General features: G+C 74.4%; 38 protein-coding genes, 2 tRNA genes, 1 other RNA gene and 1 riboswitch (1 of these 42 cut by a window edge). Of the genes, 15 read left to right on the top strand and 26 right to left on the bottom strand.

Annotation, left to right across the window (positions count from 1 at the left end; translation table 11 throughout):
• On the bottom strand, positions 1–1,603 hold a 1,603-nt coding region (locus DT076_RS16440; protein WP_233494019.1), incomplete at its 3' end, for a DNA polymerase III subunit gamma and tau.
• Between the two features lie 54 nt (positions 1,604–1,657).
• Positions 1,658–2,413 (bottom strand): TetR/AcrR family transcriptional regulator, encoded by a 756-nt coding sequence (locus tag DT076_RS16435; protein ID WP_147264173.1) that lies wholly within the window; start codon positions 2,411–2,413, stop codon positions 1,658–1,660.
• Between the two features lie 55 nt (positions 2,414–2,468).
• On the opposite strand from DT076_RS16435, the gene DT076_RS16430 reads away from it, so the two are divergent.
• Both DT076_RS16430 and DT076_RS16425 read left to right on the top strand, forming a co-directional pair.
• A complete protein-coding gene (locus tag DT076_RS16430) occupies positions 2,469–3,335 on the top strand; it encodes an ABC transporter ATP-binding protein (protein WP_114127771.1) in 867 nt (288 codons plus the stop codon).
• The gene (locus tag DT076_RS16425; RefSeq protein WP_114127770.1) at positions 3,332–4,150 is read left to right on the top strand and encodes an ABC transporter permease; all 819 of its coding nucleotides are present in this window, start codon (positions 3,332–3,334) and stop codon (positions 4,148–4,150) included. Before DT076_RS16430 ends, DT076_RS16425 begins: the two co-directional genes overlap by 4 nt.
• A 20-nt stretch (positions 4,151–4,170) precedes the next feature.
• Here DT076_RS16425 and ffs read toward each other — a convergent pair.
• The 3 genes from ffs to DT076_RS16410 all read right to left on the bottom strand — a co-directional run bounded on the left by ffs (position 4,171) and on the right by DT076_RS16410 (position 7,417).
• Positions 4,171–4,265: signal recognition particle sRNA small type (gene ffs / locus DT076_RS16420), an RNA gene on the bottom strand.
• Between the two features lie 105 nt (positions 4,266–4,370).
• The gene (gene aztD / locus DT076_RS16415; RefSeq protein WP_233494023.1) at positions 4,371–5,690 is read right to left on the bottom strand and encodes a zinc metallochaperone AztD; all 1,320 of its coding nucleotides are present in this window, start codon (positions 5,688–5,690) and stop codon (positions 4,371–4,373) included.
• Between the two features lie 125 nt (positions 5,691–5,815).
• Positions 5,816–7,417 (bottom strand): alpha/beta fold hydrolase, encoded by a 1,602-nt coding sequence (locus DT076_RS16410; protein ID WP_199539245.1) that lies wholly within the window; start codon positions 7,415–7,417, stop codon positions 5,816–5,818.
• Positions 7,418–7,555: 138 nt separating this feature from the next.
• Here DT076_RS16410 and DT076_RS16405 point away from each other — a divergent pair.
• Positions 7,556–7,640: transfer RNA gene (locus tag DT076_RS16405), tRNA-Ser, on the top strand.
• A 68-nt stretch (positions 7,641–7,708) separates the two neighbouring features.
• On the opposite strand, the gene DT076_RS16400 is transcribed toward DT076_RS16405, so the two are convergent.
• Together DT076_RS16400 and DT076_RS16395 are read right to left on the bottom strand one after the other, a co-directional pair.
• The gene (locus DT076_RS16400) at positions 7,709–8,485 is read right to left on the bottom strand and encodes a putative protein N(5)-glutamine methyltransferase (RefSeq protein WP_114127769.1); all 777 of its coding nucleotides are present in this window, start codon (positions 8,483–8,485) and stop codon (positions 7,709–7,711) included.
• Positions 8,486–8,523: 38 nt separating this feature from the next.
• Positions 8,524–9,342 carry a maleylpyruvate isomerase family mycothiol-dependent enzyme gene (locus DT076_RS16395; RefSeq protein ID WP_233494018.1) on the bottom strand — a complete coding sequence of 273 codons (819 nt, stop codon included), beginning with the start codon at positions 9,340–9,342 and terminating at the stop codon, positions 8,524–8,526.
• Positions 9,343–9,661: 319 nt separating this feature from the next.
• Here DT076_RS16395 and DT076_RS19460 point away from each other — a divergent pair, with 319 nt between their 5' ends.
• The 3 genes from DT076_RS19460 to DT076_RS16385 all read left to right on the top strand — a co-directional run bounded on the left by DT076_RS19460 (position 9,662) and on the right by DT076_RS16385 (position 12,673).
• Positions 9,662–9,835 (top strand): hypothetical protein, encoded by a 174-nt coding sequence (locus tag DT076_RS19460; RefSeq protein WP_158548175.1) that lies wholly within the window; start codon positions 9,662–9,664, stop codon positions 9,833–9,835.
• A 64-nt stretch (positions 9,836–9,899) separates the two neighbouring features.
• Positions 9,900–11,129 (top strand): endonuclease/exonuclease/phosphatase family protein, encoded by a 1,230-nt coding sequence (locus DT076_RS16390; protein WP_114127768.1) that lies wholly within the window; start codon positions 9,900–9,902, stop codon positions 11,127–11,129.
• Positions 11,130–11,293: 164 nt separating this feature from the next.
• Positions 11,294–12,673 (top strand): M14 family zinc carboxypeptidase, encoded by a 1,380-nt coding sequence (locus DT076_RS16385; protein WP_114127767.1) that lies wholly within the window; start codon positions 11,294–11,296, stop codon positions 12,671–12,673.
• 153 nt (positions 12,674–12,826) lie between these two features.
• Here DT076_RS16385 and DT076_RS16380 read toward each other — a convergent pair whose 3' ends face one another.
• Both DT076_RS16380 and DT076_RS16375 read right to left on the bottom strand, forming a co-directional pair.
• A complete protein-coding gene (locus DT076_RS16380; RefSeq protein ID WP_114127766.1) occupies positions 12,827–13,285 on the bottom strand; it encodes an anthrone oxygenase family protein in 459 nt (152 codons plus the stop codon).
• A gap of 1 nt (position 13,286) precedes the next feature.
• Positions 13,287–14,018, bottom strand: a complete 732-nt coding sequence (locus DT076_RS16375) for a class I SAM-dependent DNA methyltransferase (protein ID WP_114127765.1) — start codon at positions 14,016–14,018, stop codon at positions 13,287–13,289.
• Positions 14,019–14,124: 106 nt separating this feature from the next.
• Between DT076_RS16375 and DT076_RS16370 the strand changes: the two genes are divergently transcribed.
• Positions 14,125–14,661: a TetR/AcrR family transcriptional regulator gene (locus DT076_RS16370; protein ID WP_233494017.1), complete on the top strand. Its 537-nt coding sequence runs from the start codon at positions 14,125–14,127 to the stop codon at positions 14,659–14,661.
• Here DT076_RS16370 and DT076_RS16365 read toward each other — a convergent pair.
• Positions 14,658–15,530 (bottom strand): NmrA/HSCARG family protein, encoded by an 873-nt coding sequence (locus DT076_RS16365; RefSeq protein WP_114127763.1) that lies wholly within the window; start codon positions 15,528–15,530, stop codon positions 14,658–14,660. The genes DT076_RS16370 and DT076_RS16365 overlap by 4 nt on opposite strands.
• Before the next feature lie 71 nt (positions 15,531–15,601).
• Here DT076_RS16365 and DT076_RS16360 point away from each other — a divergent pair, with 71 nt between their 5' ends.
• The gene (locus DT076_RS16360) at positions 15,602–16,930 is read left to right on the top strand and encodes an FAD-binding oxidoreductase (protein ID WP_114127762.1); all 1,329 of its coding nucleotides are present in this window, start codon (positions 15,602–15,604) and stop codon (positions 16,928–16,930) included.
• Positions 16,931–16,945: 15 nt separating this feature from the next.
• On the opposite strand, the gene DT076_RS16355 is transcribed toward DT076_RS16360, so the two are convergent.
• The 5 genes from DT076_RS16355 to DT076_RS16335 form a co-directional block, all read right to left on the bottom strand.
• Positions 16,946–17,839 carry a siderophore-interacting protein gene (locus tag DT076_RS16355; protein ID WP_114127761.1) on the bottom strand — a complete coding sequence of 298 codons (894 nt, stop codon included), beginning with the start codon at positions 17,837–17,839 and terminating at the stop codon, positions 16,946–16,948.
• Positions 17,840–17,891: 52 nt separating this feature from the next.
• Positions 17,892–20,015 carry an iron ABC transporter permease gene (locus DT076_RS16350; protein ID WP_114127760.1) on the bottom strand — a complete coding sequence of 708 codons (2,124 nt, stop codon included), beginning with the start codon at positions 20,013–20,015 and terminating at the stop codon, positions 17,892–17,894.
• A gap of 4 nt (positions 20,016–20,019) precedes the next feature.
• Positions 20,020–21,012: an ABC transporter substrate-binding protein gene (locus tag DT076_RS16345; protein WP_114127759.1), complete on the bottom strand. Its 993-nt coding sequence runs from the start codon at positions 21,010–21,012 to the stop codon at positions 20,020–20,022.
• 52 nt (positions 21,013–21,064) lie between these two features.
• Positions 21,065–21,916, bottom strand: a complete 852-nt coding sequence (locus tag DT076_RS16340; protein WP_199539244.1) for an ABC transporter ATP-binding protein — start codon at positions 21,914–21,916, stop codon at positions 21,065–21,067.
• 71 nt (positions 21,917–21,987) lie between these two features.
• A complete protein-coding gene (locus DT076_RS16335) occupies positions 21,988–23,592 on the bottom strand; it encodes a helicase HerA-like domain-containing protein (RefSeq protein WP_114127758.1) in 1,605 nt (534 codons plus the stop codon).
• Positions 23,593–23,708: 116 nt separating this feature from the next.
• On the opposite strand from DT076_RS16335, the gene DT076_RS16330 reads away from it, so the two are divergent.
• Together DT076_RS16330 and DT076_RS16325 are read left to right on the top strand one after the other, a co-directional pair.
• A complete protein-coding gene (locus DT076_RS16330) occupies positions 23,709–24,002 on the top strand; it encodes a type II toxin-antitoxin system VapB family antitoxin (protein WP_114127797.1) in 294 nt (97 codons plus the stop codon).
• A gap of 39 nt (positions 24,003–24,041) precedes the next feature.
• A complete protein-coding gene (locus DT076_RS16325) occupies positions 24,042–24,557 on the top strand; it encodes a LytR C-terminal domain-containing protein (protein WP_114127757.1) in 516 nt (171 codons plus the stop codon).
• 39 nt (positions 24,558–24,596) lie between these two features.
• Here DT076_RS16325 and DT076_RS16320 read toward each other — a convergent pair whose 3' ends face one another.
• The 4 genes from DT076_RS16320 to DT076_RS19685 all read right to left on the bottom strand — a co-directional run bounded on the left by DT076_RS16320 (position 24,597) and on the right by DT076_RS19685 (position 29,817).
• Positions 24,597–26,102, bottom strand: coding sequence for a potassium/proton antiporter (locus tag DT076_RS16320; protein ID WP_114127756.1), 1,506 nt, complete (start codon positions 26,100–26,102; stop codon positions 24,597–24,599).
• Between the two features lie 61 nt (positions 26,103–26,163).
• Positions 26,164–27,171, bottom strand: a complete 1,008-nt coding sequence (locus tag DT076_RS16315) for an ABC transporter substrate-binding protein (protein WP_114127755.1) — start codon at positions 27,169–27,171, stop codon at positions 26,164–26,166.
• Positions 27,171–27,965, bottom strand: coding sequence for an ABC transporter permease (locus tag DT076_RS16310; protein ID WP_233494016.1), 795 nt, complete (start codon positions 27,963–27,965; stop codon positions 27,171–27,173). The genes DT076_RS16315 and DT076_RS16310 overlap by 1 nt, the downstream gene beginning before the upstream one ends.
• Positions 27,966–28,059: 94 nt before the next feature.
• A riboswitch (FMN riboswitch) is annotated at positions 28,060–28,197 on the bottom strand.
• Between the two features lie 75 nt (positions 28,198–28,272).
• The gene (locus DT076_RS19685) at positions 28,273–29,817 is read right to left on the bottom strand and encodes a DUF7544 domain-containing protein (RefSeq protein ID WP_199539243.1); all 1,545 of its coding nucleotides are present in this window, start codon (positions 29,815–29,817) and stop codon (positions 28,273–28,275) included.
• Positions 29,818–29,905: 88 nt separating this feature from the next.
• Here DT076_RS19685 and DT076_RS16300 point away from each other — a divergent pair, with 88 nt between their 5' ends.
• Together DT076_RS16300 and DT076_RS16295 are read left to right on the top strand one after the other, a co-directional pair.
• Positions 29,906–30,451 carry a putative immunity protein gene (locus tag DT076_RS16300; protein WP_199539242.1) on the top strand — a complete coding sequence of 182 codons (546 nt, stop codon included), beginning with the start codon at positions 29,906–29,908 and terminating at the stop codon, positions 30,449–30,451.
• Positions 30,452–30,482: 31 nt separating this feature from the next.
• Complete coding sequence (locus tag DT076_RS16295) at positions 30,483–30,836, top strand: hypothetical protein (RefSeq protein ID WP_147264172.1); 354 nt, start codon at positions 30,483–30,485, stop codon at positions 30,834–30,836.
• Between the two features lie 21 nt (positions 30,837–30,857).
• On the opposite strand, the gene DT076_RS16290 is transcribed toward DT076_RS16295, so the two are convergent.
• The 3 genes from DT076_RS16290 to DT076_RS16280 form a co-directional block, all read right to left on the bottom strand.
• Positions 30,858–30,945: transfer RNA gene (locus DT076_RS16290), tRNA-Ser, on the bottom strand.
• 47 nt (positions 30,946–30,992) lie between these two features.
• Entirely contained in the window at positions 30,993–31,424 is a 432-nt protein-coding gene (locus DT076_RS16285) for a nucleoside deaminase (RefSeq protein WP_199539249.1), read from the bottom strand.
• 47 nt (positions 31,425–31,471) lie between these two features.
• Positions 31,472–32,107, bottom strand: coding sequence for a tRNA adenosine deaminase-associated protein (locus tag DT076_RS16280; RefSeq protein ID WP_407642739.1), 636 nt, complete (start codon positions 32,105–32,107; stop codon positions 31,472–31,474).
• 188 nt (positions 32,108–32,295) lie between these two features.
• Between DT076_RS16280 and upp the strand changes: the two genes are divergently transcribed.
• Positions 32,296–32,937, top strand: coding sequence for a uracil phosphoribosyltransferase (gene upp, locus DT076_RS16275; protein WP_114127751.1), 642 nt, complete (start codon positions 32,296–32,298; stop codon positions 32,935–32,937).
• Between the two features lie 7 nt (positions 32,938–32,944).
• On the opposite strand, the gene DT076_RS16270 is transcribed toward upp, so the two are convergent.
• The 4 genes from DT076_RS16270 to DT076_RS16255 form a co-directional block, all read right to left on the bottom strand.
• Positions 32,945–34,048, bottom strand: coding sequence for a substrate-binding domain-containing protein (locus tag DT076_RS16270; protein WP_199539241.1), 1,104 nt, complete (start codon positions 34,046–34,048; stop codon positions 32,945–32,947).
• On the bottom strand, positions 34,032–37,526 hold the full coding sequence (locus DT076_RS16265; RefSeq protein ID WP_114127749.1) for a hypothetical protein: 3,495 nt from the start codon (positions 37,524–37,526) through the stop codon (positions 34,032–34,034). Before DT076_RS16265 ends, DT076_RS16270 begins: the two co-directional genes overlap by 17 nt.
• 399 nt (positions 37,527–37,925) lie before the next feature.
• A complete protein-coding gene (locus DT076_RS16260; RefSeq protein ID WP_199539240.1) occupies positions 37,926–38,840 on the bottom strand; it encodes a 1,4-dihydroxy-2-naphthoyl-CoA synthase in 915 nt (304 codons plus the stop codon).
• Positions 38,841–38,883: 43 nt separating this feature from the next.
• Positions 38,884–39,360 carry a DedA family protein gene (locus tag DT076_RS16255; protein WP_114127748.1) on the bottom strand — a complete coding sequence of 159 codons (477 nt, stop codon included), beginning with the start codon at positions 39,358–39,360 and terminating at the stop codon, positions 38,884–38,886.
• A gap of 35 nt (positions 39,361–39,395) precedes the next feature.
• Between DT076_RS16255 and DT076_RS16250 the strand changes: the two genes are divergently transcribed.
• Complete coding sequence (locus tag DT076_RS16250) at positions 39,396–40,685, top strand: GNAT family N-acetyltransferase (protein WP_114127747.1); 1,290 nt, start codon at positions 39,396–39,398, stop codon at positions 40,683–40,685.
• A 146-nt stretch (positions 40,686–40,831) separates the two neighbouring features.
• A protein-coding gene (locus DT076_RS16245; protein WP_114127746.1) for a MurR/RpiR family transcriptional regulator crosses the window boundary here: on the top strand, positions 40,832–41,553 show its 5' portion. Its footprint extends 289 nt past the window's final position; 722 of the gene's 1,011 nt are visible here — the first part of the coding sequence; its start codon is at positions 40,832–40,834; the stop codon falls past the right edge of the window.

Genomic DNA, 41,553 nt, shown 5'->3' with positions numbered 1-41,553 from the left:
CCCAGGTCGATGCGTCCGCCCAGCCGACCACCGGCAGCGCCCCTGCGGTGCGTCCAGGCTCCGGCCGCCCCGGTCGCTGGCCCGGGCCCGGGGTGGGGCGCTGGGTAGCGGCGGCCTCGTCGGTGGATCGCCCTTCGACAGGCTCAGGGCGTTGGGTGGGGGCGCTGCCCGGGTGCTCGGGAGCGGTGCCGTCCTCGGAGGTGGGGCGCCCTTCGACAGGCTCAGGGCGCTGGGCCGGGTCGCTGCCCGGGCGCTGGGAGGATCGCCCTTCGACAGGCTCAGGGCGCTGGGTGGGGTCGCTGCCCGGGCGCTGGGTGTCGGGGCGGGGGCGCGGGGTCGGTTCGGGGTCGGGGTCTGGGCGGGTGGAGCGGGCGGGGCCGGTGTGGCCGAGGTGGTCGGCGACGTCCATGCCGACCCGGCGCTCGAGCCGCTCCAGGCGGGCGTGCAGGCCGCGGCCGTCGACGTCGGCACCGGGCAGCAGCACCCGGGCGCACATCAGCTCCAGGTGCAGGCGCGGGGCGGTGGTGCCGCGCATCTCGGTCAGGCCGGAGGCGACCACCTCGGCCGCCCGGGCCAGCTCACCCGGGCCGAGGGCGGCGGCCTGGTTCTGCAGGCGCTCGGCCTGGTCGTCGGCGGCCTCGACCAGCCCGGAGGAGACGGCGTCCGGCACGGCGTTGACGATGACGAGGTCGCGCAGCCGGCGCAGCAGGTCCTCGGCGAAGCGGCGCGGGTCCTGACCGACCTCGATCACCTTGTCGACCGCGGCGAAGACGCTGGCCGCATCACCGGCGGCGAAGGCGTCGAGCATCTCGTCCAGCAGCGAGTCCGGGGTGTAGCCGAGCAGCGCGGCGGCCTGCAGGTAGCTGACCCCCTGCTCCCCAGCCCCGCCGAGCAGCTGGTCGAGCACCGAGAGCGAGTCGCGCACCGACCCGCCGCCGGCCCGCACCACCAGCGGCAGCACTGCGGGCTCGACGGCGATGCCCTCGGCCTCGCAGAGCTCGGCGAGGTAGCCGCTGAGCACCTTCGGCGGCACCAGCCGGAACGGGTAGTGGTGGGTGCGCGAGCGGATGGTGCCGATCACCTTGTCCGGCTCGGTGGTGGCGAAGACGAACTTGACGTGCGGCGGCGGCTCCTCGACCAGCTTCAGCAGGGCGTTGAAGCCTGCCGTGGTCACCATGTGCGCCTCGTCGACGATGTAGACCTTGTAGCGGCTGCTGACCGGGGAGAAGAACGCCCGCTCGCGCAGGTCGCGGGCGTCGTCCACGCCGCCGTGGCTGGCCGCGTCGATCTCGATCACGTCGATGCTGCCCGGACCGCCGCGGGCCAGGTCGCGGCAGGACTGGCACTGCCCGCACGGCGTCGGCGTCGGACCCTGCTCGCAGTTGAGCGCACGGGCGAGGATGCGCGCGGAGGTGGTCTTGCCACAGCCCCGCGGGCCGGAGAACAGGTAGGCGTGGTTGACCCGGTTGTTGACCAGGGCGCGCTGCAGCGGCTCGGTGACGTGGTCCTGCCCGATGACCTGGGCGAAGGTGTCGGGCCGGTAGCGCCGGTACAGCGCCAGCGGCGGCGTCGGCACGTCCGGGGCTGCCACCTCTTCACTCACGACGGCCACCCTATGCCCGGACGCCGACAGTTCCACCCGCTCCCGACGCCGACCTCAGGACGACTCGCGCAGCTCCCGGTCGAGCCGCTCCAGACCGTCCAGGATCCGCTCCAGGCCGAACTCCAGCTCCGCCTCCAGACCCTGCTCCGGCGACGGCGGGCCGCCGACGTACTCCCCCGCCAGCAGCATCGAGCGCAGCGCGGGGAACCGCTCGGGGGTGATCACCTCACCGAGCGCGGCGAAGGCCTCTGCGGTGTACTCGGCGTCCGGCTCGACGGCCAGCTCGCCCTCCAGCCCGACCATCGCCCCGACGTAGGTGCTCAGGGTGAGCACGGCGGCCATCTTCTGCTCCTCGTCCAGGGCCAGCTCCGCCATCGCCTGCAGCCCCAGGTCGACCAGGGCCACCGCGTTCGGCATCAGCAGCACCTCCTGCCGGCGGGGGATCGCCAGCACCCAGGGGTGCGCCCGGTAGCACTCGCGCATCACCTGGCACCACGCCCGCAGGGCCTCCCGCCAGGGCTGCGGCAGCTTCTGGCGCGGCGGGACGGCGATGGCCGCGTCGCGCATCAGGTCGAGCAGCTCGTCCTTGGTGGAGACGTAGCGGTACAGCGCCATCGTGGTGAACCCGAGCGACTCGGCCACCCGCTGCATCGTGACCGCGGCCAGCCCGTCGCGGTCGGCGATCTCGATGCCCGCCTCGACGATCTTCTCGTGGCTCAGCTCCCGGCGCGGGCCGCGGCTGGGGGCGACGGCCATCCCCCAGGCGATGGCGACCACCCGGGGCAACCCTGGTTCGACGGTGTCCGGCACGGGGACCACCCTACAAACTGTGTACGGGGCAATCTGTGTATGTCACACTCAGCGTATGACCTACACAGATCAGGTGCTCGTCCTCACCGACGTCACCAAGCGCTTCGGCGCGCACACCGTCCTCGACGGCGTCAGCTGGCGGGTCGGGCCGGGCATCACCGCCCTGCTCGGGCCCAACGGCGCCGGCAAGACCACCCTGGTCCGCATCGTCAGCACGCTGGAGCGCCTGGACGGCGGGAGCCTGTCGGTGCTCGGCCACGACGTCGCCCGCGAGCGACGGACCGTCCAGCAGCTGATCGGCCTGACGGGGCAGCACACCGCCGTCGACGGCATGCTGAGCGGCACCGAGAACCTGGTGATGGTCGGCCGGCTGCTCGGGCTCAGCCGGCTGGACGCCCGTCGGCGGGCCGGTGAGCTGCTGGCGCAGTTCGACCTGGCCGACGCGGCCCGGCGTCGGGCCGGGACCTACTCCGGCGGGATGCGCCGCCGGCTCGACCTGGCGATGAGCCTCGTCCGGGCTCCCCGGGTGCTGCTGCTGGACGAGCCCACCACCGGACTCGACCCGCGCAGCCGGCGGGCGCTGTGGGAGCAGGTGCGCCGGCTGACCGACGACGGCACCGCGGTGCTGCTCACCACCCAGTACCTGGAGGAGGCCGACGCCCTGGCCGACCGGATCGCCGTGCTGGACTCCGGCCGTCTGGTCGCCGAGGGCACCGCCGCCGAGCTGAAGGCGGGCGCCGGCGGCGACGTCGTCGAGGTGCTGGACGAGCACGGCCAGCCGTCGGACACCCTCACCACCGACGGGACGGCCGGGCACGTCGCCTCCGTGCTGCGCTCGCTGCCCGGCAGCGCCCGGGTGCAGGTGCGCCGCCCCACCCTGGACGAGGTCGTCCTCCAGCTCACCGGGAAGGAGGCCGCATGACCACCATCACCGCGCGCGGGCCGCTCGCCACCACACCGCCGGTCCGCCCCGGCGTCCTGACGCCGTTCACCGTCTTCGTCGGACGCAGCCTGCGGCACAGCCTGCGCGACCCCGAGGCGCTGCTGATGGGCATCGTCCTGCCCACCCTGCTGATGCTGGTGTTCACCTTCGTCTTCGGCGGGGCGATCGGCGGCGACAGCCGGGCCTACATCGACTACGTGACGCCGGGCATCATCCTGCTCTGCGCGGGCTACGGGGCCGCCACCACGGCGGTCGCGGTCAGCCGGGACATGACCACCGGCACCATCGACCGGATGCGCACCATGCCGGTGCCCGGGGTGGCGCTGCTGGTCGGGCACACCGTCGCCAGCCTGCTGCGCAACCTCTTCAGCACCGCCGTGGTGATCCTCGTGGGGGTGCTGCTCGGGTTCCGACCCGCCGCCGGACCGGTGGAGTGGCTGGCCGCGGTCGGGCTGGTCGCGCTGTGGATCCTCGCCATCACCGCGCTGTTCGCCTTCCTCGGGCTGGTCGCCGGCTCGGCCGAGGCCGCCAGCGGGTACGGCTTCATCCTGCTGTTCCTGCCCTACGCCTCCAGCGCGTTCGTGCCGGTGGCGACGATGCCGTCGTGGTTGCGGGTGTTCGCCGAGCACCAGCCGATCACACCGCTGACGGAGTCGATCCGGGCACTGCTGGCCGGCGTCTCACCGGGCGGGGACGCCGTGGCGGCGGTGCTGTGGCCGCTCGGCGTGCTGGCGGTGGCGCTCGCGCTGACGGCCTGGCGGTTCCCGCGGACCCGCTCGAGGCTCGTGCACTGAGCCGGTCGGTGTCGCGGCACGGAAGGGCCCCCCGCGCACCCGACAGAGCTCACTTACCCTTGCTGCCTTCCGGCCCTGGGGGAGTTGGGCGAGATAACGCCGCACGGGGGGCTGCCGAGCAGCATACCGGCCCCCGGGCCTGCAGCCCAACGCACGACAGCAGCCACCGGCGGGGTGCCGGTGGCTGCTGCGCGTCTCGGACGGGGCGTTCGGCCCGGGCCTACTCGCCGTGCTCCTCGCCCTCGGCGGCGTGCTCCTCGCCCTCGTGCGCGTGCTCGTCGCCCTCGGCGTGCTCGTGGTCGTGCTCACCCGCCACGGCCTCGCCCACGCCGGTGATCTCGTTCGGCTCGTGCGGGAGGGTGGCGGTGTCGACGACCTCGCCGGTGGGCAGGTACACGACGTGCAGCTCGCTGGTCTCGGGCTCGGTCACGTAGGCGATCTCCCCCTCGACGGCCAGGGTCGGACGCGGCTGCTGCCACTGCAGCGGCTCCTGCCACTCCTCGGTCACCTGGATCGAGCTCGTGATCTCCCCGGAGTCGGGGTCGATGACGTGCAGCTTCCCGTCGGTGCCCAGCACCAGGGCCTCGCCCTCGGGGCCGCGACCCAGGGAGCGGAAGGAGTAGCTGGCCGGCAGGTCGACCAGCCGCAGCTCACCCGTCTCGGTGTCGGTCAGCGAGACCCGGGTCGGGCGCTCGAGCTCGGCGTCCGGGTCGGTCTTGTAGTCGCCGAGGACGACGTCGGAGTGCTCCGAGCCGGCCTGGTTGCCGATCCGGCCGTACTCGTCGGGGCTGGGCACCTTGGTGAAGGAGCCGTCCTTGAAGAGCAGGACGCCGTCGGTGCAGCCGAGCAGCACCGCGCCGTTGCCGGCGGTGGCCTCGCCGTGCAGCCCGGGGCACTCGTCGCTGCGGGTGACGTCGGTGAAGCTGGCGTCCAGGGCGGCGGCACCGGTGCGCTCCTCCTCGGTGCCGACGCTGACCACCATGCCGCCGTCCTCGAGCGGGACCGCGACGCCGTGGTGCGGGCTCGGCGCGGTCCAGGTGGGCTCGGCCGGCCCGGCGGCGACCTCCTCGGGATCGAGCAGGGCGACCGTCCCGGCGCCATCGCTGAACAGCGCCACCTTGCCGGCGTGCCGGACCACGTGCCCCGGCTCGGGAGCGGGATGGACGACGTCGGTCAGCGTCGCGCCGGTGTCGTAGTAGTGGTTGTGGTCGCCGTGGCCCTGCACCTCCACGCCGGTGTCGAGCACCTGGAAGCCCTCGCTGGTGGAGACCAGGACGTGGCGCTGGTCACCGGCGGGGTTGAGCCGCAGGAAGCCCTCCAGCGGGATGTCGGCCACCGGCTCGAGGGTGTCCTGGTCGAGCACCATCACACCGCCGTCGTAGCTGACGGCGAGCCGGGTGCCGGTCACCTCGGTGCGTGCGGTGGACGTCTCCGCGCTCGGCTCCGGCGCAGCGGTGGGCTCGCTCCCGGTGCCGCAGGCGGCCACCGTCAGCAGGCCCGCGACGCCCAGCCCTGCCAGCAGGGCCCGTCGGTCGGTCATGGTCACGCTCCAATCAGACTGAGAATCGTTATCGGTAACGTAGGCCATGATCGGGCGACCCGCCAAGCCCGCGTCGGCGCGGCGCGGCCGGGTGCGCCGTGAGGGCGGATGCACCCGGCCGGCGGTCAGAGCGTGCAGGTGGCGCCCTCGGCGACCGGCTCCAGGTCGATGAGGTAGCGGTCCACGATGTCGTTGACGCAGGGGCTCAGCCGCTCCAGCGCCACGGTGTGCCGCTCCCCCTCCACCGTCAGCAAACCGGATCCGAGCGAGTCGGCCAGGCCCAGCCCGGCGTCGTAGGGCGTGGACGGGTCGCCGGTGATCGAGATGACCAGGGTGGGCGGCAGGCCCTCCACGTCCTGCGCGTACGGCGGGTCGAGGGTGGGCTCGGCCGGCCAGTGCTCGCAGGCGTCCCGGGTGCCAGCGGCGACGTCCTGCCCCGGGTCGAGGAAGGGGCTGACCTCGGCCAGCTCGGCGCGCAGTGCCGCCTCCTGCTCAGGCGTCTGGCGTTCCTGGTCCATGCAGCCGATGGCGTAGGTGGCGTCGAGGTAGTTGCTCCAGGTGCCGTCCGGGCGACGTCCGAGCAGGTTGTCGTTGAGGGTGAGCAGCTCGTCGGCGCGGCCCTCGTCCCGCAGCTGGGTGATGCCGCTGATGATGGCGGGCCAGCTGGCGGCGTCGTACAGACCCGAGCCCACCCCTCCCGTGACCTGGCCGAAGTCGGCCGTGCGGCCCTCGCCGGCCGGGACCGGCTGGTCGACCAGCGGCTGCACGAGGTCCTGGAACACCTGGTTCGCCCGGGCCGGGTCCTCCCCCAACGGGCAGTCCTGCTGCTGGGCGCAGAAGGCGGCCATCTGGTCGAACGACCGCTGGAAGGAACGGTGCAGGTCGAGACGTCGCTCGGCGTTGGTCTGCCGCGGGTCGAAGGCGCCGTCGAGCACCATGGCGCGGACGTTCTGCGGGAACTGCTCGGCGTAGACGGAGCCGAGGCGGGTGCCGTAGCTCTGACCGGCGAAGGTGAGCTGCTCGTCACCCAGCGCGGCACGCAGCACGTCCATGTCCCGGGCGACGTCGCGGGTGCCGACGGCACCCAGCACGTGCTCCCCGCCCGAGCCCTCCGCGCAGCGCTCGACGAAGGTCGCGGTGTCCTGCTCGGTCCACGACCCAGAGGTGCCGAGCAGCGTCGGCTTCGCCTGGCCGAGGTCCTTCTGCTCGTCGGTGTAGCAGCTGATCGCGGGCAGCGAGGCGGCGACCCCGCGCGGGTCGAAGGAGACGAAGTCGAAACGCTGCAGCAGCGCCGTCCCGGCCAGGCCGGTGCTCGCCAGCGCGCCGATGAAGACACCGCTGCCCCCGGGTCCGCCGGGGTTGATGACGAGGGACCCGATGCGCTCGGCGGGGTCGCCCTGGGCCCGCACGCGGAGGACGGCGATCTGCATCCGCTCGCCCTGCGGGTCGTCGTAGTCGAGGGGCACCTGCAGGCGTGCGCACTCGAAGGCCTCGATGGCGAGGGCCGCCTCCTCCGAGGGTGAGGTCGCGTAGTCGACGCAGGACCCGAAGGTGAGCTCCTGGTCGTAGAAGGTGGTGAGGTCGTCCTCGCCCGGCCCCGGCGTGGCGGGAGGAGGGGTCGGGGTGCACGCGCTGAGGGCCAGCACGGCGAGGCTGAGGACGCCCAGGCAGAACGCCCGGGCGCGGTGGCGTCGGGACGGGGAGGTCCACCGTCGGGTGAGCATCATGGCGACAGCGCACCGTGTGTCCCAGGTACCGGGTCAACCCTCGCCCGGCGCAGGCAAGGGCTTCCCCGGCCGGTGCCCACCGCCATCACCGTCGGCGACGATTGGCCCGGGCCCGCGGAGTCGCGTACGATGCCCGGCGGAGGATTCGCCTAGTGGCCTATGGCGCTCGCTTGGAAAGCGGGTTGGGTGCAAGCCCTCGGGGGTTCGAATCCCCCATCCTCCGCCGCACCGGACGCCGCCCGGCTCATTCGAGCCCGGGCGGCGTCTGCCGTCTGGGTCGGGACGCCCGGCTCAGACGGAGCGGCCCACCACCACGTGAGCGTCCAGCTCCTCGTCCTCGCAGACCCGGGCCCGCAGCCCGGACGCCTCGAGCAAGGCGAGCGCGGGGGGCACCTGGTCCTCGGCCACCTCGCTGAGCAGCCGACCGCCGGGCGCCAGCCAGTCGGTGGCCTCCGCCGCCACCCGGCGCAGCACCGCCAGACCGTCCGCACCGCCGTCCACGGTCATCGGCGCGACGTGCTCGCGGGCGTCCCGGGGCAGCAGCGGGACGGCCGCCGTCGGCACGTAGGGCACGTTCGCCACCACCACGTCGACCCGTCCGCGCAGGTCGGCCGGCAGCGCGTCGAACAGGTCCCCGGCGTGCACCGCGGCGATCCCGGCGAGGGTGTCCGCAGCGCAGGCGACCGCCTCGGGCTGCAGGTCGCTGGCGTGCAGCCGGAGGTCGGGGACGGCGGCGTGCAGGGCCAGCGCGATCGCCCCGGACCCGCAGCACAGGTCGACCACCAGCTCACCGGGCCGGGTCAGCCCGACCGCGACGGCCAGCAGGTGCTCGGTGCGACGGCGCGGCACGAACACCCCGGGCCGGACCGGCACCCGCGACCCGGCGAAGGAGGCCCAACCCACCACGTGCTCCAGCGGCACGCCGGCCAGCCGGTCGGCGACCATCCGCTCGAGCTCGGCACCGTCGCCGGCCGAGGCCAGCAGCACGTCGGCCTCCTCCTCGGCGAACACGCACCCGGCCGCGCGCAGCCGCTGCACGAGCGTGTCCAGGTCGGCGGAGGACGTCACGCCCCGATCCTGCCCTCTGCCGTCCGCCGTGCGCCGGCTCAGGTCGGCGGGGACGGCGGCAGCCCGGCGGTCTCGGCCACCCGCGGACGTCCCCAGCTGATCCGCATCTCGGCCCGCCACTCCTCGAGCACGTCCACGCCGTCGGCGTGCAGCTCCTCCCCGCGGTTCCACAGCCCGAGGTAGACCGCGACCGCCTCCCCGGTGAGGCGCGTGTCCGGACCGTCCGCGGCCATCTGGTGGGCGGTCCGCGGGACGTCCGGCCCGAGGTGGACGGTCCAGGCGCTGTCGGTGTCGGTGGTCGAGACCTCCAGCACCAGCGGCTCGTCCAGCCGCAGCCGGGTCCGTGGGCGGGGCAGGAAGCCGGCCAGCAGCTCGTCGATCCCGTCGGTGGCCAGGTCGGCTGCGATCTGCGCCTCCGCGGCACGCGGCACCCGGCCGAGGGCGGCGCTGAGGACGTCCACCGCGTGCACGGTCGCCTCGTGCGCCTGCCGGCGGGCCCATGCGACCCGCGGTGGTGGCGCGTCGGTGAGGAAGAACTCCGCCTCCAGGTCGTCCGGCGCCGCCTCCAGCGCGGTCACCAGCGCGTCGGCCCCCTCCCGCAGCCAACCGAGCGGGTCGTCGGCGCGCGCGCCCTCGTCCTCGACCAGGGCGCCGTCGAAGCCGTCCAGGGTGGCGGTGACGTGCGCCGTCGCCCAGCGCTGCACCATGCCGAGGTGGGCCACCAGATCCCGCACGGTCCACCCCGGGCAGGTGGGCACGTCGGCCCCGGGACCGGCGGCGACGGCGTGCTCGAGCAACCCGTCGACGCCCTGTCGCAGTGCGTCCAGGTAGCGCTCCACCGTCAGCGTGGCAGTCATGGCCAGCACCCTAGACGGCCCGCGTGCCGGCGCCGCGGAAAACCCGTTGCCGCCCGTCCCGCGGCCTCGGTAGCGTCCTTCTCGTCCTCGCAGGCAGCGGGGCGCCGAGACCAGGAAGGAGGTCGGTACCGATGATCTTCACCTTCACCGCCACGGGCAGGAGCGATGCCTCCCGCGATCCGCTGACCGGCCTCATCCGACCGCTCCGCTGAGCCGTCCCGAGTCCGCGCCCCGGGCGCCACACCCCGCGTCTGCCGTCGTCCGGCATCCGTCGACGACGCCTGCCCTGCACCGATCACGCACCCTGTGAGGACCTGTCATGTACACGTACGACCCCGTCCCCGTCGTCGACCAGCGTGAGCTGAGCCGTCGCGCCGCCGAGCGCTACGCCCAGCTCGAGGCCCTGCGCACGCCGCGCGAGCCGCGCCTGCGCACCGTCCGGGTCCGGCTGGCCCGGTGGATCGCACCCGCCGGCCTGGAGCCGGTGGTGTGAGACGTCACCCACCGTTCACCCACCGACCACGACACGACCCCGAGCCAGTGACAGGCTCGGGGTCATGTCGTTCCTCCCCCGGCTCATCGCCACCGCCGCCGTCGCCGGCCTGATCGCCGCCGGCAGCACCGTCACCGGCCCCGGCGCGCCGGCCGCCGCCGCACCGGGCGCCGACGCCCTCCGCTTCGCCACCTTCAACGCCTCGCTCAACCGGGGCGCCCTCGGCCAGCTGCAGTCCGACCTCTCCACCCCCGACAACGCGCAGGCCCGCACCATCGCCGAGATCGTCCAGCGCACCCGGCCCGACGTCCTCGTGCTGCAGGAGTTCGACTTCGACGCCGAGGGCCGCTCGGTCGAGCTGTTCGCCGAGAACTACCTCGAGCGCGGCCAGAACGGTGCGGACCCGATCGACTACCCCTACTCCTTCACCGCTCCGGTCAACACCGGCGTCCCGAGCGGGTTCGACCTCAACAACGACGGCACCGTCGGCGGCGGCGACGACGCCTGGGGCTTCGGGCTGTTCCCCGGCCAGTACGGGATGGTCGTCTACTCCAGGCACCCGATCGCCACCGAGGACGTCCGCACCTTCCAGCACTTCCGCTGGGCCGACATGCCGGGCGCGCTGCTGCCCGACGACCCCGCCACCCCCGCGCCGGCCGACTGGTACAGCGAGGAGGAGCTGGCCTCCCTGCCGCTGTCGAGCAAGTCGCACTGGGACGTCCCGGTCGAGGTCGACGGACGGACGGTGCACCTCCTCACCAGCCACCCCACGCCGCCCACCTTCGACGGCGCGGAGGACCGCAACGGCCGGCGCAACGCCGACGAGATCCGCTTCTGGGCCGACTACGTGTCGGGGCTGCGCGGCTCGGCCTACATCTACGACGACGAGGGACGCCGCGGCGGGCTGCGCGCGGGCTCGTCCTTCGTCATCGCCGGCGACCAGAACGCCGACCCGCTGGACGGCGACTCCGTGCCCGGGGCGGCCGACCAGCTGCTCGACCACCCGCGGGTCAACCCCAGCCGGACGCCCAGCAGCGAGGGCGCGGTCGAGGCGAGCGAGCTGCAGGGCGGACCGAACGACGAGCACGTCGCCCCGCCGGCCCAGGACACCGCCGACTTCGCCGAGCCCCCGGGCAACATCCGCGTCGACTACGTGCTACCCAGCCGGGACCTGCGGATCCGCGACTCCGGGGTGTTCTGGCCGACCTCGGACGACCCGCTGTCGCGGCTGACCGGCACCTTCCCCTTCCCGTCGTCGGACCACCGCCTGGTCTGGGTCGACCTGCGCGTCTGACCCTCCCGCCCCCGCCGGTTCGGAGTGATCCCGGCGGCCCTGGGAGGCGGGATCACCTCGAACCGGGAGGCGGGTGGCTCTGGCGGGTCGTCGAACGGCTCTGGTAGGAGGGGAGGACCGCCGCGACGGTGCGGCGGTCACACCCTGCACCCCCAGGAGATCCCATGACCCACCCCCCTGCCGGCGTCCCCGCACGACGCCGGCGTCTGATCGCCCCCGCGGCCGGGCTCGCCGGTCTCGCCCTGCTGGCCGGCTCCGCGCTCGGCCCGACCGCCAGCGCGGTCCCCGCCGAGGACCTCGCCACCGCCCCGGCGTCCTCGTCCAAGCTCGACGAGGCCCAGCCGGCCGACCGGCAGTTCGTCGCCGCCGCCCCGACCTGCAGCGACGAGCCGCGCGAGCTGCCGGTCAACGAGTTCACCGACCACCGCGAGCTCGGCGTCGAGCTGGACCGCATCGAGCGGGTCAGCGAGGGCCGCGTCGACGTGGAGGAGATCGGCCGCAGCAACCGCGGCCGCGAGATCTGGTCGGCCCGGGTCGGCGAGGGTGACACGGTCGTCATGCTCGTCAGCGAGATCCACGGCAACGAGAAGACCGGCACCGACGCCATCCTCGACCTGCTCGACTGGGTCGGCACCAGCGACAACCGCAAGGCCCGCCAGTGGCGCTCGGAGCTGACGATCGTCGCGGTGCCGAAGATGAACCCCGACGGCGCCGAGCTCGACCGCCGCGGCAACGACCAGACCTGGGCCGAGGTGCAGGCCCGCTTCCCGCAGCTGCGCGGCAGCGACCCGGCCTGGAACTACTACGACGAGCCGCGCACCGGTGACGACTACGGCTCCGCGCCGGGCTTCGACACCAACCGCGACTTCAACCCCGACCTCGGCTACGTCCCCGACCCCGACGACTTCCCGGGCACCTCGGCCGACACCGGCTGGTACATCACGCCCGAGGCGCGCACCATCCGCGACCTCTACCAGGGCCTGACGATGGAGTTCGGCGAGGTCGACACCTACGTCGACCTGCACCACCAGGGCGCCTGCTACGTGATGCCCGACGACCGCGACGAGTTCGTCACGCTGTCGATCTCGGGCAAGTTCGTGGCCGACCCCGCCACCAAGCCCGACTACGCCGAGTACGCCGACGACTACGACCTCGACTACTCCAAGCAGCTCAACGTCGCGGTCAACCGGGCGCTGCAGGCCAAGGCCGCGGAGCGTCCGCTGTTCGGCAACGTCACCCTCTACCCGCAGGACATCGACCTGCCGGGCACCGCGCTCGGCTCGTTCGCGCTCAACGGCAGCGGTGCGGTCCTGTTCGAGGTGCGCGGGCAGACCCAGACGCTCGGCCAGCAGTACCGCGCGGTGCTGACCCGGGCCGTCTACGTCGGCCTGGACGGGATGCTCTCCTCGATCGCCTCGGGCCAGGTGGACCGGCTCGACCCGGACGAGTACGACGCCATCCCGCCGCGCGGGCCGAGCATCGGCAGCGCCGAGGACGAGGACGAGGACGCCCGCGTCCTGGCCGAGCAGCGCAAGGCCGGCTGACACCCGGCCTGCCGCTGCCCTCCCGCCGCTACCTTTCCGCTGGTTCGAGGTGATACCGCGCTCTCCGGCGCGCGGTATCACCTCGAACGGCATCCGGCCCCAACGCCCTGAGCCTGTCGAAGGGCGCGCGAGGGGAGCAGCTGGGCGCGCGGGTCAGAGGGTGGGCACCAGGAGCAGGACGGCGGCGGCCACGCCGGCGACGCTGCGCACGTGGTTGAGGGCGGTCCAGCGGCGCAGGTAGTGCTGCCAGGTGGCGGCGACGTCGGTGCCCGAGCCGACCGCCGCCTGCAGCCGGTTGTTCAGCGGGACGTTGCCGGCCGCGGTGACGACGACGCAGCCGGCGAGATGGACCAGCGCGCCGGCGACCAGCCAGCCCGACCCGTCCAGCACGCCGCGCACCAGCAGCACCAGGCAGGCCAGCGCGGTGCCGAACAGCGCCAGCATCAGCGGCGGGCGGACCGCGGTGACGTTGATGCCGGCCATGGCGGCGGCACCGACCTCGTCGGGCGTGCGGGCCAGACCGGCCATCACGAAACCGGAGAAGGCGAAGAACACCCCGCCGACCAGCGCCGCCGCGACCGCTGTGAGCAGCACCAGCAGCTCCCAGAGCACGTCAGACCTTCTGCCAGATCGAGACGTGGGAGGTGCTCGCGGCGGTGAACTCCGAGCGGTCCCAGTCGGCCCAGCGGTGCAGCGGCACCATGCCGGCGATCCGGGCCATCAGGTCGAGCTCGGAGGGCCACACGTAGCGGAACGGGCCGGACGAGCGCTGGTAGCGCTCGTCCCCCTCCCGCAGGTAGTGGTGGGAGGCCATCCACTGGGTGACGACGTCGTACTCGTCGATGCCGACGTGGTCGTCGGTGTGCTCGAAGACGACGAACCGCTCCCCGACCGGCAGCCGCTGCAGGCTCGGCACCCCGACCTCGACGAGGAACAGCCCGCCCGGGGCGAGGTGGGCGGCGGCGTTCTCGAAGCAGCGCACCTGGGCGTCCTGGGTGGTGAGGTTGCCGATCGTGTTGAAGACCAGGTAGACCAGCCCGAACTCCCCCGGCACCCGCACCTCGGCCATGTCCCCGACGGCCACCGGGATGTCGGCCCCGCCCGGCTTGGCCCGCAGCCGCGCCAGCATGGCCTCCGAGAGCTCGATCCCGGACACGGCCACGCCGCGGCGGCTCAACGGCAACCCGACCCGGCCGGTGCCGATGGCCAGCTCCAGCGCGGGACGTCCGTCGGCCAGCTCGGCCAGCACGTCGACCGTCCGCTCGACCACCTCGGGGTCGAACTGCCCGTCGTCGGAGTCGTCGTAGCGGGCCGCGACCGGTTCGTCGAAGTAGTTCGGCAGCACGCCCCCGACTCTCCCACCGTCGCACCGGGTCGGCCACCGCTTTCCGGACGGCGCCCGGGCGTAGGCTCACGGATCCATGACGGGTCGGAGACCGCGCAGGGACGCGGTGGCGAACACCGAGCGTCTGCTCGCCGCCGCCACCCGGGCCGGGCTCGCCGAGGGCCGCACCGTCCCGCTGGAGCAGATCGCTGCCGAGGCCGGCGTCGGGATCGGCACCCTGTACCGCCGCTACCCCAACCGCGAGGCGCTGCTGGAGGCGCTGGCGGTCCGGGCCTACCGGCTGATCCTGGCCGAGGCCGAGGACGCCCTGGAGCACGGCACCACCGGCCACGACGCGATCAGCCGCTTCCTGCACCAGACCTTCGAGCACCGCGACCAGCTGGTGCTGCCGCTGCACGGCGCGCCGATGACCGCGGGCACCGAGTCCGCCGAGCTGCGCGGACGGATGCGCCAGACCATGACCGCCATCGTGGCCCGCGGCCACGAGGACGGCACGGTCCGCGCGGACGTGCACGCCGGCACGGTGGTCCGCTTCGGGGCGATGCTGGCCCAGCCGATGTCCAACGTGCCGGACTGGCCGGCGGCGGCGGCCGAGCAGCGCGCGGTCTTTCTGCGCGGGATCGCCGCCGACCCGACCCCCTAGCCCGCCGCCCGGGCGGCAGCCATCTGCTCGCCGACCCAGGTGCCCAGGTCGCGGACGTCGGGCACCAGCCGGCGGGTGGCCCCCAGGTCGGCCTGGTAGGCCGGCGGGGCCGCGAACCAGGCGAACATGGCTCGCATGTCCTCGTCGTCGCCGAGGACGTCCAGCGGCAGCGGCTCGTAGCGGGCCGGCCGTCCCCGCACGGCGGCGACCCGGGCGGCCGCCTCGTCCATCGTCAGCTCGTCACCGGCGATCTCCACCGCATCCCCCTCCACGGCCGCGGGCTCGACCAGCAGCCGCGCCGCCGCGGTGCCGATGTCGCGCACCGCCACCATCTGCAGCGGCACGTCGCCGGGCAGCGGCAGCCGCAGCACGAGCTCCTCGCCGTCGGCCCCGGCGAGCTGGCCGGTGAGGTTCTCCATGAAGAAGGTGGGGCGCAGGAAGGTCGCCGGCAGCACCGCGGCCAGTCGCTGCTCGACCTGCCGCTTGCTCTCGAAGTGCGGGATGCCGGTGCCGCGCTCGGCCCCGCCCACCGAGGAGTAGACGACCCGGGGGACGCCCGCGGCGGCCGCCGCGTCGGCGACGGCCGCCCCGCGCCGGACCTCGCCGTCGGGGCCGTCCGGGCCCTCGAAGGTGGTCATCAGGAAGAGCGAGGCGACGCCGGTGAGCGCGGCCCGGAGCGAGGCCGGGTCCTCCTGGTCCGCGGCGACGACCTCGACCCCGCGGTCCTGCAGGGCCCGGGCCCGGCCCGAGCCGGGGTCGCGGACCAGGGCGCGGACGGGCTGGTCGGCGGCCCGCAGCGCGTCCACCACCCGGCTGCCCTGCTGCCCGGTGGCGCCGATCACGGCGACGGGGTGCTGTGCGTCTGACATGGGAGCTCCGATCTCATGTAGGTACCGGTAGAAACGGAGGAAAACCTCCACTATTCCCCTACGCTGGTGCCATGCTCCTCGCACCGGACACCGACGGCTACGCCGCGGCCACCCGTCCCCGCAACTCCTCCACCCCGCAACGACCGGGCCGCGTCGCCCGGGTCACCAGCCCCGGCGACCTCGCGACCGCCCTGCGCGAGGTCGCCGCGCTCGAGACGTCCTCGGGTCGGCGGCTGCAGGTCGTCCCGCAGGCCACCGGGCACGGCGCCGGCGCGCCGGTCACCGACGACACCGTGCTGCTCGACACCTCCGGGCTGGCCGACGTCGCCGTCGACCCCGACGCCCGCGTCGCCACCGTCGGCGCCGGCGCGACCTGGGCGGCGGTCAACGCCGCGGCCGAACGGCACGGTCTGCTCGGGCTGGCAGGGTCCGCGCCGTCGGTCTCGGTGTCGGGCTACACCTTCGGCGGCGGGATCGGCTGGCTGGTCCGCCGTCACGGCCTGGCCAGCGCGGCGCTGCGGGCCGTGCACTACCTCGACGGCGAGGGTCGCTCGCGGGTCGCCCGCGAGGACGCCGCCGAGGAGACCGACCGGGAGGCGCTGTGGGCCTTCCGCGGGGCCGGCGGCGTCGGCGTGGCCCACACCCTCGAGCTCGACCTCGTCCCGGTGCCGGACCTGCACGCCGGCGCGCTGCTCTGGGACGCCGTGGCGCTGCCCGAGCTGGTCGCGGCCTGGGCGGACACCCTCGACAGCGCGGGTGCCGGTGTCGCCACCAGCATCGCGGTGCTGCACGTGCCACCGCTGCCGCTCTTCCCCGAGCCGCTGCAGGGCCGCGTCGCGGTGCACCTCGCCGTCGCCGATCCGGACGGGCCGGACGGAGCGGCGCCGCTGCTGGAGGCGGTGCGGTCGGTCGCGGCCCCGGTCTCCGACACCTGGGGCGCCACCGACGCGGCCGGGCTGGCCCGGATCCACCTCGACCCGCCCGCGGCCACCCCCGCGGTCGGCGCCGCACGGTGGCTCGACGCCGCCACCCCCGGCCTCGCCGCCGACCTGCTCGCCACGGCCGCCGAGCCCGGCAGCCCGGTGGTGATGCTGGAGCTGCGCCACGTCACCGGGGCACCGGCCGGGCGCGACGGCGCGCTCGTCTCAGCCCCGGGCGACTTCGTCTTCCACGCCGTCGGCCCGCTCGGTCGCTCCACCCGCGAGCAGATCGGGTCGGCGTTCGCGCGGGCGCGGTCGGTGTGGTCGGCCGCCGACACCGGGCTCACCCCCGGCTCGTGGGTGGACGGCGCGGCCTCGGTGACCGACGCGCTGCCTCCGCACGTCCGCGAGCGGGCCGCCGCGGTCGCCGACCGGGTCGACCCGCAGCACCGCATCCGCCGCTCCCGGCTGCTCGGGTGAGGACGGGTGAGGAGGTCAGCCGGCGCGGCCGGCCTTCCAGTAGCCCATGAACGAGCAGGCGGCCTTGTCCACCCCGCGCTCACGGACCAGGTGGCGGCGGACCGCGGCGACCGTGCCGGCCTCGGCGGCCACCCACACGTAGCGGTCGCCGGCGGGTTCGACCTCGTCCCAGAGCAGCTCCTCGGCCTCGGCCGGGACGTCCTGCTCCCCCGGCGCGACCGCCGGCTCCAGGCAGGTCGCCCACTCCCGGACGGCCGCCAGCAGCCGCTCTCCGTGCGGACGGTCGTCCCGGGCCAGCCACGTCACCGAGACCCCGGCCGGCGCCCGCAGCGGCAGGGCGTCGGCGGCGGTCGGCACCTCGAGGAGCACCCGACCGGTGACGTCGTCGGCCAGCTGCTCGACGATGCCGCAGATCGCCGGCGCGGCCGTCTCGTCCCCGACCAGCAGGACGTCGGTCGCCGCACCGGGGTGCCAGGCGAGCCCCACCGACCCCGAACCGGGGACCGTGGCGTCGGGGGCGACCAGCAGGAGCCGTGCGCCCACCGGCGCCTGGACGGCGAACGCGCTGGCGGGTCCCTCGGTGCCGTGGCAGGCGAAGTCGATGTCGACCTCGCGGAGCCCCTGGCGCACCGCACGCATGGTGTAGGTGCGCATGGCCGGTCGCCGGGCGTCCTCCAGACCCAGCCACCAGGCGTACCAGTCCTCGCCGGCTGAGACCGCCGGGCCGATCTGCCCCTCCTCGGCGAAGACCAGCTTCACGCGCTGGTCCAGGCAGGTGTCGCCGCAGCTGTCCAGCTCCGGCCCGGTGAAGGTGAGGCGGACGAAGTGCGGGCTGAGCTGCTGCCGGGCGGCCAGCGCCACCTCGAACAGCCGGTAGGTGGCGGTGCGGGCCGGTGCGGACGTGGTCATGGGCGTTCCTCTCGTGCGGGCTCAGGGGTGCGGGCGGAAGCGGCGGGGGCGGTCACGTGGTGGCTCGCATCCGCCACAGCAGCCACAGGAAGTACGGGCAGCCGATCAGCGCGGTGACCATCCCCGCCGGCAGCTGGGCCGGGGCGATGGCGGCCCGGCCGACGGCGTCGGCGACCAGCACCAGCAGCCCGCCGAGGAGCGCCGACAGCGGCAGCAGCGCGGCGTGGCGGCGTCCGACCAGCAGCCGCGCCGCGTGCGGGGCGACCAGGCCGACGAAGCTGATCACGCCGATGGACGCCGTCGCGGCGGCGGTCAGCACCACCGCGACCAGCAGCACCACCAGCCGCGAGCGTCCCATCGACACCCCGAGGACGCGGGGGGTCACCTCGTCCATCTGCAGCAGGTCGAGGTCGCGGCGGCTGCCCGTGAGCAGCACCGCGGCCAGCGCCAGGGCGGCCACCATCGGCAGCAGCTGGACCAGGCTGACCCCGTAGGTGGACCCACCCAGCCAGGTGATGGCCTTGGTCTGGTTCCACGGGTCGGTGCGCACCAGCATCAGCGTGATGAGCGCGGTGGTGGCGGCGCTGATGCCGATGCCGACCAGCACCATCCGGGCCTGGTCGACGCCGTCGCGGGCGCTGAAGCCGAACACCAGCACTCCGGCCAGCACCGCCCCGACCAGCGCCGCCCCGAGGACCACCGCGTAGGACGGGCTGGGCAGCAGCACGATCATCGCCACCGCGCCGGCACCTGCCCCGCCGGAGACCCCGAGGATGCCGGGGTCGGCCAGCGGGTTGCGGGTGACGCCCTGGACGACCGCCCCCGCGGTGGCCAGGCAGGCGCCGCAGAGCACCGCGGCCAGCACCCGTGGCACCCGGGAGTCGAGGATGATCTCCACGCGGACCGAGGCCACCCCCTGCAGCCAGTTGAGGACGTCGCCGGTCAGCAGCAGCGCGTCACCGACGAGGGAGGCCAGCACCAGCCCGGTGATCAGCAGCGCGGCGACGAGCCCGAGCAGCCAGCCCGGGTGGCGCACCCCGAAGCGGGTGCCGGCACGCATGGTGACCAGGCTGTCGGCGTCCAGACCGGTGCGGATGGTCTGGGCCAGCGCCACCAGGAAGACCGCGCCCATGATCGAGGTGATCACCCCGGTCGGCACCGCCACCCCGTCCAGCGCCCCGAACACCGCCCGCAGCCCGACGTCGGCGGTGAGCACCAGCGCCACCCCGGCCAGACCGCTCATCGGCACCAGCACCCGGTGCTTGCGCAGCGGCCGCAGGAACCGCACCAGCAGCCGCACCAGCGCCGGGGCGGCCAGCCCGACGAAGCCCACCGGACCCGCCATGGTCACCGCCACCGCCGAGAGCAGCACCGCCAGGACGACCAGCACCGCCTGCGCGGTGCGCACGTCCAGACCGAGCGAGCGGGCGGCGTCCTCGCCCAGCTGCAGCAGGTCGAGCCAGCGGGCGAGGACCAGCACGGCGAGGACGCCGACGACCAGCACCGGCAGCAGCCGCAGCACCCCCGCCAGCCCGGACTGGTCGAGCGAGCCGGCCCCCCAGGCGAACAGGCCCTGGGTCTGCCAGGGGAAGAGCAGCAGCAGCACCTGGGTGAGCGCGGAGAAGCCGAGGGTGATCGCCGAGCCGGCCAGCACCAGGCGGATGGCCGAGGAACCGGCCCCCGCCGACAGCGCCAGCACCAGCAGCGCGGTGAGCAGGCCACCGGCGAAGGCGACCGCCGCGCTGGAGAGCAGCGGCAGTGTGATGCCGAAGGCGGCGACGAGGGTGAGCGCCAGGAACGCGCCGGCGTTGACGGCCATGGTGTCGGGTGAGGCCAGCGGGTTGCGGACCACCGACTGCAGCACGCAGCCGGCGACCCCGAGCGCGACCCCCACCGCCAGCCCGGCGACCCAGCGCGGCAGCCGGGAGGAGACCACCACCGCCGTCGACTGGTCGGTGCCCTGCCCGGTGAGCAGCGCCCACAGGTCGGCCGGGCCGACGGCGGCGGTGCCCTGGGAGAGGTGGATGCCGCTGACCACCACCACCCAGCCCAGCAGGGCCAGCAGCACCACGGCGAAGCCGAGACGGCCGCGCGCGGAGGTGCGTCCGACCGGCGGCACGCCGGCGGGGAGGCCCGGCGTCCCGGCGGCGGGACGGGCGGTGGTGGTCGCGCTCATCGGGTCAGCTCGTCACCTGCGTGGTGATGTCCTCGGCGAGCTGGACCAGCGACGGCGTGCCCCCGTAGACCCAGATGCCGACGCCGGAGCGGTGCACCCGGCCGGCCTGGACGAACGGCAGCCCCTGCCAGACCGCGTTGTCGGCGAGCACGGTGGTGACGGCGTCCTCGGTGCCCTCGTTGCCCCAGTAGAGGAACTCGGTGTCCTCGGGCAGCCGGGTCAGACCCTCCACGTCGGAGCTGGAGATGCCGTAGGCCTCGTCGCCGGGCTCGGTCCAGGCGTTCTCCAGGCCGAGCAGGGTGGCCAGCGTGCCGGGGGCCGAGCCGGGCCCGTGCATCCGGATGTCGACGGAGTTGGAGGCGGCCGAGGGGTAGGTGAAGACCATCGGCGTGCCGGCCTTCCCGGCCGCCTCGACCTCACCGGCCAGCTCCTCGATCCGGGTGTCGAACTCGGCGTTGAGGGCCTCGGCCTCGGCCTCCTTGCCGAGCAGCTGCCCGACCAGGCTCTGGTTCTCCTTGAGCAGCTCGACCAGCCCGTCGGTGCGGGCGCCCTCGAGCAGCACCACCGGGGCGATCTGCTCCATCTGGGCCATCGCGTCCTCGGGGATCGAGGTGGTGTCGCCCAGGATGAGGTCGGGCTCCAGCGAGGCCACCGCCTCGATGCTCGGCTCGGTCCGCAGGCCGACGTCGGTGACCCCGTCCGCCAGCGGTGCGGCGCTCGCCCAGGAGCCGTAGCCCTCGACGTCGGAGGCGCCGACCGGCTGCACCCCGAGGGCGGTGACGTACTCGGTGGAGGCCCACTCCAGGGTGACCACCTCGGTCGCCGGGCCGTCGGGCAGCGTCACCTCCTGGCCCCGGGCGTCGGTGACGGTGATCGGCTCGCCGCCGGCGGCGGCCGCCTCGTCGGACCCGTCGGTGGTGGCCGGGTCGGTGGTGCCGCAGGCCGCGAGCGCCAGGGTCGAGACCAGGGCAGCGAGCAGCACGGGACGGATCTTCATGCAGGTTCCTTCGTCGGTCGGTCCGGGGCCACGGCGGCCGCGGGGGAGGAGGTCAGGCGGTGGCGAGGGCCGGTTCGGCGTGCAGCCCGTGCCGCACCGACGCGCGGCGCGGCCGCGGGCGGACGTCCAGGCAGCCCCGGACGGGGTCGGCGGTGACGGTGATCCCGATGCCGTAGACGTCGGTGAGCAGCTGCTCGGTGAGCACGTCGGCCGGCGCGCCGCAGGCGACCAGCTCGCCCGCCGACAGCACCGCGACCACGTCGGCGACCTGGGCGGCGTGGTTGAGGTCGTGCAGCACCACCCCGACGGTGACGCCGTGGTCGTCGGCGAGCTCGCGGAGCAGGTCCAGCAGCTCGACCTGGTAGCGCAGGTCGAGGTGGTTGGTGGGCTCGTCGAGCATCAGCACCGCGGTGTCCTGGGCCAGGCAGCTGGCCAGCCAGACCCGCTGCAGCTGGCCGCCGGAGAGGGCGTCGACGGTGTCGTCGGCGAGCGGGGCCACCCCGGTCAGCTCCATCGCACGTTGCACGGCGGCCGGGCCGTCGGTGTCGCGGTTGCGCCAGCGGCCACGGTGCGGGTGGCGGCCGAACTCGACGGCGTCGCGGACGGTGATGCCCTGCGGGGTCGGACGGCTCTGCGCCAGCACGGTGAGCCGGCGGGCCAGCTCGCGCGAGGGCAGCGCGGCGACGTCCTCGGAGTCGCCGATCAGCACCGCGCCGCCGGAGAGCCGCTGCAGCCGCGCCATCCCGCGCAGCAGCGTCGACTTGCCGCTGCCGTTGGGCCCGACCAGCGCGGTCACCCGCCCGGGCGCCAGCTCGCAGCTGACCTGCTTGACCACGTCCCCGCTGCCGTAGCCGATCGAGACCGCGGCGGTGCGGAGTCCGACGGCCTTCCCTGAGAGGTTCACCTAAGTAAGGTAAGCCGAACCTGGCTGATCGCGCCACCCGTCCGTGATGTGACGGACCTCTCTCCCCGGGCTCAGCGACGGCGCCGGGTGCCGAAGATCCCCCGCAGGATCTCCCGGCCGGCGGTGCGAGCCAGCTGGCGGACCAGCGTGTTCTCCGACAGCTGCTCCAGCACCGACGGCTCGGGCCGCGTGCGCCGCGGTGCGGGCTCCCGGTGGACCCCCTCCTCCGCGGCGCGCCGGGACGGCGGTGCGGCGGGCGCGGGGGCCTGCTCCTCCACCCGCCGGGTCAGCATCTCCCGGGCGGAGTCGCGGTCGACGGACTGGCCGTAGCGCTGCATCAGCGGCGACATCGCGATGCCGGGCCGCAGCACCTCCGCCGGGGTCGGACCCATGGTCGAGCGCGGCGCGAAGACGCGGGTTCGGGCCACCGGGGTGGGCGCACCGTCGGAGCCCAGCACGGTCACCACCGCCTCCCCCGTGCCGAGGGTCTGCAGCACCTCACCGAGGTCGTCCGGCCCCTGCGGGAAGGTGGACACGGTCTGCCGCAGCGCCCGGGCCTCCTTCGGGGTGTGGGCGCGCACCTGGTGCTGCACCCGGGCACCGAGCTGGGCCAGCACCTCCTCCGGCACGTCGTGGGGGGACTGGGTGACGAAGACGATGCCCACCCCCTTGGAGCGGATCAGCCGGACGGTCTGGGCCACCGAGGAGAGGAAGGCCTTGGAGGCGTCGGCGAACAGCAGGTGGGCCTCGTCGAAGAAGAACACCAGCCGCGGCCGCTCGGCGTCGCCCACCTCGGGCAGCGTCTCGAACAGCTCGGCCAGCAACCACATCAGGAATGCGGAGAACAGGGCGGGCCGGTCGTGCAGCTCGGGCAGCTCGAGCAGGGAGATGATGCCGGCGCCGTCGGTGGTGGTGCGGCAGAGGTCGGCCAGCTCCAGCTCGGGCTCGCCGAAGAAGGCGTCCGCGCCCTGGGCCTGCAGGGCGGTGACCGCCCGCAGGACCACCCCGACCGTGGCGGTGGAGACGCCGCCGAGCTGGCGCAGCTCGGCCTTGCCGTCGCCCTCGGTGAGGTACTGCAGCACCGCCCGCAGGTCGGTCAGGTCGACCAGCGGCAGCCCCCGCTGGTCGGCCCAGTGGAAGACCAGCGACAGCGAGGACTCCTGGGTGTCGTTGAGCCCCAGCACCTTGGCCAGCAGCAGCGGGCCGAAGGAGGTGGCGGTGGCCCGCACCGGGACGCCCAGCCCGCCGGTGCCGAGGGCGAAGAACTCCACCGGGCTCGCGGCCGGCGTCCAGTCCTGGCCGTGGGCCCGGGTGCGGGCCAGCAGCTGCTCCGACCCGGTGCCCGGGGTGACCAGACCGGACAGGTCGCCCTTGATGTCGGCGGCGAACACCGGGACGCCCGCGGCCGACAGCTGCTCGGCGAGCACCTGCAGGGTGACCGTCTTGCCGCTGCCGGTGGCGCCGCAGACCAGGCCGTGGCGGTTGAGCATCCCCAGCGGGATCCGGATCCGGGTGTCGGGGACCGGACGGTCGCCGTCGGCCAGCACGCCGAGCTCGAGCGCCGGCTCGGCGAAGGTGTACCCGGCCCGGACGGCGGCGAGGTGCGCCGCGCGCGCCGGGTCGGGGACCGGCTCCCGGACCGGCTCGAGCGGGGTCGCGGTGCCGCCAGCCGTCATGGCGACAGCCTGGCACAGCCGGCCCGCCCCCGGGGACGTCCGGCTGAGGAAATCGGGCCGCAATCGTTAGGTTCGCCGATCCGGTCCGACCACCCCCAACCGTTACAGTGGCCCGCGTGATCTTCAAGCGCGTCGGTGATGTCCGTCCCTACCCCGACCACGGGTACACCCAGAAGCAGTGGGCTGCCATCGCACCGCACCAGATCCGGCTCGACCAGCTCGTCACCACCAAGCGCACCCTCGACCTCGAGGCGCTGCTGGAGGAGGACTCGACGTTCTACGGCGACCTGTTCGCCCACGTGGTCTCCTGGCAGGGCGAGTTCTACCTGGAGGACGGTCTGCACCGCGCGCTCCGAGCGGCGCTGCAGCAGCGCCAGACCCTGCACGCCCGCGTGCTCGAGCTCGGCTGAGCCAGAGCGCCGCCGCAGGCGAGGAGGGCTGGTAGGACCATGAACGTGGCTGAAGTGTGGCGGGTGGCCCGCACCCCGTTGTCCCTCCTCGTCCTGCTGGGCCTGCTCGGCTTCGGCGCCTGGTGGGGCTACACCAACGTCATGAAGCCGCCGCCTCCTCCGCCGGTCGAGCCGTGCGTGCCCGAGCAGGTGGAGCAGCTGGAGAGCAGCCAGGTGCTCGTCAACGTCTTCAACGGCGGCGCCGAGCGCGGCAAGGCCGCCGAGGTCGGTCAGGCCCTGGAGGCCGCCGGCTTCTCGGTCGCCACGGTCGGCAACACCGACGAGCGGGTGACCCGGACCGTCGTGGTGGGCGTCACCACCGAGGACCCGGCGGTCCGGCTGACCCTGGAGCACTTCCAGGAGGCCGACCCGCGCAGCGACGCCCGGCCCGACGGCGTGGTGGACGTGCTGATCGGCTCGGAGTACGCCGGCATGGTGGGCGACGCGCCGGAGTCCATCGACATCGAGTCCGAGACCGCCTGCCTGGCCCCCACCCCGACGCCGGCCGTCGGCTGACGCCGACCGGGGCGGCTGGTCCCGCCGGGTGGGACCGCCTCAGCTCTCCGGCGAGCCGGACTCCTGCCACCACCGGGCCAGCCGGCCACGTCGGCCGAGGGCGCGCAACCGGTTCTCCACCTGGAGGCTCAACGCCGCCGGCGCCACGATGAGCAGCTCGTCACCGGAGCGGAGCCGGTCCCGGCCCGCCGGGGTGAACAGGTGGTCGCCACGGACCACCAGGCTGACCGCGGCATCGCGGGGCAGCCGCAGCTCGGCGATGGTGAGGCCCTGCAGGTGGGAGTCCGGCGGGATGCGGATCTGCAGCAGGGAGGCCGACACCTTGTCCAGCGGGGCGGACTCCACCTCGACGTCGGCGACCACCCCGCGGTCGAGACGGAGCAGCCGGGCGGCCAGCGGAAGCGTCGGCGCCTGGGCGAGGGTGAAGACGATGACGAAGACCAGCACCACGTCGAAGAGGAAGTCCGACCCGGGCACCCCGTAGGACAGCGGGATGGTGGCGAGGACGATCGGCACCGCGCCCCGCAGCCCCGACCACGACATGAAGGCCAGGTGCCGCCCGGGCAGCCGGAACCAGAGCGCGCAGGCCAGCACCGACAGCGGCCGGGCGACCAGGGTCAGGAAGACGCCGGCGGCCAGCGCGACCGCCACGGCCTGCCAGGTGAGCCGGGACGGTGTGGCCAGCAGGCCGAGCATGACGAACAGCCCGATCTGGGCGATCCAGCCCATCCCCTCGACGAAGGAGCGGGTGGCCGAGCGGTGCGGCAGCTGGCTGTTGCCCAGCACCAGCGCGCACACGTAGACGGCGGCGAACCCGCTGGTGTGGGCGACCGCGGCGACCCCGTAGGCGAGCACCGGCCAGCCGACGGCGGCCAGCGGGTAGAGCCCGGAGGCCGGCAGCGCCACCCGGCGCATCACCTGGGTGCCGACCCAGCCCAGCACCAGCCCGAACAGCACGCCGCCGACCAGCTCGAGCACGACCAGCCCGGCCAGCCCGAGCGGACCACCGGCCAGCTCGTGCCCCAGCGCCAGCTCGCTGGCCACCGTCACCAGCAGCACCGTGGGGGCGTCGTTCAGCCCGGACTCCGCCTCGAGCACGCCGCGGAGACGTCCGGGCAGCGGCACCCGCCGGAGCACCGAGAACACCGCGGCGGCGTCGGTCGGCGAGCAGACCGCCCCGAGCAGCACCGACGTCCACAGGTCGAGCCCGAGCACCATGTGGGCGAAGGCGGCGGTGAGGGCGGTGCTGACCATCGTGCCGACGACCGCCAGCAGCGCCGCCAGCGGCGTGCTGCGGCGGATGTCGGGCCAGCGCGTGGTGAGGCCGCCCTCGGCCAGGATGAGCACCAGCGCCCCGAAGCCGAGCGCGTGCGCCAGGTCGGCGTCGTCGAAGGCGACCCCGAGGCCGGAGTCACCCAGCACCATGCCCAGGCCGAGGAACAGCAGCAGGGCCGGCAGACCGACCGAGGAGCCCAGCCGGGCGGCCATGACCGAGACCAGCAGGACGGCGGCGCCCACGAGCAGGATGCCGTCCAGGTCGATCATGGGCTCATCCTCCCCCACCTGCTGTGACGCCCGTGTGACGCGCCGACGGGCCCGGCAGGGGTCAGGGCAGGAAGTCGTTGGTGGCGGCGGTGGTCGCGTCGACCTCGCCCTCGAGCAGGTCGGCGCCGGCCATGAACTGCGCCATCGCCTGCCAGCGTTCCAGGTCGACCCGGCCGCTGGCGTCCCCGAACAGCGGGATGGTGGCCTCCAGGGTGGCCCGGGCGTCGTCGCGGGCCGCCCCGGTCATGCCGGGGATGTACGCACCGCTCAGCTCGACCGCCGCCTCCGGGTCGTCGACCACCGCCCGGATGCCCTGCAGCGAGGCGGCCACGAAGGCCCGCAGCGTCTCGGGGTCGCGCTCGGCCAGCGCGGTGGTGGTGTTGAGCCCGATGCTGGCCAGGGCGGCGTCCTCGGGCAGGGTGAGGGTGCGCACCGGGATGCCGGACGCCTCCAGCCGGACCGCCTCGTTGTTGAGGTAGCCCATCACCCCCTCGACGGCGTCGGTGGTGAGCGCGGCCTGCTGGGTGAAGCCGATGTACTCCACCGTCAGGTCGTCGGTGGTCAGCCCGGCCGACTCCAGGATCGCCAGCAGCGCGAACCAGTTGCCGCCGTAGGGCCCGGGGGTGCCGATGGTGCGTCCGCGCAGGTCGGCGGGGGTGGCGATGTCGGACTCCTCGCGCACGATCAGCGCCACCGGGTACTGCTGGTAGACCGTCGCCACCGTGAGCAGCGACGACCCCGCCGAGACCGCCTGCAGCAGCTCGTCCCCGCTGGCCACCAGCAGGTCCTCCTCGCCCGCCTCCAGGGCACCGAACAGCGACTCCGACCCGCCGTGGTGGCGCAGCGTCACGTCGAGCCCGGCCTCGGCGTAGAAGCCGAGGGCGTGCGCGGCGTAGAAGGGCGCGAACTGGATGTCGGGGATGTAGCTGAAGCCGAGGGTCAGCTGCGGGGAGCCGGGGGTGGGGGTCGGTCGCGCCGGCGCCGCCTCGTCGGCACCGCAGGCGGCCAGTCCGGTGGCGCCGAGCAGCCCACCGGCCGCGGCGAGCAGGGTGCGTCGGGTCAGCCTCATCAGATCTCCGTCCGTCGTTCGATCAGCCGCACCACGGCGTAGGCGGCGGTGGCGAGTGCGCAGAGCACGAGCAGGGTGGCGAAGAGACCGGCGGTGTCGGAGCGGTCACGCTGGGCGGTCAGCAGCAGGCCGAGGCCCTTGCCGCCCATCACGAACTCCCCCACCACCGCGCCGGTGACGGCCAGCGTGACGCCGTTGCGCAGGCCGGACAGGATCGCCGGCAGGGCCAGCGGGGCCTCGATGTGGCGCAGCAGCCGCCAGCCGCTGGCGCCGTCCACCCGGGCCGCGGCGACCACCTCGGGGTCGAGGGTGCGCAGGCCGAGGGTGGTGGCGACGACCACCGGGAAGAAGACGAGCAGCGCGCAGAGCACCGCGATGGCCGGCAGCCCGTAGCCGACCCAGAGCACCAGCAGCGGGGCGATCGCGATCGCCGGGACGGCCTGGGACGCCGCGACGTACGGCTCCAGCGCCGCGCCGGCCCACCGGCCGTGCACCAGCAGCCAGGCCAGCGGCAGCCCGACCGCGACACCGAGCAGGCCGCCCAGCCCGGCCGCGGAGAAGGTCGCGCCGATCGCCGGCAGCAGGTCACCGGTCTGGAACAGCTCGACCAGGGTGGTGACGACGTCGACCGGCTCGGGCAGCACCACGCGGCCCACCGCACCGCTGGCGGTCACCGCCCACCAGAGGAGCACCAGGACCACGCCGAGGACGAGCGGCGGCCAGAGCGCACCGGCCGGCCACCCACGACGTCGGGCACCCAGCAGGGTGGTGCGTGCGTTCTCCCGCTCAGCCACGGCCGTCCTCCCGGTCACGACGCACGCGACCTGGGGACGGCGACGCGGGCGCGTCACCGCAGGGCACGCGGGGACGTCACAGCGTCCTCGCGCGCCACGTGCTGCTTCCCATCCGGACTCTCACCGTCGGTCCCGGAGTCCCACCGGGTCAACCGTGTCGGCGCCGGAGCGCCTGCACGGGTCGCGGACTGTCACCGCCGGTTCGGAATTGCACCGACCCCAGAGCACGTACGTGTCTTGCGAACCTGCATCCTAGCCCGGCTCCGGAGCGGTGCCCGACCACCGTCCAGCGGCGTCGGGCGACGGGTCAGCGGGTCGGTCCCTGCGGGCCCCAGCCGTCGTCACGGCCCCGGTCCTCCTGCTGCTGGCCGCCGGGCTGCTGGCCCCACTGCTGGCCCTCCTGCTGGCCGCCGTCCTGCGGGCCCCACTGCTGGCCCGGCTGACCGCCACCCTGCGCACCCCCCTGCTGACCGGGGTCCGGCTGACCCGGCTGGCCCCACTGCTGCCCACCCGGCTGGCCCCACTGCTGGCCGCCCTCTGGCTGGCCCCACTGCGGCTGCTGGCCGGGCTGCTGCGACGGGTACGGGTCCTGACCCCACTGCCGATCGGCGGGAGGGTCCTGCTGCTGGCCCCACTGCTGACCGGCTGGGGCATCCTGCTGCTGGCCCCACGGCTGCTGGGCGCCGTAGGCCTGCTGCTGGTTCCACTGCTGGCCGCCGTACGCCTGCTGCTGGCCGGACTGCTGGCCGCCGTAGGGGTCCTGCTGACCCCACTGCTGGGCGGAGGGGTAGCCACCCCACTGCTGGGCGAGGTCGGGGTAGGGCTGCGCCACCCAGCCGCCGGTGCCGGGCGCGGGCGAGGGCAGCTCGGTGGCCTTCCGGCGGGCGAGGTCCATGCTGTAGACGGTGGAGAAGCAGTTGAGGAACGGCGCCACGAAGAGCGCGGCCACCAGCGGCAGGGCGTACATCACGACGACGCCGATGATGATCGGCGCCACGGTCGCGGCGTCCGGGCTGCCCGAGCTGAGGCTGTCCCCGGCGGCCGCCAGCCCCCCGGCCATCACACCGAAGCCGATCGCGAGCCCGACGAAGGTGACGACGTAGATCACCGCCTGCGGGATCAGCTGGGCGACGATGGTGTAGCCGAGGGTGCGCCAGAAGTTCCGGTCGGTCAGCCGCCAGGCCCGCTTGACCGCGGTCATGCCGCCCAGGCGCTCGACCGCGAGCACGGTGTAGACCGGCAGCAGCTTGACCGAGACCCACACCGCCGCCACGACGACCGCGAGGTAGAGCAGGGTCGCGACGCCGACCCCGAGCCCGGCGGCGCCACCGCCGGTGTCCTGCGACAGCCCCACCGACGCGGCGACGACCCCGCCGACCGCCAGCCCGAGCACCAGCGTCAGCGCCACCGCGGCGAGCACGGCGAGCAGCAGGAGCGGGATCACCCGGCCCCAGAAGCCGCGGGTCTCGCGCCAGAGGTCGCCGAGGGACGGCCGTCGGCCGTCGATGGTCTGCTGCACCAGCACCGCCGCCATCCCCTGCGCCCGCAGCGCCACCAGGAGCAGGACGACGTAGAACACCAGCGTCCCCACCACGCCGAGCACCACCGCGCCCACCCCCGCGCTGGCGCCGGCGCCGGGGTCGCCCTGCAGCACGGCGGTCAGCCCGAGGGCGAAGACCAGCACGGTGATGACGAGCCCGCCGACCAGACCCACCAGGAGCGGCAGCAGGACGATGCCGAGGTGGGCGCCGTACCGGCTCTTCATGGCCCGCCAGGCGGTGCCCAGGACGTCCCCCAGGCCGTGCGGACGGGCGGGGGCGATCGATGACGCGGGAGTGGCGGGATAGCTCATGGCGCAACGATGGCAGGCCGCGGGTTCCTCCGGGTAGCACCTGCGCGCCCGATCCGCGCCAGATCGCCCGCGATGGGACGATCGGTCGGTGCCGAGCGCCCGGGACGAGGTCCCGCTGACCGTCGAGGAGCTGCGGGTGGTCGTCCGCTTCGCGGCTGCGGCGGCCGAGGAGCTGCTGCCGGTCTTCGAGCGCCGGCACCCCGACGACGGACGACCCCGCGCGGCGCTGGAGGCGGCGCGGGTCTTCGTCGAGGGCGCGCCCCGCACCCGGCTGCAACGGGTCGCCTCCGTCGAGGCGCACCGGGCCGCCCGGGAGGCCGCCACCGAGGTGGCACGGCTGGCCGCCCAGGCCGCCGGGGACGCGGCCGCGGCGGCCTACCTGCACCCGTTGGCCCGCGCCACCCAGGTCGGCCACATCCTCCGCGCGGCCGCCGACGCCGCCCGGGTGGCCGAGATCGAGGCGGGTGAGGACGCCGCCGCGGCCGACCGTGCGGTCGAGCGGTGGCGCGAGCGGGCCCCGGCCGTCCTCGTCGACGTCCTGCGCCGCTACCCACCGGCACCGGCCGGCCGCAACCGGGTCGCCCGGTTGGTGAGCACCCTCGACAGCGTGCTCCGGGAGGCTCCCGGCGGCTGACAACCGCCCCGTCGGGCAGGACGATGGGGTGGTGCGGATCAGCGCGACACCTCCCGGCCGGGGCCCGGCCCAGCAGATCGTCCGTGCCGGGCTGCAGCGGTGGGACCCGATCGGGTCGATCCGCGCGGGCGGGCCGGCCGACGAGTACGACGACCTGGTCGAGCCGGTGCTCGAGACGGCGGCGTCCGGTGCGGGTGCGGAGACGCTCGGGAGCGCGCTGCGGCAGGTGCTGCGGAGCGACTACGGGTTGTCGCGGCCGGAGGGCGAGTGCGTCGACGTCGCCCGGGACGTCCTCGAGGGTCTCCACGCCGGGCGTCACCTGCCTCCTCCCGGAACGACGGAGCCCGCCCCGGAGGACTCCGGGACGGGCTTCGTCAGGGGCTGAGGAGGCTCAGCTCAGCGCCGTTGGCGGTGGCGGCGGGATTTGAACCCGCGGTGGTTTTACCCACACGCGCTTTCGAGGCGCGCTCTTTAGGCCGCTCAGACACGCCACCGCCGAAGAGGGTACCGCCCGGTGACACCCGGGGGCCAATCCGTCGACTCAGCGGTGACCGGCGAAGAACTCCTGCAGCACCGCGCCGCACTCCTCGGCCATGAACCCGGCCACCACCTCGGGGCGGTGGTTGAGCCGCGGGTCGCGGACCACGTCGAACAGCGACGCCACCGCTCCGGCCTTGGGGTCGAAGGCGCCGAAGACGAGCCGCTCCACCCGGGCGTTGACGACGGCGCCGGCGCACATCGCGCACGGCTCCAGGGTGACCACCAGGGTGTGCCCGGACAACCGCCACTCCCCCGCCACGGTCGCCGCCCGCCGCAGCGCGAGCACCTCGGCGTGCGCGGTCGGGTCACCGGTCAGCTCGCGCTCGTTCCCGCCGGTGGCGACCACGTCGCCGGACGGCCCGAGCACCACCGCGCCGATCGGGACGTCCCCGTGCCGGCCGACCCGACGCGCCTCGGCCAGGGCGAGCAGCATCGGCTGCCGCCACCCGAGCGGCGCCCGGTCCGGCTCCGCCCCGGCCATCAGCTGAAGCTGGCCTCGACCACCTTGCGCACCTGCGGCCCGAAGCGGATCTGGTCGGCCAGCTGCAGCAGCAGCTGGTCGCTGGACTCCTCGACGTCCTCGCAGATCCGGGTCATCTCGAAGCTGGTGATCCCCTGGTCGGCGAGCAGGTCGAGGTCGCCCAGCGGCACCGTCTCGTCCTCTTCGTCGGGGTCGGGCAGGTCCTCCTCGCCGAGGAAGTCGGCGATGTCGCGCGCGATCGGCCAGTCGTAGGCCGCGGTGGCGTCGGACAGCAGCACCTGCACCGTCGCCCCGCGCACCCGCACGATGACGAAGATCTCCTCCACCAGCGAGACCAGCCCGATCGCGCCGCTGTCCCCGGGCATCCGGCGCAGCTGGGCGATCAGCTCGTCCAGGTCGTTGGCGACCTCGTAGGTGAGGGCCTGCGCGACGGGGGCGCCGTCCTCGCGGTAGATCGCGACGGCGAGGTCGACGTCGTCCTCCGAGGCGTCCTCGAGGTCGTCGTCCTCGTCGTCGTAGTCGTCGTCCTCCTCGTCGAGGTCGTCACCCTCGGGCTCGTCCTCGTCGTCACCGAAGTCGATGTCGTCGGCGACCAGCCCGCGGGCCTCACCGGAGGCGCGGAAGCGCTCGGACAGGTCGAGGCTGTCGATGTCGTCAGCCTGGTCGCTCACCTGAGCCTCCTCCGGACGTGTGCACGGTGCGGACGTCTGCGGCCCATGGTGTCAGATCCTGCCCTCCCCGACCCAGCCGATTCGGCCGCGGTCTCGCCGCCCGGCCATCCGCCGCGGTGTGCTCGCCGCCGCCGCCGTGGGAGGCTGGCCGCGTGGAACTCTGCGTCGTCGACCACCCGCTGGTGGCCCACAAGCTGACCATGCTCCGCGACCGGGAGACCAGCTCACCGACCTTCCGCCGCCTCACCGAGGAGCTGGTGACGCTGCTGGCCTACGAGGCGACCCGCAGCGTCCGGGTGCAGGAGCACCGCGTCGAGACGCCGGTGGCCCCCACCATCGGCACCGCGCTGACCGATCCCCGGCCGCTGGTGGTGCCGATCCTGCGGGCCGGGCTCGGGATGCTGGAGGGGATGACCCGGCTGATGCCGACCGCCGAGGTCGGCTTCGTCGGGATGGCGCGCAACGAGGAGACCCTGCAGCCGGTCACCTACGCCGAACGGCTGCCCGAGGACCTCTCGGGCCGGCAGTGCTACGTCCTCGACCCGATGCTCGCCACCGGCGGCTCGCTGGCCGGCACCATCCAGTTCCTGGTCCGCCGGGGAGCGGACCACATCACCGCCATCTGCCTGCTCGCCGCGCCCGAGGGCATCGAGCACCTGCGCGAGGTGCTGGCCGACCTCGGCGTCCCCTGCGAGCTGGTGGTCGCCGCGGTGGACGAGCGGCTCAACGAGCTGGGCTACATCGTGCCCGGGCTGGGTGACGCCGGCGACCGGCTCTACGGCCTGGCCCACTGACTCCGGCTCAGGAGGACTCCCGCACCGCCAGCGTCGGCAGCAGGTCGACCCGGGTCAGCGCCGCCGGCCCGCGGCCGGTCCGCAGCCGGTCGACGCAGCTGCGCAGCGCCGTGTGGCCGACGTCGAACTTCGGCGGTGCGACCGCGGTGAGCGGCACCGGCGACAGCGCGGCGAACTCGTCGTCGTAGCCCACCAGCGCCAGGTCGTCGGGGACGCGCCAGCCGCGTCCGGTGGCGACGTCGACCAGCGCCATCGCCACCTGGTCGGGCAGCACCACCACGGCCCGGACGTCGGCCGCACGCACCTGGTCGAGCAGCTCCTCCAGCTGGCGCCGCTGGTCGGCCGGCGGCGCGGCGGCGCCCAGCAGCGGGAACGAGAGCGTCTCACCGCCGGGGCACAACGCGCCCATCGCCCGCCGGACCCCGGCCAGCACCGGAGCGGCGGTCGGCCCGGCCCGCCAGGCGACCGCGATCCGGGTGTGGCCGCGCTCGACCAGGTGCCGGACGGCCAGCTCGGCCCCGTGGCCGTGGTCGCTGCGCACCGAGCCGATCGCGGTGCCGGGGTCGACGCCCTCCAGCGAGCGCTCCACCACCACGGCGGGGACGCCGGCGCCCGCCAGCAGGCGGTAGGTCGCGCCGTCGTCGGCGAAGGTGCGGCTCGGCGTCACCAGCAGCCCGTCCACCCCGCCGGCCACCAGCCGTCCGACCTGCTCGGTCTCCAGGTCCACGGAGTAGCCGGACACCCCGAGCACCAGCCGGATGCCGAGCTGGCCGGCGGCCGCCCGGGCGCCCCGGATCACCGCGGGGTAGTAGTAGTCCGCCGACGGCACCACCATGCCGATGGTCGCCAGCGGGCCGCGGCGCCGCGCGGTGGGGTGGTGCGGCGCCGGCGCCACCGCTCCCCCGTGCACCCGCTCCAGCAGGCCCTTCTCCTCCAGCGCCACCAGGTCCCGCCGCACGGTCATCCCGGAGACCCCGTGGCGGTGGGCGAACTCGGCGGTGATGACCATCCCGTGCAGCTCGATCTGCCGCAGGATCAGGGAGTGGCGCTCGTGCGGGATCACCGCGCGATCCTCGGCGAGCGCCCGCGGGCCGTCAACGCCTCGGCCCACGGACCTCCACCTCCAGCAGCTCGCTGCGCGTCGTGCCGGCGTGGTTGGCCAGCTCGACCACGTAGCGGTGGTGTCCGGGCTCGGCGTCCTCGACAGCCACGCTGGCCCGCTGCGCGTGCGGGGTGTCCGCGGCCAGCGTCCCGCTGCCGATCTCGACGCCGTCCTCGAGGAAGCGGTAGGAGGTGGCGTTGGTCCCCCACCACAGGTCGGCGGTCAGCCGGAAGCTCCCGTCGCCGTCGAAGTCGTCGTGGCTGAGCACCGGCCGGCCGGGGGCGGCGTCGCTGACCTCCACGGTGACCGGGGCCAACGGGGTGGAACCGCGGGAGTTCACCAGCTCACCGGTGTAGGTGTAGCGGCCGTCCGGCCTGCCGGCGACCTCGACCACCACCCGCTGCGCCTGCGGGGTGCTCGGCGTCAGCCGGCGGACCGCCAGCGGCTCGCCGTTCTCGTACAGCCGCACCAGGCTGGCGTTCTCGCCCCACCACAGGTCGGCCGTCAGGGAGAAGAAGCCGTCGCGCAGGCCGGTGTCGTGGCCCTCGTCGGTGGAGAGCACTCCGCGGCCCGGCGCGCTCGAGGCCCCGTCGGCCGGTACCTCGTCGGGGAACGGCGCCGCGGTGTCGAGGCGGTCGAGGTCGACCACCCGGCCGTCGACGACGAGGGTGCCGTCGGGCCCGGGGCGGGACCGCAGCGGACCCTCGGTCGAGGTCGCCAGCACGACCCGGAAGTCGGCGGTGCGCCCGGAGCGCGACAGGCGCAGCGTGCCGTCCTGCGCGGTCACCTCGACACCCTCGCCGAGGACGAAGCCGCTGAGCACGGTGCCCGCGGCGTCGGTCAGGGTGAAGGACGGGTGGCCGTCGGCCGCGGCGTCGGGCACGTCGATGGTGACGCCCGTCTCCGGGCGCAGCTGCCAGTCCCAGCGGTGCTCGGTGTCGTCGGCGAAGCTGTCGTGGATCGCGACGACGGCGTCGGAGGCGTCCCCCTCGGCGAGGTCGACCACCTGCTTGCGCAACGCGCGCTGCACGCCGAAGTTGGCCGAGCCGTCCAGCTCGAGGTAGCCGCCGCCCTGCCCCTCGAACGCGCGCGACACCACCGTCCGACCCTCACCGCGGACGGTCTCGTACTGGTTGGCGTAGGCCTCCAGCTGGCCGTCCACCAGCGGCTTGCTCCACAGCTGGGGCGACGTCCAGGACTTGCCGCCCTGACCGGCCCAGGTGGTGCCGTGGCTCATCCAGGACAGCGAGAAGGTCTCGGCGGCCGACCAGCCCTTGTGCCGGGAGTTGCGGTTGGAGGTGACCACCAGCGTGTCGTCGGCGTCGGCCAGCCGGTTGCGGAAGGCGTAGAAGCCGGGCTCGTCGTCGAGCAGCGCCCGGCGGGCCTCGGGCAGGGTGACGTCGTCGGGGTCGCCGCTCGCGGTGGTCGGGTAGTAGAGCGCGGCCCACAACGAGTGCACGCCATCGAAGGAACGCCGCTGCGAGTCGACACCCTGAACCTCGTCGTAGAGGTGCTTCAGGCCCGGCAGCGCCCCGTCCGGGGTGATCGGGAACAGCAGCGGGAACAGCCCGTCGACCTGCCCCGAGGGGCCGGCCACCCCGAACTGGGCGACGTCGCCGTCGGGGCGGCTGGAGGCGACGTGCAGCGCCAGGTTCCACCACTGCGGCCGGGTGAGGTGGGCGTCCAGCACCTCGATGCCGGCGTCCTGGGCGAGGTAGGCCGAGGGCAGCATGTACAGCCCGGTGTAGTGCAGGTAGTCCCAGCCCTCCTGGGTGTGGCCGCTGTCGCCGTAGCCGGCGTCGAGGTGCTGGGCGACCTGGTCGACGAGGTAGCCGATCCGCTCGTCGTACATCCCGAGGTCGCCGTCGCCGCGGGCGGCCAGCAGCATCGCCAGCTCGGTGGTCCGCGCCACGCCGACCCAGTTGCTGGCCTTGTCGGCGCCGTCGAGGGTGTCGTGGTGGTAGGTCGAGAACAGGTCGGCGGTGCGCCGCACCAGGTCGCGCAGCCCGGCGCGCTGCTCCTCCTGCAGCCCGGCGTAGGACCAGTCGTAGACCGGGGCGAGCAGCAGCGCGGCCCGGCCCAGCTCGAGCCCGAGGTTGGTGTCGCGGTCGACGATGAAGCCCTCGGCGGCCATCGCCGAGCGGTAGGCGTCCTGCGCCCAGGCCTCGTCGCCGGTGACCGCGAAGGCGAAGGCGGCGTCGCGGGCGCGGTACAGCCCGGCGCTGCCGTTGGTCGGGTAGGCCGACCCGTCGCCGCCGAGCCGGCCGAGCAGCGCCTCCCAGGCACCGGTGACCGTCGGCTCACCGGCCCGGAGGTGGTTCCGCAGCTCCTGCAGCGCGGCCTCGTCGACGACGGCCCGCGGGTGCTCGTCGCGTCCCACCGAGGCCGTGGCCAGCAGCTCACCGTCGCGCTCCAGCCGCAACGCGTCGCCGGGCGCTGCCGGGACGTCGACGGTGCCGGAGTCGCCGGACAGCGGCTCGCTCCGTCCGCCGTGCACGAGCACCAGACCGGCGGTCGGGGTGCCGGCCGGCAGCGACCAGGCGACGTGGGCGGTGCCGCCGGTGTCGATGGCGGCCAGGGTGGCGATCTGCTGCTGGGAGGTGAACGAGGCTGGTGCGGTGACGGTGACCGGACGGGTCGAGGCCACGGTCGCGCCGGCGGCGTCGCGCGCGGTCACCAGGTAGGTGTAGGTCGCGCCGGGGCGGACGGTGTCGTCGGCGGTGGTCTGGGCGGCGGCGGGACGCAGCACGGTGGCCTCGGTCGGCTCGGGCGCCTGGGTGCCCTCCGCCCGGTGCACCCGGTAGCCGACGACCTGCTCCCCGGCTTCCTCACCGAAGCTCCAGCGCAGCTCGGTCACCCCGGCCCCGGTCACCCCGGCCTCCAGGCGCGGACGGCCGTCGGCCGGACCGAGCGTCAGGTCGGCGAAGGAGATCGAGCCGGCCGACCGGTCGAGCATCGGCTCGACCGAGAGCCGCGCGGTCGTCGCGGGCAGCTCGACCGTCGTCTCGAAGGGGCGCCAGTCGAAGGTGCCGGTGAGGTAGGGGCCGCGGGCCACTGGCAGCACCACCGCACCCGAGGCGTCGTAGCCCTGCACCCGGACCATGCTGAACCCGCCGGTCAGCCCGTCGCCGCGCACCTGCCCCCGCAGGGTCAGCAGCCGGGCGGTCTGGCCGTCCACCGGCACCCGCTGGGTGAGGGCGATCCGCGCTGTGCTGCCGGAGGTGGAGGTGAGCGACACCGCCGGTCCTCCGGACGGCCCGCCGTCGGGGTCGACCGTCACGGTCGCGGTGCCGGCCGGTCGCCAGGTGCCCCAGCCGACCGGCACGCCGTCCGCGCCCACCTCGGAGAAGTCACCGTTGGTCAGCGCCGGCGGGACGGCCGCCGCCGGCAGCGGGGAGAGCACCGCCGCCAGGGCGAGCAGCACCGCGCCGACCAGCGTGGCCAGCCGGGCGCGGCGGGGCAGCAGGGGCTGTGGTGTGGCGGGCATGGGTCCTCCGACGTCCTCGACGATGAGGCTGTGACGCTAGGTCAGCGATCCCTCCGCCGGGCGGAAGTGAACATCGGTGCACACGCCCTGCGCCCGTGTATGTCATCGCGGTCACGTCCGGCGTGTCGCGGCGTGTCGGCCGGTCGAGCAGCCGCTACCGACACGTTCTCAGGGATCGGCGTCCGTCCCGGTCGAGATGGGCCGACGCCGAGGCCGGCGCGGGTGCGGGCCGCTGAGCTGGCTCCGACCCGGGAGCCCCAAGGGGCGTGCGCAGGGAAGACCCTGGGAACGTGTTCGCGGTGGTCCTGGGCGGGCGCGACACGCCGCGACACGCCGGACGTGACCGCGATGACATACACGGGCCCCGGGGGTGGACGCCGGCGCCTCGCCGGGAGGGGGTCAGTAGTAGTAGGGGAAGGCCGACCAGTCGGGGGCGCGCTTCTGCAGGAAGGCGTCGCGACCCTCGACGGCCTCGTCGGTCATGTAGGCCAGCCGGGTGGCCTCGCCGGCGAAGACCTGCTGGCCGACCATGCCGTCGTCGACGGCGTTGAAGGCGTACTTGAGCATCCGCTGCGCAGTCGGGCTCTTGGCGCAGATCCGGCGGGCCCAGTCCAGGCCGACGGCCTCCAGCTCCTCGTGCGGGACGACCTCGTTGACCATGCCCATCCGCAGGCCGTCCTCGGCGTCGTGGACGTCGCCGAGGAAGAAGATCTGGCGGGCGAACTTCTGCCCCACCTGACGGGCGAGGTAGGCCGACCCGTAGCCACCGTCGAAGGAGCCGACGTCGGCGTCGGTCTGCTTGAAGCGGGCGTGCTCGCGGCTGGCCAGGGTGAGGTCGCACACCACGTGCAGGCTGTGCCCGCCGCCGGCGGCCCAGCCGTTGACCAGCGCGATCACCACCTTGGGCATCATCCGGATCAGCCGCTGCACCTCCAGGATGTGCAGCCGCCCCAGTGCTGCTGGGTTCGGGGCCGTCGGGTCGGCCGGCTCGTCGCCCTCGGCGTAGGTGTAGCCCGAACGTCCGCGGATCCGCTGGTCGCCGCCGCTGCAGAAGGCCCAACCGCCGTCCTTGGGCGAGGGCCCGTTCCCGGTGAGCAGGACGCAGCCGACGTCGGAGCTGGTGCGGGCGTGCTCGAGCACCCGGTAGAGCTCGTCGACGGTGTGCGGGCGGAAGGCGTTGCGCACCTCGGGCCGGTCGAAGGCCACCCGCACCGCCGGCACCGAGGCCGAGCGGTGGTAGGTGATGTCGGTGAGCTCGAACCCCTCGACGGGTTCCCAGTCGGGGGTGGGCAGTGGCTCGCTGCGCTCGGTCACCCCGGCAGGCTACCGACCGGACGGACGCCCCCGCGCCGCGAGATCAGGCGGCCGAGTGCGCGCGGCGCCGCACCAGCAGCAGCGCCACCGCCACGCCGAGCGCCACCAGCGCGCCCACCGCGAGCACCGGCGAGCGCCGCCACAGCTCGACGAAGGCGGCGAACCCCGCGAAGCCGACGCCGGCGTACAGCAGACCCCACAGCACCGCCCCCACCGCCAACCCCGGCAGGTAGCGCCACCAGCTCATCCGGGTGACCCCCGAGGCGAGGTTGACCAGCGTCTGCAGACCGACGGTGAGGAAGCTGAGGGCGACCGCCGGCGAGCCCCACCGGTCGACCAGCCGCTCGGCACGCTGGTAGCCCGGACGCTCGAGCAGCCGGGCCAGCCGGCTGTGCTCGGCTCCGCGGCGCAGCGCCCGGCCGAGCACGTGGGTGGCGCCGGCGCGGAGGAAGGCGACGACGAACAGGGCCGCGGCCGTCGCGGGGAACGGCCAGCCCCACGAGGTCGGATCCAGGCTCATCGCCGGCCAGCGTACTGACCGCTACCCTCCCCTGGGTGGACTACCAGCTCAGAGCCCTGAACGCCGCCGAGGTCCTCGGACCCGACCCTGACCCCGAACACCTCGACCCGAGGGTCGAGCAGTGGATGCAGGCCGTGGCCATGGGGTTCCTCGACGCCCGGATCCGCGGCGCCGGCTTGCGGGTGTGGGCGGAGGGCATGGTCCGCGACGAGATGGTGCTGCGCGGGGTCTACCTCGACGAGGTGCCCACCGGCGCCCTCGGCCCCGACATGCCGGTCGCCACCTTCACCAGCTTCGACAAGACCCTCAACACCGGCGCCGGGCAGCTGCTCGACCTGCACATGATCACCGACGTCACCGTGCGCCCCAGCCACCGCCGGCGCGGGCTGCTGCGCCAGATGATGACGACCGACCTGCGCGAGGCCAAGGACCGCGGTCTGTCGATGGCCGCCCTGACGGTCAGCGAGGGCTCGATCTACGGCCGGTTCGGCTTCGGCGCGGCCACCTGGTGCCGCCACATCGCCCTCGACACCTCCCGCCGCTTCGCCCTGCGCGACGAGGCGTCGGGCCGGGTCGAGATGGTCGACCCGCACGGCCACGCCGACCTCTTCAGCGACGTCTTCCGGCGTTTCCACGCCACCACGCGGGGCTCGGTCGACCGGCCGAACCACTACCGCGACCTCTCTGCCGGCACCTTCGACGACGACATGCTCGACGTCGACCACGCCCGCCGCGGCGCGGTGCACCACGACCCGTCCGGCGAGGTGGACGGCTACGTCAGCTACCGGGTCGAGCGCACCGACCGCAGCCGCGAGCTCAAGGTGCACGACCTGGTCGCGACCAGCAGCGACGCCTACCTCGGGCTGTGGCAGTTCCTCGCCTCGGTCGACCTGGTGGAGCGGGTGAGCTTCCGCCGCGCCCCGATGGAGGACCCGCTGGAGTTCGCCCTGGCCGACCCACGGCTGTACTCGGTGACCCGGCTGGAGGACCTCATCTGGCTGCGCGTGCTCGACCCGGTGGGCGCGCTGGAGGGGCGGGAGTGGTCCGGCTCCGGGTCCTGCGTGCTCGAGCTGCGCGACCCGCTCGGCCTGGCCGGCGGACGCTGGGCCCTGGACGTCGCGGACGGACGCGCCTCGGTGGAGGCGAGCACGGCACCGGCCGACGTCACCCTCGACGTCGACACGCTGGCCTCGCTCTACCTCGGCGGCGTCACCGCACCCACGCTGGCCCGGGCGGGACGCCTGGAGGGCAGCCCGGACGCGCTGCGGACCTTCGCCGAGCTGGTGCACCTGCCGTCCCGGCCGTACAGCATCACCGGCTTCTGACCCCGCTCGTCCGCTCCCCGCCGGCGCCCGGGGCCGGCCGGGGAGGGGCGGCGCATTCGTTACCTACTCGTCACCCGCAGGTCTTGACCGGTAACCACTGAAAAGAATAGTTTCCGATCGATCGACGACTGGCAAAAAGGATTTTCATGGGAACGCAGGGGGCGGTGACGGCGGGCGACAGCTCGCCGAGCGTGATGAGCCGCATCCACCGTGCCCTGCCGGAGATGTCGGCGGCCATGGTCAAGATCGCGAACTTCCTGCTCGAGCACCCGCGCACCCCGCTGGAGTACTCGATCGTGGAGCTGGCCGAGGAGACCGGGACGTCCGCGGCCACCGTCACCCGCTTCTGCCGGCTGCTCGGCTTCGCCGGCTACGTCCCGTTCCGGGTCGCGGTCGCCTCCGACATCGGCCGCGACAGCGCGTCGTCGTGGCAGACCGACATCGGTCAGGAGTTCCACCCCGACGACGAGCCGCGGGTGGTGCTGGACACCCTGATCGGCACCCACACCCGCTCGCTGCAGCAGACGGCCGACCAGCTCGACCTCGGGCTGATGGCCGAGGCGGCCCGGCGGATCGCCTCCTGCCGGCACTTCGACATCTACGGCATCGGCGGCAGCGCCGTGATGGCCGCCGAGCTGCAGGGCCGGCTGTACCGGATCGGGATCAGCTGCCACCACTGGTCGGAGCTGCACAACGGGCTGACCAGCGCCGCGCTGCAGGACGCCGACTGCGTCGCGCTGGCGATCTCCAACACCGGGCGCACCGAGGCCACCATCCAGATGCTGGAGCAGGCCGGCCGCAGCGGCGCGTTCACCGTGGCGATCACCAACAACCCGAGCTCCCCGGCCGCGGCCGGTGCCGACCTGTC

Origin of the sequence: Desertihabitans brevis (assembly GCF_003327535.1) — a bacterium.
Lineage (GTDB): Bacteria > Actinomycetota > Actinomycetes > Propionibacteriales > Propionibacteriaceae > Desertihabitans > Desertihabitans brevis.
This window is presented reverse-complemented; position numbering and strand designations above follow the sequence as displayed.

Coding starts and splice junctions, on each gene's coding strand:
- DT076_RS16430 (WP_114127771.1), top strand. CDS start 2,469: ATGACCTACACAGATCAGGTGCTCGTCCTCACCGACGTCACCAAGCGC.
- DT076_RS16425 (WP_114127770.1), top strand. CDS start 3,332: ATGACCACCATCACCGCGCGCGGGCCGCTCGCCACCACACCGCCGGTC.
- aztD (WP_233494023.1), bottom strand. CDS start 5,690: ATGACCGACCGACGGGCCCTGCTGGCAGGGCTGGGCGTCGCGGGCCTG.
- DT076_RS16410 (WP_199539245.1), bottom strand. CDS start 7,417: ATGATGCTCACCCGACGGTGGACCTCCCCGTCCCGACGCCACCGCGCC.
- DT076_RS16395 (WP_233494018.1), bottom strand. CDS start 9,342: ATGACTGCCACGCTGACGGTGGAGCGCTACCTGGACGCACTGCGACAG.
- DT076_RS19460 (WP_158548175.1), top strand. CDS start 9,662: ATGTACACGTACGACCCCGTCCCCGTCGTCGACCAGCGTGAGCTGAGC.
- DT076_RS16390 (WP_114127768.1), top strand. CDS start 9,900: ATGTCGTTCCTCCCCCGGCTCATCGCCACCGCCGCCGTCGCCGGCCTG.
- DT076_RS16385 (WP_114127767.1), top strand. CDS start 11,294: ATGACCCACCCCCCTGCCGGCGTCCCCGCACGACGCCGGCGTCTGATC.
- DT076_RS16365 (WP_114127763.1), bottom strand. CDS start 15,530: ATGTCAGACGCACAGCACCCCGTCGCCGTGATCGGCGCCACCGGGCAG.
- DT076_RS16360 (WP_114127762.1), top strand. CDS start 15,602: ATGCTCCTCGCACCGGACACCGACGGCTACGCCGCGGCCACCCGTCCC.
- DT076_RS16355 (WP_114127761.1), bottom strand. CDS start 17,839: ATGACCACGTCCGCACCGGCCCGCACCGCCACCTACCGGCTGTTCGAG.
- DT076_RS16350 (WP_114127760.1), bottom strand. CDS start 20,015: ATGAGCGCGACCACCACCGCCCGTCCCGCCGCCGGGACGCCGGGCCTC.
- DT076_RS16345 (WP_114127759.1), bottom strand. CDS start 21,012: ATGAAGATCCGTCCCGTGCTGCTCGCTGCCCTGGTCTCGACCCTGGCG.
- DT076_RS16335 (WP_114127758.1), bottom strand. CDS start 23,592: ATGACGGCTGGCGGCACCGCGACCCCGCTCGAGCCGGTCCGGGAGCCG.
- DT076_RS16325 (WP_114127757.1), top strand. CDS start 24,042: ATGAACGTGGCTGAAGTGTGGCGGGTGGCCCGCACCCCGTTGTCCCTC.
- DT076_RS16320 (WP_114127756.1), bottom strand. CDS start 26,102: ATGATCGACCTGGACGGCATCCTGCTCGTGGGCGCCGCCGTCCTGCTG.
- DT076_RS16315 (WP_114127755.1), bottom strand. CDS start 27,171: ATGAGGCTGACCCGACGCACCCTGCTCGCCGCGGCCGGTGGGCTGCTC.
- DT076_RS19685 (WP_199539243.1), bottom strand. CDS start 29,817: ATGAGCTATCCCGCCACTCCCGCGTCATCGATCGCCCCCGCCCGTCCG.
- DT076_RS16285 (WP_199539249.1), bottom strand. CDS start 31,424: ATGCTGCTCGCCCTGGCCGAGGCGCGTCGGGTCGGCCGGCACGGGGAC.
- DT076_RS16265 (WP_114127749.1), bottom strand. CDS start 37,526: ATGCCCGCCACACCACAGCCCCTGCTGCCCCGCCGCGCCCGGCTGGCC.
- DT076_RS16255 (WP_114127748.1), bottom strand. CDS start 39,360: ATGAGCCTGGATCCGACCTCGTGGGGCTGGCCGTTCCCCGCGACGGCC.